This window comes from Pseudomonas sp. GM80, from assembly GCF_000282515.1.
Taxonomy (GTDB): domain Bacteria; phylum Pseudomonadota; class Gammaproteobacteria; order Pseudomonadales; family Pseudomonadaceae; genus Aquipseudomonas.
In genome coordinates, this window is record NZ_AKJD01000073.1 from 1 (window position 1) to 41,438 (window position 41,438).

The window sequence follows — 41,438 nt, forward strand, 5'->3', positions numbered from 1 at the left end:
GATCTTTTGATCTTAAAAACAAGATCAAAAGATCGCAGCCTGCGGCAGCTCCTACAAGGGGATTTGCGGTGTGTCAGTGGACGGTGAGGACGATGCCAACCCGTGTCAGCCAATCGGCTTCGAGGCCGAAATCCGCCTGCGTCAGTTGGTTCTCGTCCAGCCAGTTCTCCGGGAATTCCACATCCAGGGTGTTGCCCTTGGCGTGCAATACCACCTGCGGCATGGTCTGGGTGCCACGAATATGGTGGAACAGGATCGCAAAGCGCAGCAGCACGCACAGTCGGATCAGCTTGTCGCCGTCGTCGCCGAAGTCGGCGAACTTGTCCTTGGGAATATTGCGGCGATGGCCGCGCACCAATAGGGCGAGCATCTGCTGGTCTTCGCGGGAGAAGCCGGCGAGGTCAGAGTGCTCGATCAAATAAGCGCCGTGTTTGTGGTAGTGATAGTGAGCGATATCGAGGCCGACTTCGTGCACTTTCGCCGCCCAGCCAAGGAGTTCGCGCCAGATGCCGTCGTCCAGTTCCCAGTCCACCGCGACCTGATCGAACGCGTGCAAGGCTTTGCGTTCAACTCGCGCGGCCTGTTCCAGATCGACGTGATAGCGCTCCATCAGCGAGGTCAGGGTGCGCTCGCGCACGTCTTCGTGATGATGACGACCCAGCAGGTCGTAGAGCACGCCTTCACGCAGTGCGCCGTCGCAATGATCCATGCGTTGCAGTTCGAGGGCATCGAAAATCGCTTCGAGAATCGCCAGACCCGCCGGGAAAATGGTCCGGCGATCAGGCTTGATGCCTTCGAAATCGATCTTGTCGACGTCGCCGAGCTTGAACAGCCGACGCTTGAGCCAGGCCAAGCCTTCGGCGTTCACTTCGCCGGTGCCATGGCCGCCGGCCTTCAGCGCCAGGCCGATGGCGCGGATGGTGCCCGAGGAGCCGATGGCTTCATCCCAGGTCAGGCGGTGCAGGGCGTGTTCGATGCTCATGATCTCCAGCCGCGCCGCCGTGTACGCCTGGGCGTAGCGGGCCGGAGTGATCTTGCCGTCCTTGAAGTAGCGCTGGGTGAAGCTGACGCAGCCCATTTGCAGGCTTTCGCGCAGCAGCGGCTCGAAGCGCTGGCCGATGATGAATTCGGTACTGCCGCCGCCGATGTCGGCGACCAGGCGTTTGCCCGGAGTGTCGGCGAGGGTGTGCGACACGCCCAGGTAGATCAGGCGCGCCTCTTCACGGCCGGAGATGACTTCCACCGGATGGCCGAGGATTTCTTCGGCGCGGTGAATGAATTCGAGGCGGTTGCGCGCTTCACGCAGGGCGTTGGTGCCGACGATGCGCACGGCGCCCAGTGGCATACCGTTGATCAGTTGGGCAAAGCGCTTGAGGCAATCGAGGCCGCGCTGCATCGATTCTTCGTTGAGCTTGCGCTCATCGTCGATGCCGGCCGCCAGTTGAACCTTCTCGCCGAGCCGCTCGAGAATGCGGATTTCGCCGTTCTGGGCCTTGGCCACGACCATGTGAAAGCTGTTGGAGCCCAGGTCGATTGCGGCGATCAGGGACAGATTCTTGGCTTGGGATTGCGGCATGGTCAGGGGGTCTCGGTCGATAACCTCGACATCGTGCCACGATCAAACGCTGGCGCCAACGCGCACGGTTCAAACCCTTGATCTGACACAGGAGTGCGGGTGACCGCTGCGCGGTCAATCGCGGGCAAGCCCGCTCCCACAGGTTTTTGCGTCGAATGCACAATCCTGTTCCTACATAGAACCCTGTGGGAGCGGGCTTGCCCGCGATGAGGCCTTAAAAACCCCTGCATCTCTTTCAGGCCACCGCTTCAACCGTACCAATGAAATTCGCCAGCTCCGCCGTCTGTGGATTGGCAAACAGCACCTTCGGATCGCCCACCTCATGCACCTTGCCGTGGTGCATGAACACCAGTTTGTCGCCGACCTCGCGGGCAAAACGCATTTCATGGGTGACCATGATCAGCGTCATGCCTTCCTTGGCCAATTGCCGCACGACGCTGAGCACTTCGTTGACCAGTTCCGGGTCAAGCGCCGAGGTGATCTCGTCGCAGAGCAAAACCTTCGGCGACATCGCCAACGCCCGGGCAATCGCCACGCGCTGCTGCTGACCACCGGACAACCGATCCGGGAAGGCATCGAACTTTTCCCCAAGGCCCACGCGCTCAAGCATCTCGCGCGCCAGTTCCGCCGCCTTGGCTTTCGGCACTTTCTGCACCACTTGCGGCGCGAGCATCACGTTCTCACCGACGGTCAGGTGCGGGAACAGGTTGAATTGCTGAAAGACCATGCCGACCTTCTGCCGCAAGCTGCGCAAATCAGCGCGCGCAGCATCGAGGTATTCGCCATCGACTTCGATCACGCCATCGTTGATCGATTCCAGACCATTAAGCGTGCGCAACAGGGTGGATTTGCCCGAGCCGCTGCGGCCGATGATCGCCACCACCTGGCCTTCCTCGACGCTGAGGTCGATGCCTTTGAGCACGTGGTGATCGCCGTAGTATTTATGCAGGGCGGAAATTCTAAGCAGAGGCATGCAGTCTCCTTTCCAGGTAGCGCGCACTGAGGGACAAGGGGTAGCAGAGCAGGAAATAGCCGAGGGCGACGAGGCCGTAGACCATGAACGGTTCAAACGTGGCGTTGGCGAGCATGCCGCCGGTTTTGGTCAGCTCGGTGAAGCCGATGATCGAGGTCACTGCGGTGCCTTTGACCACTTGCACCGAGAAACCCACGGTTGGCGCCACGGCAATGCGCAGCGCTTGCGGCAGGATCACGTAGCGCAGTTGCTCCAGCGGATTGAGCGCCAGACTCGCCGAAGCTTCCCACTGACCATGCGCGATCGACTCGACGCAACCGCGCCAGATCTCCGCCAGATAGGCGCTGGTGAACAAGGTCAGGGCAATTGCTGCAGCCATCCACGGCGAGATTTCAATCCCGGCCAGCGCCACGCCGAAGAACACCAGAAACAGCTGCATCAACAATGGCGTGCCTTGGAACAACTCGATCCAGGTGCGGGCGATGCTGCTCGACACAGGGTTTTTCGAAATACGCATGATCAGGATCAGCAGCCCGACGATCCCGCCACCGATAAACGCCACCAGCGACAACGCCAGCGTCCATTGCAGGCCGACGAGCAGATTGCGCAGGATGTCCCAGAAGGTGAAGTCACTCATGCGCGGCTCCCGCTTCGACTGATATAGCGGCGACCGATCCAGTTGAGTAGCTGGCGAATCAGCAGCGCCATGCACAGATAGATCAGCGTGGTCAGCGCATAGGTTTCAAAAGCGCGGAAGTTACGCGACTGAATGAAGTTGGCGGCGAAGCTCAGCTCTTCGGTGGCGATCTGCGAACACACCGCCGAGCCGAGCATGACAATGATGATCTGGCTGCTCAGCGCCGGCCAGACCTTGCCCAGCGCTGGCAGCAGCACCACGTGGCGGAACGCTTCGAAACGCGTCATCGCCAGCGCCGCTGCGGCCTCCAGCTGCCCGCGCGGAATCGCCTGAATGCCCGCGCGGATGATTTCCGTGGAATACGCGCCGAGGTTGATCACCATCGCCAACACCGCTGCCTGCCACTCGGAAATCTGCACGCCCAGCGACGGCAGCCCGAAGAAGATAAAGAACAACTGCACCAGAAACGGCGTGTTGCGGATCAACTCGACGTAGACGCCGAAGATCGTCGAGAACGGGCGAATGTTCCACGCCCGCACCAGCGCCCCGACAATCCCGACGCCCACCCCAAGCAACGCGCCGATGGCCGTCAGCTCAAGGGTAAACAGCGCGCCGCGCAGCAACAGGTCGGTGTTTTGCACCACCGGCATGAAATCGAACTGATAAGCCATGAAGGTCTCCCGCGCAGTCGATCAGAGATCGGCCGGCAGCGGCTCTTTCAGCCAGGTCTGCGAGTTCTTTTCCAGGGCGCCGTCAGCTTTGGCGGTGGTCAGGATGTCGTTGACCTTGGCCAGCAGCGCCTCTTCGTTCTTGTTCACGCCAACGTAGACCGGCGAATCCTTGAGCTTCACTTTCAGCGCCGGCACGCGTTTCGGGTTCTTCTCGCTGATCGCGACCATGACCACGTTGCCGCTGGCGATCAGGTCGACTTGCCCGGCGAGGTAGGCGGCAATGGTCGAGTTGTTGTCTTCGAAGCGTTTGATGGTCACGCCTTCAGGGGCGACCTTGGTCAGCTCGATGTCTTCGATGGCGCCACGGGTGACGCTGATGGTTTTGCCTTTGAGGTCGTCAAGGCTGGCGATGGCAGCATCTGGCGGGCCGAACACGGCGAGGTAGAAGGGTGCGTAGGCGCGGGAGAAGTCGATGACTTTCTCGCGCTCGGGGTTTTTGCCGAGGCTGGAAATCACTAGGTCGACCTTGCCGGTGGTCAGGAACGGGATGCGGTTGGTGCTGTTGACCGGAGTCAGTTCGAGTTTGACCTTGAGCTGGTCGGCCAGCAGTTTCGCTGTGTCGATGTCCAGGCCGCGAGGTTTCATGTCCGGGCCGACCGAGCCGAACGGCGGGAAGTCCTGCGGTACGGCGACTTTCAGCGTGCCGCGTTTGACCACGTCGTCGAGGCCGTCGGCGTGAGCGGGTACCTGGCTGAGCAGCAGGCTGGAAAACAGAGCGGCGAGGAGGGCGCTGTAACGCTTGGTCATGGACAATCTCCGGATCGGCGAGAAGTGATTTCTGCGTTCGGACAGAGCATGCGCCGTGCCAATACATGGGTTTCGCCCCGGCAGACCACGGTTTCAGCGGCTTTGTTCGGTCTTACTGGTCTGAACAGTCAGGTTGTTTTTCGCACTGCGATAGCGCATCAGGCTCGATCACCGAACCCCGCTGGGGCACGACTTGCCGGACTCGGCGAATAGCTTTACAACTAGCCGCACATTGGCCTGACGCGTCTGAAAAACCATGAATTCGATTTCCCGTGCGGTACCCGAAGTGGCGCTGCAAGCGATCCGCAAACTGATCACCGAACAGGGTTTCGGCGCCGGCGATGCCTTGCCGTCGCAACGGGATCTGGCGTTGCAACTGGGCGTGAGCCGGGCGTCGCTGCGCGAGGCGTTGTCGTCGCTGAGTGCGTTGGGCGTGGTCAGCATTCAACCGGGTAAAGGCGTTTTCGTGCAGGCGCCGGTGGAGTTGTCGCGTGGCGATACCGCGCCGGGCTGGTCATTCGCCGCGCAGGCATCGCCGCTGGATATCTTTCAACTGCGCTATGCACTGGAAGGTTTTGCCGCAGGTCTCGCGGCAGTGACGTTGAGCACGGTTGATCTGGATGCGCTGGAAGACAACGTCACGGCCATGCGCGAGCAACTGAAGGCCGGCGACTTTGAAGCCGCGGCGAAACTCGACTTTGAATTCCACCGGCGCATCCTCCTGGCCAGCGGCAATCAAGCGATGCTGAGCATCCTCACCGCCAGCGCCGAGATGTTTCTTGAGAGCCAGAAGTTACCGTTCATCCGTGCCGAACGCGCCATGGAAACCTGGCAGGAACATCGTAAGATCCTCCGCGCCCTCGCTCGCCGGGCCTCTGCTGCTGCGCAAAAAGCCATGCAGGAGCATGTGCGCAACGCGGCCCTGCGTACTGGAATTTCCTTCATCGCCCCCGCTACCGCTTGACTTGAGCTATACCCAAACTCATGGGGCACCATAGCAAGACTCAATCATCTGCGGCTTCCTGAACAGGGGAAGGGCGGCTATGATGGGCCACGTTTTTTTGCTTACAACCTGGAGAATTCCATGAGCAGCGATCTTATCAAACACGTTAGCGACGCTAGCTTCGAAGCCGACGTACTCAAGGCCGAAGGCGCTGTCCTGGTCGATTACTGGGCTGAATGGTGCGGTCCTTGCAAAATGATCGCTCCGGTTCTGGACGAGATTGCCGAGACTTACAAAGGCAAGCTGACCGTTGCCAAACTGAACATCGACGAAAATCAGGAAACCCCGGCCAAGCATGGCGTGCGTGGTATCCCGACGCTGATGCTGTTCAAGAACGGCAACGTTGAAGCGACCAAAGTCGGCGCCCTGTCGAAGTCGCAACTGGCGGCTTTCCTCGACGCCAACATCTAAGCGTCGCTGCAAAGTGCCTGAAAAAAAGCCCCGCAAAATAGCGGGGCTTTTTGCGTATTCAGGGCTAGACGCTCCGAAACTCAGGTGGTACATTCGGCCCCGCACTGGTTTCTCCATTGCCCCCTGCTAGCCGTCGCCGACGTACTCCTTTTCGAATTAGTTCGCGATCCTGTCGCCTTCTCCGCGGCGCGGCCTCATTAAGCCAAAAGCTTAATTTCCCCCCCTCCATAAATGATTACGTCATTCCTATATGAATCTGACTGAACTCAAGCAAAAGCCGATTACCGAACTGCTCGAATTGGCCGAACAGATGGGCATAGAAAATATGGCCCGTTCGCGCAAGCAGGACGTGATTTTCTCCCTGCTGAAAAAGCACGCGAAAAGCGGCGAGGAAATCTCCGGTGATGGCGTGCTGGAGATTCTCCAGGACGGCTTCGGCTTCCTGCGCTCCGCTGACGCTTCCTACCTGGCCGGCCCGGACGATATCTACGTCTCGCCAAGCCAGATCCGCCGCTTCAACTTGCGCACCGGTGACACCATCGTTGGCAAGATCCGCCCTCCGAAGGAAGGCGAGCGGTATTTCGCACTGCTCAAGGTCGACACGATCAACTTCGATCGTCCCGAGAACGCGAAAAACAAGATTCTCTTCGAGAACCTGACCCCGCTGTTCCCGACCGTGCGCATGAAGATGGAAGCCGGTAACGGTTCCACCGAAGACTTGACCGGTCGTGTGATCGACCTGTGCGCCCCGATCGGCAAAGGCCAGCGTGGTCTGATCGTGGCACCGCCGAAAGCCGGTAAAACGATCATGCTGCAGAACATCGCGGCAAACATCGCCCGTAACAACCCTGAAGTTCACCTGATCGTGCTGCTGATCGACGAGCGTCCGGAAGAAGTAACCGAAATGCAGCGCACCGTGCGCGGCGAAGTGGTTGCCTCGACCTTCGACGAGCCGCCGACCCGTCACGTACAGGTTGCCGAAATGGTGATCGAAAAGGCCAAGCGCCTGGTCGAACACAAAAAAGACGTGGTGATCCTGCTCGACTCCATCACCCGTCTGGCCCGTGCCTACAACACCGTGATCCCGAGCTCCGGCAAGGTATTGACCGGTGGTGTCGATGCCCACGCCCTGGAGAAGCCAAAGCGTTTCTTCGGTGCTGCGCGTAACATCGAAGAAGGCGGCTCGCTGACCATTATCGCCACCGCGCTGGTTGAAACCGGCTCGAAAATGGACGAAGTGATCTACGAAGAGTTCAAGGGTACCGGCAACATGGAACTGCCTCTGGATCGCAAGATCGCCGAGAAGCGCGTGTTCCCTGCGATCAACATCAACCGCTCCGGCACCCGCCGCGAAGAGTTGCTGACCGCCGACGACGAACTGCAGCGCATGTGGATTCTGCGCAAGCTGCTGCACCCGATGGACGAAGTCGCCGCGATCGAGTTCCTGGTCGACAAGCTGAAAACGACCAAGACCAACGACGAGTTCTTCCTGTCGATGAAGCGCAAGTAACATCGCGGTGTGAACCGATAAAAATGGCGTCCCTCGCGGGGCGCCATTTTTTTGCCTGTTTTTTGCCCGAACGATGGGACGTTGGCGATCTGCTAAGGTCTGTCCCTTGCAAGAATGAGCCGCAGCGTACGTGACCGTTTCCGCACAAGAGAATCAGGCTGTACAAATAATAACCAACTGATTGGCATTAAAGATTTTATGAGCACACTCGCTTATCGAAGGGATATCGACGGCTTGCGGGCAGTCGCGGTCATCGCCGTGGTGCTGTTCCATTTTGGCGTCCCGGGGTTTACCGGCGGATTTGTCGGGGTCGACGTGTTCTTCGTCATCTCCGGCTACCTGATCACTTCGATCATCTGGAACCAGCGGCAAGCCGGGCGTTTCAGCTTCGTCGAATTCTGGGCGCGCCGTGCGCGGCGGATTCTGCCGGCGCTGTTCGCGATGATCATTGCGGTGCTGGCGGTGGGCTGGTTCCTGCTGGCGCCCAAGGATTACGAAGAGCTGGGGCGCTCGGTGCGTTATCAGGTGCTGTTCGTCTCAAACCTTCTGTTCATGCGTCAGGACGGCTATTTCGACGTCGCCTCTGACCTCAAGCCGATGTTGCACACCTGGTCGCTGGCGGTTGAAGAGCAGTTCTACATCCTCTTCCCGCTGCTGCTTGCGGTGCTGTCGAGTCGCCTCAAGCACTGGCGACTGGCGCTGTTCGCGATTCTGCTGGTGTCCTTCGGCCTGAGCGTGTGGGCGGTCAGTCACCACCCGGAAAAAGCCTTCTTTCTGCTGCCAATGCGCGCCTGGGAACTGCTCGCCGGGGCGATGCTGGCGGTCGCGCCGAAGCATGCCTGGCGTCTGAAGCCGATGGCGGCGCAACTGTTGAGCCTGCTCGGCATGGGCCTGATCCTGCTGGCGGTGTTCGGCTACAGCAAAGCCACACCATTCCCCGGTGCGGCGGCGCTGCTGCCTGTGCTCGGTGTGGTGCTGCTGATTTTCGCCAACGGTCATCGCGAGACTGTTGTTGGTCAATTGTTGAGCAGTAAGGTGATGGTCGGTTTCGGCCTGATCTCTTATTCCTGGTACCTGTGGCATTGGCCGGTGTTCGTGTTTTCCAGCTATGCCAGCGTCGAGGAAATCAGCGCGCTAGATAACGCCGGATTAATTCTGCTGACGCTGGTGCTGGGTTATCTGTCGTGGAAATTCATAGAGACACCGTTCCGCGAGCGCCGTCTGCTCGCCGGTCGTCGGCCGATTCTGATCGCTGGCGCTCTGGGTGTGCTGGTGCTGGCGCTGGCCGGGCAAACATTGCGCTGGACCGATGGCTTGCCGTGGCGTTTGTCCGATCAAGCGCTGCAATACGCCAAGGGTCACGACTGGCGGCCGGAGCTGATGGCGTGCCTGGCGGACGACAAGACGCCTGATGACAAACTGTTCTGTCATTACGGCGTGGCCGACGTGCCGGCGCAAGCGATGGTCTGGGGCGACAGTCATGCCACGGCGCTGATTCCGGTGTTCGATGACGGCGCGAAAGCCCATGACGTCAGCGTGATTCTGGCCAGTTCCCCTGGCTGCATTCCGGTGGAGGGTCTGGAACATGGCCCGGTATGTGCGCATTTCAACCGCCGGATCGAGCAGGCCCTGAAAGAGAAAACCGTCAGCGATGTGGTGCTGGTCGCGCGCTGGAGCCTGTATCTCTACGGCGATGCCAATGGCGACTTGGGCCACGTGCTGAGAACCCCCGACGGTCGTTACGATCGCGCCGCTGCCGAGCAACGTCTGGCCGCTGGCCTGCGCACGCGCGTTGCGCAACTGCGTGCCAGCGGCCATCGGGTCTGGCTGGTCAAGGAGGCGCCGCTGCAGGCCTTCAGCCCGCCGTACCGTCTGACGCGACTGGCGATGCTCGATCGTTCGGTCGAGGGCGTTGGTCAGCAAGTCACCGTACATCACGAGCGTCAGGTGTTCATCAGCCAGTTGTTCGCCGAGCTGGCCAAAGACCCGGCAGTGCGTGTGGTCGATCCGGCACCACGGCTGTGCGATGAGCGCGGTTTGTGTCACGCCGAACTCGACGGCTACTCGCTGTACACCGATGACAATCACCTTTCGGAGGTCGGCGCGCGTCTGGTGGCACCGATCATGGAACCGTTGTTCATTAACCTGCAGCGCCGGGAAAACCTCGGCAAGGCCCGGACGAATGCAGCCAAGTAAGCAGCGACAGGCTGCCACAGGGCCGCATAGCAGGTAGGATGTACGCCTATTTTGAGGGTGCCATCGTCAATGAAATTCAAGGATCTTCGGGATTTCGTGCAGCAGCTTGAGCAGCGCGGAGAGTTGAAACGCATCCAGATTCCCGTCTCGCCGGTGCTGGAGATGACTGAGGTGTGTGACCGCACGCTGCGGGCCAAGGGCCCGGCGCTGCTGTTCGAAAAGCCCACCGGCTACGACATTCCGGTGCTCGGCAACCTGTTCGGCACGCCCGAGCGGGTGGCCATGGGCATGGGCGCCGAGTCGGTCAGCGAGCTGCGTGAAATCGGCAAGCTGCTGGCCTTCCTCAAGGAGCCGGAGCCGCCGAAGGGCTTGAAAGACGCGTGGTCGAAGCTGCCGATCTTCCGCAAGATCATCTCGATGGCGCCAAAAGTCGTCAAAGACGCGGTGTGCCAGGAAGTGGTCATCGAAGGCGACGATGTCGACCTGGCGATGCTGCCCGTGCAGACCTGCTGGCCGGGCGATGTCGGCCCGCTGATCACCTGGGGCCTGACCGTCACCAAAGGCCCGAACAAGGAACGCCAGAACCTCGGTATCTATCGTCAGCAAGTGATCGGCCGCAACAAGGTGATCATGCGCTGGCTCAGCCACCGTGGCGGTGCGCTCGACTTCCGCGAGTGGTGCGAGAAGCATCCGGGCCAGCCGTTCCCGGTGTCCGTGGCCCTCGGCGCCGATCCGGCAACTATCCTCGGCGCCGTGACACCAGTGCCGGACAGCCTCTCCGAATACGCTTTCGCCGGTCTGCTGCGCGGTAACCGCACCGAACTGGTCAAGTGCCGTGGCAACGACCTGCAAGTGCCGGCCACCGCCGAGATCATCCTCGAAGGCGTGATCCATCCGGGCGAAATGGCCGACGAAGGCCCGTACGGCGACCACACCGGTTACTACAACGAAGTCGACAGCTTCCCGGTGTTCACCGTCGAGCGCATCACCCACCGGATCAAACCGATCTACCACAGTACCTACACCGGCCGTCCGCCAGATGAACCGGCGATCCTCGGTGTGGCGCTGAACGAAGTGTTCGTGCCGATTCTGCAGAAGCAGTTTCCGGAGATCACCGACTTCTACCTGCCGCCGGAAGGCTGCTCGTACCGCATGGCCATCGTGACCATGAAGAAGTCGTACCCGGGGCACGCCAAGCGCGTGATGCTCGGTGTCTGGTCGTTTTTGCGACAGTTCATGTACACCAAATTCGTTATCGTCACTGACGACGATATCAATGCCCGGGACTGGAATGATGTGATCTGGGCGATCACCACGCGCATGGACCCCAAGCGCGATACGGTGATGATCGATAACACGCCGATCGACTATCTCGATTTCGCCTCGCCGATCTCTGGCCTGGGTTCGAAGATGGGCCTCGATGCCACCCACAAGTGGCCGGGCGAAACCACTCGCGAGTGGGGCCGTGTGATTGTCAAGGACGACGCCGTTACCCAACGGATCGATGCCATCTGGAATCAATTAGGAATAGATTGATGCGTGTAACCCTGCAGCCCTCCGGAGCGGTGCTTGAGATACGGCCCGGTGAGCGAATTCTCGATGGTGCGCGGCGCCTGGGCTACGAATGCCCGCAAAGCTGCCGCAACGGCAATTGTCACGTGTGTGCGGCGCTGCTGGTGGAAGGGCGCGTCGCCCAGGATGGCAAGGTGCACGATCATCGCGAGTTCTACACTTGCATAGCCGAGCCGCTGGAAGACTGCATTCTGCTGTGGGATGGCGTGCTTGCATTGGGAGAACTGCCGGTGCGTAGCCTGTCGTGTCAGGTCATCGAATGCCGGGACGTCGGCGGCGACACCTGGCGCGTGCGTCTGCGTGCGCCGGCAGGCAAACCGCCGCGTTATCACGCCGGGCAGTACCTGATGATCGAGCGCGAGAACGGCGAGAAATCGGCGTTCTCCATGGCCTCGGCGCCGCATGGCGGGCGTGATCTGGAAATCCATGTGCTGGCGCGCGAAGCCAGTGCACTGAGCCTGATCGAACAGCTGCAACGCAACCCGATGGTGCGCGTCCAGCTGCCGTTCGGCGACACACATCTGGCCGAGCTGCCCGACGGGCCGCTGGTGCTGGTCGCTGCTGGCACCGGCATGGGCCAGATTCACGCGCTGATCGAGCACTGCCGCGCCAACGGCTTCAAACACCCGGTACATCTGTACTGGGGCGTGCGTCGTCCAGAAGATTTCTATGAAATCGAACATTGGGACGAATGGCTGAAGTTACCCAACCTGTTCCTGCACAAAGTCGTCAGCGATCAATGCGGTTGGGAAGGGCGCTGCGGCATGCTGCACGAAGCAGTCTGCGAAGACTTTCCCGATCTGAAACCGCTGCACGTCTACGCCAGCGGCTCACCGGCCATGGTCTACGGCACCCTCGACGCCTTGGTCGAAGCCGGGATGGACGCCCATCAAATGCGTGCCGACGTGTTTGCCTACGCGCCGCGCTCTTGAGCCGCGCTCCTAAGCCGCGCTCTTGAGCCACATTCCTGAGTCGTTATAACTCTCTATATAGCCGATCGGTATTTATCTAATTGCATAAATACCGCTAGGTTATATATCAATCAGGCAATCAATTAAGAACTGTGCCATGGCACTCAAATTGCCTTAAAACATATGTGCCTTATTGTTACAGCGGTGCGTTCTATTAAGTAATTCTTTACCCGCGGGGAGCTGAACGCTATTCGCCATGAGCGCCATTGAAAACGCTTTTCTGAATCTGAATTACCCTCCGCGGCTCGATCTTGGGCCGCAGCTGACGCACGAACAACTTCTCGCTTCCATGCAATCGACCATGGCGCGCCACAAGGGCGGGCCGGTATGGCTGTTCGCCTACGGTTCGCTGATCTGGCGGCCGGAATGTTCGGCGGTGGAAAGGGTGCGCGGACGCGTGCATGGCTACCATCGCGGCTTGTACCTGTGGTCGCACGAGCACCGCGGTACGCCGGAAATGCCCGGTCTGGTGTTTGGTCTGGATCGTGGCGGTTCGTGCAGCGGCTTCGCCTATCGCTTGCCGGAAGACAATCTCGATGCGGCGCTGTATGCGCTATGGAAACGCGAGATGCCGGTGCCATCCTATCGGCCACACTGGCTCAACTGCCGTCTTGCCGACGGTAGCCAGGTGCAGGCCTTGGGATTTGTATTGGAGCGACACCTGCCCAGCTATGCCGGCAACTTGCCGGATCACGTGCTGAGTCAGGTGTTCGAAAGCGCCAGCGGGCGTTACGGTACCACTCGCGATTATGTCGAGCAGACCGCACACGCCCTGCGCAGCCACGCCATGCCAGACCGCAATCTGGAGGCGCGGCTCAAGCGCTGTCAGTCACAGGCCGATCAAGCGACCGCTTCACGGCTCTGACTGGCGACTTGTTTGTGCCACAACGTCGGGGCCAGAAAGGCCATCGACAGCAGGCAAGCGCCTACCAACAGGACAAAACCACCGTCCCAGCCGAAATGGTCAACGGTGTAGCCCATCGCTGCACTCGCCGCGACTGAACCACCCAGATAACCGAACAGACCGGTGAAGCCCGCAGCGGTGCCAGCGGCTTTCTTCGGTGCCAGCTCCAGCGCCTGTAGACCGATCAGCATCACCGGGCCGTAGATCAGGAATCCGATCGAGAACAGCGCGATCATGTCGACGGTCGGGTTGCCGGCCGGGTTCAGCCAGTAAACCAGCGTCGCGACAGTCACCAGTGCCATGAACACCATGCCGGTAAGGCCACGGTTGCCCCGGAAGATCTTGTCCGACATCCAGCCGCACAGCAGCGTGCCCGGAATACCCGCCCACTCGTAGAAGAAGTACGCCCACGAGGTTTTATCGACGGTGAAGCCTTTGGCTTCCTTCAGGTACGTCGGCGCCCAGTCCAGCACGCCGTAGCGCAGCAGGTAGACGAAGACGTTGGCCATGGCGATGTACCAGAGCATTTTGTTGCGCAGCACGTATTTGACGAAGATCTCTTTCGCACTGAATTCGTCTTCGTGGCTGGCATCGTAGCCTTCCGGGTAATCGTTCTTGTATTTCTCGATCGGCGGCAGGCCGACCGATTGCGGGGTGTCGCGCATGGTGATGAAGGCGAACACCGCCACGCCCAGCGCTACCGCTGCCGGTACGTAGAACGCCGCGTGCCAGTCGTTGAACAGGCCCATGCCGAGCAGGAACAGCGGGCCGATCAGGCCGCCGCCGACGTTATGCGCCACGTTCCACACGGAAACCACGCCGCCGCGTTCTTTCTGCGACCACCAGTGCACCATCGTCCGGCCACTCGGCGGCCAGCCCATGCCCTGAGCCCAGCCGTTGATGAATAGCAGTATGAACATCATGGTCACGCTGGACGTTGCCCAAGGCGCGAAACCGAAAATGAACATCACCCCGGCCGACACCAGCAGGCCGAATGGCAGGAAGTAACGAGGGTTTGAGCGGTCGGACACCAGACCCATGAGGAACTTCGACAAACCATAAGCGATGGCAATCGCCGACATCGCCAGACCCAGATCGCCGCGGCTGTAGCCTTCGTCGATCAAGTACGGCATGGCCAGCGAGAAGTTTTTGCGCAGCAGGTAGTAACCCGCGTAACCAAAGAAGATACCGGCGAAGATCTGCCAGCGCAGGCGTCGGTACGTGCTGTCTATTTTTTCTTCAGGCAATGGAGCCTGATGTACGGCAGGTCGAAAGAAAGCAAACATTCAAGAGCTCCAAGTTTCTTGTTTTGACTGCGGATGCGAATGTTACAGTTTCGTTACCGAAAATAGCACCGGTTCGCATCGACCAAATAGCGGAAAATGTTGGAAGTCGCGTGTTCTTTTACGAACCTGTCGCTCAGCTGTAAGAACGGGGCGTTTTTGTCGCCGTCAGGGGGTTGTGTCATAGACTCGCGCTCAGTGAATGACTGATTGCAGAGATGAACCATGGCTCCGAATGTGCGCAGGTTATTGCCGAGGTTGCTGATGGTGGCCGTCGTCACCGTTTCGGTGCTGGTGCTGAGTTTCGCCCACGGAGCTGGCGCATCGGGGCTGCGCAACACCACCGTACTGATCGTCCGCCATGCGGAAAAACCGGACGTGGGCCGAGAGCTCAACGCCCAAGGCCAGCAACGCGCCGCCGCCTACGCCGACTATTTCACCCCACTGAAACTGGGTGACGAAACACTCACCCCGCAACGCCTGATCGCCACCGCCGACAGCCCGCAAAGCATCCGCCCACGGCAAACGCTGATTCCACTGTCCCAGCGCCTGCAACTGCCGATCGAACAGCCCTTCGCCAACAACGACGTCGACAAACTGGTCAGTCTGCTGCGCAAGGATAATCAGGCGAAAACCGTGCTGATCGCCTGGCACCACGGCCACATCAACAAACTCATCGCCGCATTCGGCGGCAACGGCCCGGCATTGATCGGCCAGCCGAAATGGCCGGTGGATGTTTTTGACTGGCTGATTGTTTTGCGCTTCGACGACAAGGGGCAGTTGGTTGAATCGCGAAGCGAGAAGGTTCAGGAGCATCTGATGCCGGATGCTGCTGCGGGCGCCAGTGGTGGCTAAGCGTCCGTCAGAAAAGTTACCTGAAACCCTTCGCGCAGTGTTTGCGCCCGTTTTACCATCACGGTTTAGGAAATGTCCTGCAGCCAAAGGCGAAGCTGCGCCATTCAGGTAAAAACCATTGTTCCGTAACCTTTGAGCGGTTGCCGGATTCGGCATTTGAGTCTGAAGGGGGGTGGATCTTGCGGTGGTTTTTTGCTTTGTCTTTACTGGCGTTTGTGGGTGTCGCAGGAGCAGCAGATCTGCTCTTGATCCCCGAAAATAATCCAGATCCGGTTTATCCTCGAGCGCTTGCCAAGGCGGGAGTCATGGGAGATGTTCGGGTCCGTTTCACCGCCAACGCAAATGGCTCTGTAAGTAAAATCAGTATTTTGGAAAGCAAACATCCTGATTTTTCCGAGGCGGCCACTGACGCCCTGCAGCAATGGCGATTCAGGCCGTGGACGGTAGAAGCAAGTCAGCCTGCAGAGCTGGAAGTCACTCTCCCCATGGTTTTTCGACTCGATCTTGATTCACCTATTCACGCGAACCAATGGCTACGTAAAGTGCGATGTATTGATCTCCACCAATATGCCATTCGTGGTCCGGCCTCTTCCTGGGTGGACTTGCCGGTTTTTCATTACACACGGGCCTATTTATCAAGTGTGGTTTATACCGCCCAGCTTTCGGACGAACGCCGACTGAGCCTGATTGCCAAACTGAATGAGCGTGTCCCCGACATTATCAATCGCTGCGGACATAGCCCGAATAGTCGGTATATGAGTCTGTTGCCCGAGGAGATTCGCCAACTGCTTTAGTAAAAAAGCCAGACAGAGTAGCTGTGGGTGCGGCACTGTCTGGCTTATGACTTATTCAGCTTTGAAGCCGGGCTTGCCGTTTGCTTTACGCCATTCTTTGATTTCTTCCAGTGCGCCCCTTGGACTATCTTCTCGGCCATTTATTGGGCGAGTTAGAACCATGCGCTGACGAGGGTGTTCAGTTATTTTCTCAAAGTGTCGCATACGCTCAGATGAGTAAACGCTATACGCATCACCTGACAGCCCGGTCGTGTTTTTATAAAAGCCTTCTAAGAAGGCTAGAAATTCGGCTTCCGTATAATCTTCCAGCTTGTCTTTAAGGATCATTGTTGTATACCACTTTTGTGCAGTTCTATATGTGCTTTTGGGGTCAGGACAGTCAAGTTGTCCACATCATACACCGCGCCTTCGTCAGCAATTTTTTGCTTATGATGTATCTCATATTTTTCTCTGCCACCGACATTGTCATTTAGATCGGTAAAAGGTGCTGCGCCACTTCGCATCTCTTCAAGATCAACGTTACCAAACTGCTGGCTCAGCGAGCTATCCGATGCAATCGCCCTCCAAAATTTTTCCCTGAATCTGTCAAAATTCCTGAAATCCTGACCACGTAATTTATCCGCAATCTGTGCGGGGACAGGGGAGCCACTTGATAGTGTCGCGCCACCCAACCAATTTTCGCCGACCTCTTGCCCCCTGCCTGTAGCCGTGCCTGGTTCATAGCGCGGGCCGCTGCGAGTGGCCATCATGTAGATGGATTCGATCCCCGACGCGATGGGAAACGTCAGGATGTAGTCATACGGGTCGGCTATTTCACAGGCAGGGAGCTCGTCCAGCCGACCTTCAATTTGCGTAACGCGGGCTCCCGGAAAAATTCTGGTTCCAGGATCGGTTGCGGGTAATTCGGTTGTGGCGGGGATGTCGTCTCCGGGAGGCGCTTTGGGTGTCCAGGTCAGCGTTATCGGGAATGAGTCTTCGGTCGTGAAGGTGTAAAGATTGTCTGCGCGATTAAACTTCGCTTGTCTGACTCTGATCGATTGACTTGGCTCGGATGAGCGTAAAAAGAATCGTATGTGCTCTCCCTGAACCGATGACACGACGCGGAAAGGGAGCCAGTTCGCATCAACCGGGCCAGGAACTGTTACACCTTCATTGTTTTGGACTAGTAGCGAGACGGGGATAGTCAGAAGCAAAGGATTGCGCTGCAGTTCGCCGTTTCCCAGTGTCGGCGTATAAAACACCGAGGCAAGAAACGTAATGACGGGCCCACCGGACAACGCCCCGCGTAGGGCTCCGAGAGTATCGACAGCCTTACCTAACGAAAATGGCGAACCTTCAAACCCCGCGATCATTCCGTCAGAGCTGATCACCAAGGGGCGGACGGATGCAATCGCCCCAGTGATCGTGGGCATCTCTGTCTTTGCATCGGCCTTGATCTGGCGTGTTAGCCCGCTGATTTCTTTTTGTATGTCCTTAATCGCTCTCCAGCGTCTTTTCCGTCTTTGAAAGTTGTAGAAGTCTTTGAATGCGCGCTCGGCTTTTGATGCTTCGACATGTGCCGCGTACAGCTTTTGATGGTTGTCCTTTATCCACCGAATTTTTTCGCTTAAGTTTTCTGGCTGATGTGCCCTTAGCTGGCTAAGTAAAGCATCGAACCGGTCCGCAACTTCAGACGCGGCCCTGTGTGCTCTCTGCTCTTTAAAAAGCTTCTCCGCTTCACGATGCCTGGTTTGCTCCTGTGCTGCTTGTTCGGCAGCCGCACGCGCCGCCTCCGCACGCGCTGCTTGTTCAGCCGCCGATCGTGCCGTTGCGGCCTGTTGAACTGCCGCTTGCTGCGCCGCATGTTGTCGAGCCTGCACAGCGGCGTAAGAGGCATCAAGCTGTAGAGAGCGGTGGGTAAGAATGCGAATAGACTCGGCATACAGTCTGACCGAATAGCCGGCGGTGTATGATTTTTTCCACTGCCTGTGGACTTCGCCAGGGGCCTTCTCGTTTCCAATTAAGTGCGTGTTGAATGTGTTTATATATTCTTGGGTCGATTTATTGTGGGGATCACTGCCATAGAAGTTGTTGGCTTGAACGAGGTTGCGTTGCAGGCTCTCGTTTTTCAGTTGAATCATCCGGGTTAGAGTGTTCTTCTCACGCTCAATAGTGGGAAGGTCAGACGGCGGGTCGGCTTCAGTACTCGTCACTCCGTTATTGATAAGTTCGGAGTTTGTCGTGGCTGGAGTTTCAAGAAGTTTTTGATGATATTCGCTATCTAACGTGGTTCGGACCTTAAGTGTTTGCTGTGCGGTTGCAGCGTTTAATCTATATCCCGGCCTCGCGCCACCATAGCCGCCGCCTTCCATGCCGTTAAAGTTTTGCTCTCTGTCAGAAATGACAATGGGGGTGTGGATCGTTAGTTTTCCAGGTGTCCAGTCTTGGTTGCTCATACAGTTACTCCTTGTCTGTATGGCAGGAAACTATCGTGATTTAATAAAGTGAGTGCGGTATATAGTTACCGCCAAATGATTCAATAAATATGCGGTCACTTCCCCGAGATATAAAAAGGCCGGAACCGCCTGCGGTTCTGGCCTCGGGAGGCTTCCGTCTCAGCGCACCTGCACCACAACCTTGCCCACAGCCTTGCGCTGCCCAAGGTCATTGATCGCCTGCGCCGCATTGCTCAGCGGATACACCTGCGACACCAGCGGTTTCAACTTGCCCTCGGCGAACCAGCCGAACAATTGTTGAAAGTTCGCCGCGTTGTCCTGCGGCTGGCGTTGGGCGAAGGAACCCCAGAACACGCCAAGCACCGCCGCGCCCTTCAGCAACGCGAGGTTGACCGGCAGCTCGGGGATGCGCCCGCTGGCGAAGCCGACCACCAGTAGGCGGCCGTTCCAGGCGATGGCGCGGATGGCTTGATCGAACAGATCGCCGCCGACTGGATCGTAAATCACGTCGGCGCCCTGGCCATCGGTCAGGCGCTTGATTTCATCCTTGAGGCTGGCTTCGCTGTAGTTGATCAGTTCGTCAGCGCCGGCAGCCTTGGCCACCGCGAGTTTCTCGGCGCTGCTGGCGGCGGCGATGACGCGGGCGCCCATGGCTTTGCCGATTTCCACGGCAGCCAGGCCGACACCGCCGGATGCACCGAGCACCAGCAGGGTTTCGCCCGGTTGCAGGTTGGCGCGTTGCTTGAGCGCGTGCATCGAAGTGCCGTAGGTCATGCTGAATGCGGCGGCAATGTTGAAGTCCATCGACGGCGGAATCGGCAGGACGTTATAGCCCGGCACCGCGACCTGTTCAGCGAAACTGCCCCAGCCGGTCAGAGCCATGACGCGGTCGCCGACCTTGAGGTGGCTGACCTTTTCGCCGACTTCGCGAACCACGCCTGCCGCTTCGCCACCCGGCGAGAACGGGAAGGGCGGCTTGAATTGGTATTTGCCCTCGATGATCAGCGTATCCGGGAAGTTGACCCCGGCGGCGTGCACGTCCAGCAGGATTTCATTCTTCTTCGGGGCGGGGCTGGCGACCTCTTCCAGCACCAGCGATTCGGCAGGGCCGAAGGCTTTGCACAGCACGGCTTTCATCAGGGCTATTCCTTTGGGAGTGATGGCCGATAAGTGTAGGTGTGTCAGTCAACGGGTCAACGAGCATGCCCGACCCTGATAGTCAGCCATAAGCTTGTGCTTGCGCGGCGGGTCGTTATGCTAGGCCGCAAACCGGATAAGGAGCGAATTGTGAAAGCGTGGATCATGTTGTTGCTGGCCCTGTCTCTGCCTGTGGCAGCGCTGGCCGAAGAGGCCAAAGAAGGCGAGGCGCCGAAGGTCAACTACATCACCCTGAGCCCGCCGTTTGTGGGCAATTACGGGCTGGACGGCACGCCGAAGCTCAAGGTTTACAAGGCTGACGTGGCGTTGCGTGTGACGGGCGAGGAAGCGACCAAACTGGTCAAGGCCAACGAGCCGCTGATCCGTAATCAACTGGTGGCGTTGTTTACCCAGCAGTCGACCGAGGCGATGAGCAGCATCGAGGGCAAAGAAAAACTGCGTCAGGAAGCGTTGAAGCAGACGCAGCAAGTGATGAATGACGAAACCGGCAAGCCGGTGGTTGAGGATCTGTTGTTCAACAACCTGATCATTCAATAAGCCATCCGTTGTCCGGGCGGGCCCCATCGCTGGCAAGCCAGCTCCCACAGGTTTTTCGGGTGGTCACAAATTATGTGTTCACTGAAAATCCCTGTGGGAGCTGGCTTGCCAGCGATTGCATTTTGGCAGGCGCCAAATGAATCAGGGTTTAAGCGCAAGCACCGCCGCCCACTGCTCTGGTGTGACCGGCATCACTGACAACCGCGAGCCCTTCTGCACCAGTGGCATCTCGGCCAGCGCCGTCTGCTGCTTCAGATAGTCCAGCTTCAACACCCGCGCAAACGTCTCGACGTGCTCAACGTCAATCGCGCTCCACGCATTCTTCTCCGGCGTAGCCTTCGGATCGAAGTAATGACTTTCCGGCTCCAGTGCGGTGGGATCCGGGTACGCGGCTTCGATTATTTTGCCAATCCCGGCAATTCCTGGCTCCGGGCAGCTGGAATGGTAGAAAAAGAACCCATCCCCCACCGCCATCGCCCGCAGGAAGTTGCGCGCCTGATAGTTACGAACGCCGTCCCAGCGCGCTTTGCCGAGCTTTTCCAGACCTTTGATCGAGAGTTCGTCGGGCTCGGACTTCATCAGCCAATAGGCCATGGTTTTTGCTCCTGAAACGGTCATTGGGCAGGTTGTCGGGCAATTTTATGACAAACCGACGGTCGGTTGACGTCAGCGTTTGCGCAGCGGTTCACGTTGCCGCAAAATGCCGGCCTTTAAAGCTTGACGCTGCTGCACGGCCTACAAACGGAAACCGCTGCTGTCATCGTGATGATGTGCCTTGAGGGGGGCAATCGATGAAACGCAAACCGGATTTACTATGGACTTTGGTAATTTTGTTTGGCTTGGGCGTTGTGACCACCGGTTACGCGCAGAGCCTGTGGACGACCAAGGCCGACGCACCGATCGAAGTTGCGCAACAGGTTCAACAGTCGACAGCCTTCAAGCGCTGAAACTGATCTTTCGACGCCGCTGATCTGCGCGGCGTCCTATCCCGCGAAATACCGCGCCTTGTCGCTGACCGTGCCTTGTAACGGCACATCCCAACTCGCTTGCGCCAAGCGTTCGACCTTCTGACACTCATGGGCCAGCCCCAGCAGCGTCGGCTTGCGCCAGCTTTTACGGCGCGCCAGATACGCCAGGCTGCGATCGTAAAAACCGCCGCCCATGCCCAGTCGCCCGCCGACATCGTCAAACCCCACCAACGGCAACAACACCAGATCCAGCGCCCAGACTTTGCGTTGCCGGGCCAGATTGGCCCGAGGTTCGAGAATGCGGAAACGATTGGGTTTGAGTTTCTCGCCGGGACGAATGCGCTGGAAGACCATCTTGGTTCGCGGCCAGGCACTCAGCACCGGCAGATAAGTCGACTTGCCCCGACGCTGCGCTTCACGCAGCAACAGACGCGGATCAATTTCACCGTCGGTGGGCAGGTACAGAGAGATATGTTTGGCCCGGCGAAAGTGCGGGTCTTGCGCCAGTTGCCGGTAGAGGCCTTTGGCGGCCTGGCGTTGCTCGCTTTTGCTCAGCGAGCGGCGCGCCTTGCGCAGCAGGCGGCGGAGTTGCGGGCGGGGCAGCAGCGCGGGTTCGGTCATGGTTCGGCTTCGGCAGGTTGGACGAAAACGTACGCATAAAAAATCCGATGGCGGTTTTCACCGACATCGGATTCGAATCAGGCTCCCCGGATGAACCGCTGTCAACTTAGCCCTTGAACCCGAAAGTTCAAGGTGGAAGATGCAGTAGACTTTAAGGCTTTCCGTCTAGCGGACATGCACACCAGCCCAACGTGCAACTTCCAGGGTAGTGCGAATCGGCTCAGGGACATCGTCAACTGGCAAGCACCCCAGGGAGTGCCGCGAGTATACCGCAAGCGGCCAGTCGAATCAGCCCTTGGTGTTGGTCTGATCGTCGGCGAGTACCAGATCGACACGATCGAGCAAGTCGCGCACCTGTTCACGGGTCGAACCGCTGGCCTGGATGTCCGGGCGCTCTTCTTTGTGCAAGAGGTCGTGGGTGATGTTCAGCGCGGCCATCACGGCGATGCGATCGGCGCCGATGACTTTGCCGCTGCTGCGGATCTCGCGCATCTTGCCATCGAGGTAGCGCGCGGCGCTGACCAGATTGCTGCGTTCTTCCTGCGGGCAGATGATCGAATATTCTTTATCGAGGATCTGCACGGTGACGCTATTGCTTGAACTCATGAGTCTTGCTCCAGGGCCTTGAGGCGCGAAATCATCGATTCGACCTTACGCCGGGCGATTTCGTTTTTTTCAATGAGGTGAGCGCGTTCCTCGCGCCAGGTCTTTTCCTGAGCTAGTAAGAGTGCGTTTTGACTCTTTAGTTGCTCGACTCGACCAATCAACAGTTCGAGTCTGGCCATCAGCGCTTGCAGGTCGGTGTCTTCCATTGTGTCCACTGGGTCGGAGTCTGTCTGATGGGATAGCTGGCGGACAGCCTTTAATAGTCTTGGCGAGTCTGTCGATGTAGGATACAAGGCCTTCATTCTAGACATAGCGCCGTCTGGCGCCTAGCTGCCCATGACCATTGCGAATTCCCCGTACCAAGCCTTTGCCACCCTGCTGACCTCCAGCGGCCACAACGTCTCGCCTGCCGAACTGCATGGCGTGCTGCTCGGACGCAGCTGCGCCGGTGCCGGCTTCGATAACGAAGGCTGGTTGATCGACGCCGCCGAACTGCTCGATGGCGATATCCAGGACAACGTCCGCAACGCCCTGATCGGCCTGCAAGAGATGGTCAAAGGCGAGCTGACTGGCGACGACGTCACCGTTGTCCTGCTGCTGCCCACCGATGACGCACCGCTGGCTGACCGCGCCGCTGCACTGGGCGAGTGGTGCCAGGGCTTCCTCAGCGGTTTCGGCCTGAACTGCCGCGACAGCAGCATGCTCAGCACTGAAGCCACCGAAGTGTTGCAGGATCTGGCCGCCATTTCCCAGGTGCAAGATGCACTGGAAGAATCCGAAGACGGCGAAACCGATTACATGGAAGTCATGGAGTACCTGCGCGTCGCGCCGCTGCTGCTGTTCTCGGAAACCAAGAAAACCGACGTGCCGCCAGCCGCCAAACCGTCGCTGCATTAATCGCGTGCCAGGGAAAGCCATCTGCCCATGACCCATATCCCCAAAGCGGAATACAGCCGTCGCCGCAAGGCCCTGATGGCGCAGATGGAACCCAACAGCATCGCGATCCTGCCCGCCGCGGCGGTGGCGATTCGCAACCGCGACGTCGAGCACGTCTACCGTCAGGACAGCGACTTCCAGTACCTCAGCGGATTTCCCGAGCCGCAAGCTGTCATCGTCCTGATGCCCGGCCGCGAGCACGGCGAGTACGTGCTGTTCTGCCGTGAACGCAACGCCGAACGCGAATTGTGGGACGGCCTGCGCGCAGGGCAGGAAGGCGCGATCCGCGACTTCGGTGCCGACGACGCTTTCCCGATCACCGACATCGACGACATCCTCCCGGGCCTGATCGAAGGCCGCGACCGGGTGTATTCGGCGATGGGCAGCAACCCCGAATTCGACCGTCACTTGATGGACTGGATCAACGTGATCCGCTCCAAAGCGCACCTTGGCGCCCAGCCACCGAACGAATTCGTTGCGCTGGATCATCTGCTCCACGACATGCGCCTGTATAAATCGGCGGCGGAAGTGAAGGTCATGCGCGAAGCCGCACGGATCTCGGCGCAAGCCCACATCCGCGCGATGCAGGCCAGTCGGGCCGGGCTCCACGAGTACAGCCTCGAAGCCGAACTCGACTACGAATTCCGCAAGGGCGGGGCGAAAATGCCCGCTTACGGTTCGATCGTCGCCGCCGGACGCAACAGCTGCATCCTGCATTACCAGCAGAATGACGCGTTGCTCAAGGACGGCGATCTGGTGTTGATTGACGCCGGTTGCGAGATTGATTGCTACGCCAGCGACATCACTCGTACCTGGCCGGTCAACGGCAAGTTTTCGCCCGAGCAGAAAGCGATCTACGAATTGGTGCTGGCCTCGCAGGAAGCCGCGTTCGCCGAAATCGCTCCGAACAAGCATTGGAATCAGGCGCACGAAGCCACGGTTCGGGTGATCACCACGGGGCTGGTGAAACTCGGTTTGTTGCAGGGCGCGGTCGACGAGTTGATCGCCAGCGAAGCCTATAAAGCCTTTTACATGCACCGCGCCGGTCACTGGCTGGGCATGGATGTTCATGACGTCGGCGAGTACAAGGTCGGCGGCGAATGGCGCGTGCTCGAAGTCGGCATGGCGCTGACCGTGGAGCCGGGCATCTACATTGCCCCGGACAATCAAAACGTCGCGAAGAAATGGCGCGGCATTGGCGTGCGCATCGAGGACGACGTGGTCGTGACCAAGACTGGCTGTGAAATCCTCACCACCGGCGTACCGAAAAGCGTCGCTGAAATCGAAGCGCTGATGGCGCAAGCAAGGACACACGCGGCATGAGTCGAGTCAATCTGGCAATCATCGGTGGCGGTCTGGTCGGCGCCAGTCTGGCGTTGGCCTTGCAGGCCGGGGCCAAGGCGCGCGGCTGGAAGATCGTGCTGATCGAGCCGTTCGCCCCCGGCGACAGTTGGCAGCCAAGCTACGACGCACGTTCGTCGGCGCTGTCTTTCGGCTCGCGGCAGATTTATCAACGCTTGGGCGTATGGCAGGAAATCTCCCGCCGCGCCGAGCCGATCAAACAGATTCACGTCTCCGACCGTGGTCGTTTCTCCACCGCGCGTTTGTCGGCGATGGAAGAGGGCGTGCCGGCACTCGGTTATGTGGTGGAAAACGCCTGGCTCGGCCAGTGCCTGTGGCAGCACGTCGATAAGGACGTGATCAGCTGGCGTTGCCCGGCAGAAGTCACGCGCATGGAACCGCTGCCCGACGGCTATCGCCTGACCCTTAACGATGAAACCACGCTGGAATGCGACCTCGCGGTGCTCGCGGATGGCGGTCGCTCCGGGCTGCGCGAACAGTTGGGCATCAACGTGCGCAAGCGTCCGTACAACCAGAGCGCGCTGATCGCCAACATCACCCCGAGCGAAGCGCATAACGGCATGGCTTTCGAGCGCTTCACCGACGAAGGGCCGATGGCGCTGCTGCCGCTGCCGGAAAACCGCTGCGCCCTAGTCTGGACGCGTCTGGGCATGGACGCGCAACGTCTGGCCGATTTGAGTGAACGCGATTTCCTCAGCGAATTGCAGGGCGTGTTCGGTTACCGCCTCGGCACGTTGAAACAGGTCGGCGCGCGGCATTTATATCCGTTGACGCTGGTCGAGGCCGAAGAGCAAGTGCGCTCGCATCTGGCCGTGCTCGGCAATGCGGCGCACAGCCTGCACCCGATAGCCGGGCAGGGTTTCAACCTGTCGCTGCGGGATGCCGATGCACTGGCCGCCGCTTTGCTGGCCAGCGACAAACCGCTGGGCGATTTCGCCACCTTGCAGGCGTATCGCGAGCGTCAGCGTCTCGATCAGGATCTCACCGTCGGTTTCTCCGATCAGGTCACGCGCCTGTTCGGCAGCACGCAGCCGCTGGTTTCGCTGGGGCGCAACATCGGCTTGCTCGGTCTCGATCTGTTGCCACCGGCCAAGCGCTGGTTTGCGCGTCAGGCCATGGGGTTGGGGACGCGTCCGGATGCTTAAGTGGTTGACGAATAAATTCGGCAAGGCGCGGTTGATGCGCTGGATCATGACCTTCTACCCGCCGTACCTCGGCGCCGGTGTGCGCGTTCGCCATATCAGCGATGACTTCCGCGACGTTCAAGTATCGATGGGCCTTGGCTGGTACAACCGCAATTACGTCGGCACGCAGTTTGGCGGCAGTTTGTATTCGATGGTCGATCCGTTCTTCATGCTGATGCTCATGGAAAACCTCGGTTCGAAGTACATCGTCTGGGACAAGGCTGCCGACATCGATTTCATCGCGCCGGGCAAAGGCCCGGTGTTTGCCCGGTTCAGCATCGACGAGACACTGCTCGGCGAGATCCGCCGGCAGACCGCCAATGGCGAGAAATACCTGCCGCAGTTGCAGGTCGACATTCATGACGGCGCCGGCAACCTTGTCGCGCGCGTCGGTAAAACCCTTTATGTGCGGCTAAAGCCGCAAGCGAGACAGGCTTAAAGCATGGACATGCGCGCAGATCTGCTGATTGTCGGAGCCGGAATGGTCGGCAGCGCCCTGGCGTTGGCGTTGCAGGACAGCGGGCTGGAAGTGCTGCTGCTCGACGGCAGCCCGCTGAGCGTCAAACCGTTCGATGCCGACGCGGCGTTTGAACCGCGAGTGAGCGCGCTGTCAGCGGCGAGCCAGCGGATTCTCGAACGCCTTGGCGTGTGGGACGGCATCGCCGCACGGCGCAGCAGCCCGTACACCGACATGCACGTGTGGGACGGCAGCGGCACCGGGCAGATTCATTTCTCGGCGAGCAGCGTACACGCCGAGGTGCTCGGGCATATCGTCGAAAACCGCGTGGTGCAGGACGCCTTGCTCGACCGTTTGCACGATTGCGATCTGGGTATGTTGGCCAATGCGCGACTGGAACAGATGCGTCGTTCCGGTGATGACTGGCTGCTGACGCTGGCCGATGGTCGTCAGTTACGCGCGCCGCTGGTGATTGCCGCTGACGGCGCCAACTCGGCGGTTCGTCGTCTCACCGGGATGGCCACTCGTGAATGGGATTACATGCATCACGCCATCGTCACCAGCGTGCGCAGCAGCCAGCCGCACCAGTCGACCGCGTGGCAGCGTTTTACCGATCACGGGCCGCTGGCGTTTTTGCCGCTGGAGCGTGACGGGCAGCAGGATTGGTGTTCGATCGTCTGGTCGACCACGCCGAGCGAAGCCGAGCGCTTGATGGCGCTGGATGAAGCGGATTTCTGCCGTGAGCTGGAGCGCGCCTTTGAAGGGCGTCTGGGCGAAGTGATCAGTGCTGATCCGCGATTGTGCGTGCCGCTGCGTCAGCGCCATGCCAAGCGTTATGTGGCTGAAGGCCTGGCGCTGATCGGCGATGCGGCGCACACCATTCACCCGTTGGCGGGGCAAGGTGTGAACCTCGGTTTCCTTGATGCGGCGGTGCTGGCGGAAGTGCTGTTGCAGGCGGCAGAGCGCGGTGAGCGTCTGGCGGATGTGAAAGTGCTGAGCCGTTACGAGCGTCGGCGCATGCCGCATAACCTCGCGCTGATGGCGGCGATGGAAGGGTTTGAGCGGTTGTTTCAGGCCGATCCGTTGCCGGTGCGCTGGTTGCGCAATGCCGGGTTGAAGCTGGTGGAGCAGATGCCCGAGGCGAAAGCGCTGTTTGTGCGTGAAGCCCTCGGATTGACCGGTGATCTCCCGGCCTTGGCCAAGGCCTGACACTTCATTGAGGTTGATGGCCTCATCGCGAGCAGGCTCACTCCTACAGTGGGGGGGCAATCATGCAACATCTGGTAACTCCTTCAAAAAGAGTTCGATTGAGGTGGTAAATGTGAGTCCTTATCATTTGGCCCACATTTCCCGACCGAGAGACCACTCCCATGTTGGCACCCAAGCGTCTTCTGACCGCACTGGCCCTGACCCTGATCGGTAGCACCACGGCCCAGGCCGCTGATGAGGTGGTGGTTTACTCGTCGCGCATCGATGAGCTGATCAAACCGGTCTTCGATGCCTACACCGCCAAGACCGGGGTGAAGATCAAGTTCATCACCGACAAGGAAGCGCCGTTGATGCAGCGCATCAAGGCCGAAGGTGAAAACGCCACCGCCGACCTGCTGCTCACCGTTGATGCCGGCAATCTCTGGCAGGCCGAGCAGATGGGCATCCTCCAGCCGTTCACTTCGAAAACCATCGACGCCAACATTCCGCTGCAATATCGCTCGTCCACTCACGCCTGGACTGGCCTGAGCCTGCGCGCACGCACCATCGCCTATTCCACCGAACGGGTGAAGCCGGGCGAACTGACGACTTATGAAGCACTGGCCGACAAGAACTGGGAAGGGCGCCTGTGCCTGCGCACGGCGAAGAAGGTCTACAACCAGTCGCTGACCGCGACCATGATCGAAGTTCACGGCGCGGCGAAGACTGAGGAAATCCTCAAGGGCTGGGTGAATAACCTGTCCACCGACGTGTTCTCCGATGACGTTGCAGTGCTGGAGGCAATCAATGCCGGCCAGTGTGACGTCGGCATCGTCAACACTTACTACTACGGTCGCCTGCACAAGCAGAAGCCGGAGCTGCCGGTGAAACTGTTCTGGCCTAATCAGGCGGATCGCGGCGTGCATGTGAACCTGTCGGGCATCGGCCTGACCAAACATGCGCCGCACCCGGAAGCCGCCAAGGCTTTGGTTGAGTGGATGACCACGCCGGAGGCGCAGAAGATTTTTGCTGACGTGAACCAGGAGTTCCCGGCCAACCCGGCGGTCGCGCCTTCGGAAGAAGTGGCGGCGTGGGGCAAGTTCATTGCTGATACGTTGCCGGTGGAAGTGGCGGGCAAGCGTCAGGCTGAAGCGATCCGGATGATGGATCGGGCGGGTTGGAACTGAGTCTGCTGCTGTAAAGATCAAAAGATCGCAGCCTTCGGCAGCTCCTACAGGGTGATCACATTTCCCAATGTAGGAGCTGCCGGAGGCTGCGATCTTTTCGCTTTCTTCCTTACACTCCACGATTTCCCCGCGAGACCTTTGAAGTGGCCCACCCCGCCCAACGCCGCTGGTACCCCATCGTCTTCGCCATCGCCGCGCTGGTGCTGCTGCCCCTGAGCGTTCTGCTGCTGTCCTGGCAGACCATCGACCAACAAATCTGGTCGCACCTGTGGCAAACCCAGATGCCACGCCTGCTCGGCAACACCCTGACGCTGGTACTCGGCGTCGGTGTCGGCGTGACCCTGCTCGGCGTCAGCCTGGCGTGGCTCACCAGCCTCTGCGAATTCCCCGGGCGGCGCTGGCTCGACTGGGCGCTGATGCTGCCCTTCGCCATTCCCGCGTACGTGCTGGCCTTCGTCTTCGTCGGCCTGCTCGACTTCGCCGGCCCCGTGCAAACCCTGCTGCGCGAATGGTTCGGCACAGGCCTGCGCCTGCCGCGAGTGCGCTCCACCGGCGGGGTGATCATCGTGTTGGTGCTGGTCTTCTATCCCTACGTTTACCTGCTGGCCCGCACCGCGTTTCTCGCGCAGGGCAAAGGCCTGATGGAAGCGGCGCGGGTGCTTGGTCAATCACCGTGGCAGGCCTTCTGGCGGGTGGCGTTACCGATGGCGCGCCCGGCGATCGGTGCCGGCGTGGCGCTGGCGTTGATGGAAACCCTCGCCGATTTCGGTGCGGTGTCGGTGTTCAACTTCGACACCTTCACCACGGCGATCTACAAAACCTGGTACGGCTTCTTCAGCCTGTCGAGCGCAGCGCAACTGGCGAGTCTGTTGCTGCTGGTGGTGATGCTGGTGCTGTACGGCGAACGTCGCGCGCGCGGCGCCAACCGCGCGAGCAACGAGCGGCCTCGGGTGAAAGCGCTGTATCACTTGCGCGGATTCAAGGCGCTTGCGGCGATGAGCTGGTGCGGACTGGTCTTCGCGTGCGCCTTCGTGATTCCGATGCTGCAACTGATCGTCTGGTTCTGGCAGCGCGGGCGTTTCGATCTGGATGAGCGCTACGCCGGGCTGATCCTGCACACCCTCTATCTAGGTGGCATGGCCGCGTTGATCACCGTCAGCGTTGCGTTGCTGCTGGCCTTCGCCCGGCGATTGGCGCCGACGCCGGCGATCAACTCCGGCGTTGGTCTGGCCAATCTCGGTTACGCCTTGCCGGGTTCGGTGTTGGCGGTGTCGATCATGCTGGCGTTCAGTTATCTGGATCGCGAGCTGGTGATTCCGCTTTCCGGCTGGCTCGGTGGCGCCGGTAAACCGTTGCTGCTTGGCAGTCTGGCAGCATTGTTGATGGCGTATCTGGTGCGCTTTATCGCAGTCGCTTACGGCCCGCTGGAAAACAGTCTGGCGCGTATACGGCCGTCTTTGCCCGAAGCGGCACGTAGCCTCGGTGTCAGTGGGCCGCGACTGTTTTTCAAAGTGTATCTGCCACTTTTGTTGCCCGGCACATTGAGTGCGGCGTTGCTGGTGTTCGTCGATGTGCTCAAGGAAATGCCCGCGACCCTGCTGATGCGCCCGTTTGGCTGGGACACGCTGGCGGTGCGGATCTTTGAAATGACCAGCGAAGGCGAATGGGCGCGGGCGTCGTTGCCGGCGCTGACCCTGGTTCTGGTCGGACTGTTGCCGGTCATTGGTCTGATCCGCCGCTCGGCGCACCGAAACACTTAGTCGTCAGTCCTCAATCATGCGGCTACAATGCGCGGCATTCGGTACGGTTCGTCTGACAGACCCGTTCGCTGGAATCGGCTGAGAGCCTTATATTTCAAGGCTTTCGTCCGTGCAGCGGCGGTCCGCACCTTCGCCACGCCCGGAAGGAGAAACCCATGGGACAGCGTACGCCTCTGTATGACCTGCATCTCGCCCTCGGCGCGAAGATGGTCGATTTTGGCGGTTGGGACATGCCACTGCATTACGGCTCGCAGGTCGAGGAACACCACGAGGTGCGCCGCGATTGCGGGGTGTTCGATGTATCCCACATGACCGTGATCGATGTCACCGGCCCCCAGGCCAAGGCCTGGCTGCAGCATTTGCTGGCCAATGACGTCGAGCGCCTGCACCGCCCCGGCCGTGCGTTGTACAGCACCATGCTCAACGAGCGCGGCGGCATCGTTGACGACATGATCGTCTACCGCCTCGACGATGCGTATCGTCTGGTGTTCAACGCCTCCACCCGCGATCAGGATCTGGCCTGGATGAACGCGCAGCTCGGCGATTACGACGTGCAACTGCACGAGCGCTCCGAGCTGGCGATGCTCGCTATTCAGGGCCCGCAGGCCCGGCAGAAGATTGCCGAACTGGTGACCCAGTCACGCGCCACGCTGATCCAGCACCTGAAACCCTTTGAAGGCTACACCGACGGCGACTGGTTCATCGCCCGCACCGGTTACACCGGTGAAGATGGCCTGGAAATCTGCCTGCCAGCCAATCAGGCGCCGGGTTTCTTCAACGACCTGGTCGGTGCCGGCATTTCCCCGATCGGCCTCGGTGCCCGCGACACCCTGCGGGTTGAAGCCGGGATGAACCTCTACGGTCAGGACATTCATCAGGACGTATCCCCGCTGGCCTCGAACATGGCCTGGAGCATTGCCTGGGAGCCGGCCTCGCGCCAGTTCATCGGCCGCGCCGCGCTGGAGGCGGAAAAAACCGCCGGCGTTGCACATAAACTGGTCGGCCTGGTGCTGGAAGAACGCGGTGTTTTGCGTGCTCATCAAGTGGTTCGTATCGCCGATGTTGGCGAAGGAGAGATCACCAGTGGTAGTTTCTCCCCTACGCTAAGCAAATCGATTGCCCTGGCGCGTGTTCCGATGGCCACTGCCGACCGCGCCGAAGTGGAAATCCGTGGCAAGTGGTACCCGGTACGGGTGGTCAAACCGACCTTCGTACGCCATGGCAAAACTTTGATCTAACCTTTTTTGGCGGGCATGACCGCTGACCCAATTCCGAGGACACCGAAGATGAGCAATATCCCCGCTGAACTGCGTTTTGCCGAAAGTCATGAATGGGCACGTCTGGAAGCTGACGGCACCGTCACCGTGGGCATCAGCGATCACGCGCAGGAAGCGCTGGGCGATGTGGTGTTCGTCGAGCTGACCGAAGTGGGCAAAGTCTTCGCCGCTGAAGATCAGGCTGGCGTCGTTGAATCGGTGAAAGCCGCCTCCGACATCTATTCGCCGATCAGCGGTGAAGTCATCGCGATCAACGAAGAGCTGAGCGGCTCCCCGGAACTGCTGAACTCCGACCCGTACGGTGCCTGGATCTTCAAGCTCAAGCCAAGCGACAAGGCCGAGCTGGACAAGCTGCTCGACGCTGCTGCTTACAAGGCTGCCATCGGCGAGTAAGTTGCCTGCAACACCCCAAAGCCCCGACTTGTCGGGGCTTTTTTTTCAGGATCAAAAGATCGCAGCCTGCGGCAGCTCCTACAGGGAGATGCGTTTCCAATGTAGGAGCTGCCGCAGGCCGCGATCTTTTGATCTTCAAGGGCACTGCTATGCTGGTTTGACCGTGTTGCATTGACGCCGAGCGCCAGCCAAGAGAGAGCCCGTCATGTCCCAGTTGCCGTCCCTGAGCCAGTTACGCGATCCCGATGCCTTCCTGCGCCGCCACCTCGGCCCGGATGCCGCCGAGCAACAGGCGATGCTCGACAGCCTCGGCCTCGGCAGCCGCGCCGAACTGATCGAACAGACCGTGCCGCCGGGCATTCGCTTCAATCGCGCACTGGATCTGCCGCCCGCCCTCGATGAACAAGCGGCGCTGGCCAGACTGCGCGGTTATGCCGAGCAGAACCAGGTCTGGACCAGCCTGATCGGCATGGGCTACCACGGCACCCTGACGCCGACGGTCATCCTGCGCAATGTGCTGGAAAATCCCGGTTGGTACACCGCTTACACGCCGTATCAACCGGAGATCGCCCAGGGCCGGCTCGAAGCGCTGCTGAATTTCCAGCAACTGACCATCGACCTCACCGGCCTCGAATTGGCCAACGCCTCGCTGCTCGATGAAGCGACGGCAGCGGCGGAAGCCATGGCCTTGGCCAAGCGTGTGGCGAAGTCGAAGAGCAATCTGTTTTTCGTCGACGAGAACTGTCACCCGCAAACCATTTCCGTGGTGCAGACTCGCGCCGAAGGGTTTGGCTTCGAGGTGATCGTCGACGCTGTGGATAACTTGAAGCAGCACCAGGTGTTCGGCGCGCTGCTGCAGTATCCCGACACCCATGGCGAGATTCGCGATCTGCGGCCATTGATCGATCATCTGCATGCGCAACAGGCGCTGGCCTGCGTCGCGACGGATTTGTTGAGCCTGTTGTTGCTGACGCCACCGGGCGAACTGGGCGCTGATGTGGTGTTCGGCTCGTCTCAGCGTTTTGGTGTGCCGATGGGTTATGGCGGCCCGCATGCAGCATTTTTTGCCAGTCGCGAGGAATACAAACGGGCGATTCCCGGGCGGATCATCGGTGTGTCGAAGGACGCTCGCGGCAACGTGGCGCTGCGCATGGCGTTGCAAACCCGCGAGCAACATATTCGCCGCGAGAAGGCCAATTCGAACATCTGCACCGCGCAGGTATTGTTGGCCAATATCGCCAGTTTCTATGCGGTCTATCACGGCCCGGAAGGCTTGAAGCGCATCGCTCAGCGCACGCATCGGTTGACCTGCATTCTGGCGGCGGGGCTTGAGCGGCATGGGCTGAAACGCCTCAACGCGCAATTTTTCGACACGTTGACGCTGGACGTCGGCGGCGCACAAACCGCGATCATCGAGAGTGCCCAGGCTGTGCAGATCAACCTGAGGATTCTCGGCCGTGGGCGGGTAGGCCTGAGTCTCGACGAGACCTGCGATGAAAATACCGTTGCCAAACTGTTCGATGTATTGCTCGGAGCTGACCACGGCTTGACCGTCGACGATCTTGACGCCGAGGCACTGCCCTCCGGCATCCCCGACAACCTTCAGCGCACAACGCCGTACCTGCGCCATCCGGTGTTCAACGCGCATCACAGCGAAACCGAGATGCTGCGCTATCTCAAGCAACTGGAGAACAAGGATCTGGCGCTCAATCAGTCGATGATCCCGCTGGGCTCCTGCACCATGAAACTCAATGCCACCAGCGAGATGATCCCGATTACCTGGCCTCAGTTCGCCAACCTGCATCCGTTCGTGCCGCGCGAGCAGGCCGTCGGTTACACGCTGATGATCGAAGAGCTGGAACGCTGGTTGTGTGCGATCACCGGCTTCGATGCGATCTGCATGCAGCCCAATTCCGGTGCGCAGGGTGAATACGCGGGGTTGCTGGCGATTCGTAAATATCATGAGAGCCGGCAGCAGGGTGCGCGGGATATTTGCCTGATTCCATCCTCAGCTCACGGTACCAATCCGGCATCGGCGCAGATGGCCGGGATGCGTGTGGTCATCGTCGAATGCGACGAAGCGGGTAACGTTGATCTGGAGGATCTGAAGTCGAAAGCGGCGGAGGCTGGGGATAAATTGTCCTGTCTGATGGCGACCTATCCGTCGACCCATGGCGTGTACGAGGAGGGCATCAGCGAGATCTGCGAAGTGATCCACCGGCACGGCGGTCAGGTGTACATGGACGGCGCCAACCTCAATGCGCAGGTCGGGCTGGCGCGGCCGGCGGACATTGGCGCCGACGTGTCGCACATGAATTTGCACAAAACCTTCTGCATTCCCCATGGTGGCGGCGGGCCGGGCATGGGGCCGATCGGCATTCGTGCGCATCTGGCGCCGTTCGTTGCCAATCACCCGGTGGTGCCGATCGACGGGCCGCTGGCGCAGAACGGCGCGGTCAGTGCGGCGCCGTGGGGCAGTGCGAGCATTTTGCCGATCAGCTGGATGTACATCGCCATGATGGGCCCGCAATTGGCGGACGCCAGTGAAGTGGCGATTCTTGCGGCAAATTATCTGGCACAGCATTTATCCGGCGCGTTTCCCGTGCTGTACACCGGGCGCAACGGGCGGGTGGCGCACGAATGCATTCTCGATTTGCGGCCGTTGAAGGCGCAGACCGGGATCAGCGAAGAGGACGTTGCCAAACGTCTGATGGATTACGGTTTCCATGCGCCGACCATGTCATTCCCGGTGCCGGGGACCTTGATGGTCGAACCGACCGAGAGCGAGTCGAAGGCTGAGCTGGATCGGTTTATCGGAGCAATGTTGAGCATTCGTGCGGAAATCACCGAGGTGCAGAACGGCAATTGGCCGGCCGAGGACAACCCGCTGAAACGGGCGCCGCATACTTTGGCTGATGTCACCGGCGTGTGGGAACGGCCATACAGTATCGAACAAGGCATCACCCCGGATGCACACACCAAGGCGCATAAATATTGGCCGGCGGTGAATCGGGTCGATAACGTTTACGGTGACCGCAACCTGTTTTGCGCCTGCGTCCCGGTGGACGATTACCGCTGAAGATCAAAAGATCGCAGCCTGCGGCAGCTCCTACATGGGAACGCATTCACATGTAGGAGCTGCCGCAGGCTGCGATCTTTTGCTTTTGAGTTACTCGGAAGCTACAGCGTTCTTCGCCAGAATCGCGTTGGCCAATTCCATATCAGTCGCCTGCAGGCCCGGATTGTCGGCGCGGACTTTCTGCATGGCCGCTTCCAGATACGGCCCGCGAATCCCGCCGTCACTGGCAACGAAGCTGCCGGCATCGTCCTGCGCGGCGATGATCAGCTTGTGATCCTTGAAGGTCAGGTAGGTCGAACCGGTGGTCGCACCGGACGAAATGACGTTACGCCAAAAGCTGTCCGCCATGGCCGAACCAACGGGAAGGGACAGCAAGGCCAAGGTGGCGACAGCAAGTTTGAGACGCATGATGAGATGACTCCTGGGGGTTAACTACGGCGTTGGATTGCCAATCCCCTGATCCAGTTCCGTGAGGGGCTATTTCAGCTCACTCTGTGGCGTCACCCGCAGCACTTCCTCAACGGTTGTCAGCCCTGCCGCAACCTTCTGCGCGCCGGACAGACGCAAGCTGCGCATGCCTTCCTTGAACGCCTGGCGGCGGATCGCCGCGAGATCGGTGTCCGGGGTGATGAACGCCTTGAGGCTGTCGCTCAGTTGCATGATTTCGTAAACCCCGGCGCGGCCGTGATAACCGGTGTCGCGACATTCGACGCAGCCGATCGCGCGCTGCGCATTGCCCGGCAGCGGCGCTTGCCACGGGCGGGTCAGGGTTTGCCAGTCTTCTTCCTCCAGCGTCAGCGGCGCCTTGCAGTGCGGACACAAGGTGCGCACCAGACGCTGGGCCATGACCCCGAGCACGGTGGCTTTGATCAAGTAATGCGGCACGCCGAGTTCGAGCAGACGGCTGACCGCGCTAGGCGCGTCGTTGGTGTGCAGCGTCGACAGCACCAAGTGCCCGGTCAGCGCCGCTTGAATGGCCATTTCGGCGGTTTCCAGATCGCGGATCTCGCCGATCATGATGATGTCCGGGTCTTGCCGCATCAGCGCACGCACCCCGGCGGCGAAGCTCAGGTCGATGTTGTGCTGCACCTGCATCTGGTTGAACGCCGGCTCGACCATTTCGATCGGGTCTTCGATGGTGCAGAGGTTCACTTCCGGCGTCGCCAGTTTTTTCAGCGTGGTGTACAGCGTGGTGGTCTTGCCCGAACCAGTCGGCCCGGTGACCAGAATGATGCCGTTGGGCTGGCGGGTCATTTCCTGCCAACGCCGCAGATCGTCGGCGCTGAAACCCAGTTGATCAAAGTCCTTGAGCAGCACTTCCGGATCAAAAATCCGCATGACCATTTTCTCGCCGAACGCGGTGGGCAGCGTCGACAGGCGCAACTCGACTTCGCCGCCCTCCGGGGTCTTGGTCTTGACCCGGCCGTCCTGCGGTTTGCGCTTTTCGGCGACGTTCATCCGCCCCAGGCTTTTCAGGCGACTGACGATCGCCATGGTCACCTGCGGCGGGAATTGATAGACGTTGTGCAGCACGCCGTCGATGCGAAAACGCACCGTGCCTTGCTCGCGACGCGGTTCGATGTGGATATCGCTGGCGCGCTGCTGGAAGGCGTACTGGAACAGCCAGTCGACGATGTTGACGATGTGCGCGTCGTTGGCGTCCGGCTCCTGATCGCTGGCACCGAGATTGAGCAGTTGTTCGAAATTGCCGAGGTTGCCGCCCTGGGCGTCAGCATTGCTGGCGCCGCTGACAGATTTGGCCAGCCGGAAAAACTCGACGCTGAAGCGCTGGATGTCCGCCGGGTTGGCCATCACCCGTTTGATCGGCAACTTCAGCACGTGAGTCAGGTCAGCCTCCCAACCGGTGACGTAAGGCTGAGCGCTGGCCACGGTTACCGCATCACGGTCGACGGCCACAGCGAGAATTTTGTGCCGTTGCGCAAAAGCGTAAGACATCAGCGGCGTGATCGCGGCGACGTTGATCTTCAACGGGTCGATGCGCAAATACGGCTGGCCGGCCTGTTGCGCCAGCCACAGGGTCAGGCTCTCCAGGTCGAGGTGTTTGCCCGGGCGACTGAGGTCGTCGAGTTGCTGGCTGGCGATGAATTCCAGCGGATGCATCTGGCCATTCGCGGCGTGGCGACGGCGCGCATTCAGCGCCTGCTCCGCCGCGTCCTGGCCGATAAAGCCTTGGGCGACCAGTTCACGCAATACATCATTGAGTTCCAGCCAGCGGTCCTGAGTGGCGAGTTGAACGGACATGCGGGCTTCCTTTTAAGCGACAGTGCGCCAAAGGATAGTCGCGGCCCGGCAGACCGTTGGGCCACTACCCGACGAAGCCGTTGCCGGATTTGTCAGCCGGCCGCTTGCGTCCGCGCATCCCAAGCGCTGTCGGCGTTTTGCAAATCCACCGAGCAGACGCTGATCAGGTTACGAAGTTTTTCCGCGATCACTTGCGCGCGATGCCAACTGAGGCCGCCCATGACGAGTTCGATCGACAGCAGATCGTCCATGCGCTGCACGTTGACTTGCTCAGGCGTGAGAAATTGCAGGGCGAACAAATTCAGCACCCGCACCAGCAAATCCGGCTCGGCCTCGGCGAGGATTTGATATTGCGCCAGGCAATGGGCGTTGCTGACGTTCCAGACGTCGGCGCGGGTGGGCGTGGTGGTGACGGCTTCGAGGTGGGGCATGACGAGTCTCCAAAATCTCTGGAGGAATTTTTACATTCGGTGCGGGGTATTTCTTGGCTATGATCGGCGTTATTGGCGAATGATCGAAAGGATCAATTCGCAGAAGAGTCAATTAGAGGTTTATCTATGCACAGTGAGCTGGACGGCTACGACCGCAAGATTCTCGCCCTGCTGCAAGAGGACGCTTCACTGTCTAGCGCGCAGATCGCCGAGCAGGTCGGCCTGTCGCAATCGCCGTGCTGGCGGCGGATTCAGCGGATGAAAGAGGAGGGAATCATTCGTGGCCAGGTGACCTTGCTTGATCGCAAGAAGATTGGCCTCAACACGCAAATCTTTGCCGAGATCAAACTCAACGCGCACGGGCGTTCGAACTTCACTGAATTCACCGAGGCGATTCGGGAGTTTCCTGAGGTGCTGGAATGTTATGTGCTGATGGGCGCGGTGGATTTTCTGTTGCGCATTGTCGCGGCGGACATTGAGGCGTATGAGCGGTTCTTCTTCGAAAAACTGTCGCTGGTGCCGGGGATACAGGAAGTGAATTCGATTGTGGCGCTGTCGGAGATCAAATCCACCACGAGTTTGCCTGTCTTGCGATAAAGCAAAAGATCGCAGCCTGCGGCAGCTCCTACATGGGGCGGGTGTACACCCTGTAGGAGCTGCCGAAGGCTGCGATCTTTTAGCGGTGTTACATGCGCAGCAGCATTTTCCACGCACGATTCTGGTAAACCGCAATCGCCTGCTGCTTGCGTGCATCGAGCAGTTCGTCAGTGATCGTCGGCTCGTTGGCCAGTTGTGCCAGTTTGTTCAGTTCGCCGTACAGGCGATCCATTTCCGCGATGTCCAGCACGTTGCGGGCGTGGTGCAGCCAGACCTGAATGCGTTCGATGCGCGGCAGTTGCTCAGCCAGATCTTCCGGCTGCTGCTGATAACGCTGCAATTGCAGAGCCGTGGCTTCTTCGCCCAAGGTGCGCGGCAACCAGCTGTGCAATTGCGCGCCGCCCTGACGATTGCCACGCACGTTACGCTCGGCGGTCCAGGTGCGAGCCAGCAACCAGCGCGAAGTGTTCAGCGAGAACAGGCCCCAGCGTGGGTCTTCGAGTTCTTCGAGGAACTGCTCCGGTGCGGCTTTGCGCACGTCTTCGTCTTCGATACCGGCTTGCACCAGCGGACGCCAGTCTTCCAGCAACGCATCCAGGGCAACGCGCAAGTCGTGAGTCGACTGACGCGGTGCGGCCTGGCCGAGGCTGCTGAGCAGGGCGCGCATTTCGGCAAGGTTCTCGACCCAGTCGAGCAACAGGCGCCAGTGGCCGTTGAAACGGTACTGTTCCGCCAGACGCTGGCTGCTGCCGAGCAAGTGCCAGCTCAGTGCGGCAAACGCGTCGTCGAGTTGAGTCTCCGGGGTCAGTTCCGGTGCCGGCAGGCTCAGCGAGTAGCTGTTGGCGTCGTACAAACGATAGCCGCGCTCAGCCTTGCTGATGTCGCACGGCATCAATGCCAGGGTTTCGGCCAGTTCGGCAGCCAGTTCCAGCAGCGCGGCAGGCTCGCCTTCGCGCAGTTCCAGTTCCAGTTCGCAGATTTCTTCTTTCTGTTTGCCGACCACAACGTGGCCGAGATCCAGCGCGGCCTCGATGACCACTTTGGATTTGCCACGGCCCCAGGCGATTTCGGCGCGCTCGCGGACGAAATCGGTGGTGAAGATCGGCTTGAGGGTTTTCTTGTCCAGCTCGGCCAGCGACTCGGGCCAGCATTCGCCGTCGAGTTTCTTCACGTCGAGCTTGGCTTTCGGCAACTTCCAGTCGTATTCGTTACGCTCGGACAGACCGGCGACGCTCTGGCCACGGGTCTTGAGGGTCTGAATCACTTCGTCACCGTCCTTGCGCAGGCGCAGGGCGACTTTGGCCTGAGCCAGATCGCGCTCGGGGGTGTCGAAGTACTGGTTCATCAACTCACGGCGTTCCCAGCCACTTTTGTTGCGTTTTTTCAGTAACGGGTGCTCGCGCAGGGCAGCGAGGGTTTCGCGGCTGACGCGGAGTTTGATTTCGGTTTCTTTCTGCATGGCCGGAAAATCCAGGATCGGGAGCGCAGCCGGGGAATATGTGGCTGCCAAGGCCGTGCAGTGTACAGGACTCAAACTTCCTACGCCCTGCGACGGTTTATTCCGAGCGCCGGATGGTTCTATGATGGACCTCAATTCGGGAGTTGGAGTCAGCGATGCCTTTGCCATCCATGCAAGACCAGTTCGCGGCGCTGATCGCCGCGCCATCGGTCAGCTGTACCCAACCGAGCCTCGATCAATCCAACCGGGCGGTGATCGATTTGCTCGCTGGCTGGCTGGGCGATCTGGGTTTCAGCTGCGACATCCAGCAGGTCAGCCCCGGCAAATTCAATCTGCTCGCCAGTTTTGGCAGCGGCCCCGGCGGGCTGGTGCTGGCCGGGCACAGCGACACGGTGCCGTACGACGATGCGTTGTGGCAGACCGATCCGCTGAAGCTCACCGAAGTCGATGGCCGCTGGGTCGGCCTCGGCAGTTGCGACATGAAGGGCTTTTTCGCGTTGATCATCGAAGCGGTGCAGCCGCTGCTCGATCAGCCGTTCAAGCAGCCGTTGTTGATCCTCGCCACCTGCGATGAAGAAAGCTCGATGTCCGGCGCCCGCGCTCTGGCCGAGGCCGGGCGTCCATTGGGCCGCGCAGCGGTGATCGGCGAGCCGACCGGGCTCAAGCCGATCCGCATGCACAAAGGCATCATGATGGAGCGCATCGATATCCTCGGGCAGAGCGGCCATTCGTCGGATCCGCGCCTGGGCCACAGCGCCCTTGAGGCGATGCACGATGCGATCGGCGAACTGCGTGGTCTGCGCCTGTTGTGGCAGCGTGAATTCAACAACCCGCAGTTCAGCGTGCCGCAACCAACGATGAACTTCGGTTGCATCCATGGCGGCGACAACCCCAACCGTATCTGCGGCCAGTGTTCGCTGGAATTCGACCTGCGGCCATTGCCGGGCATGGACCCGAAGGTCCTGCGCGCGGAGATTCTGCGCAAGCTCAACCCGGTGGCCGAGCGGCATCAGGTGAAGATTGATTACAAACCATTGTTCCCGGAAGTGCCGTCGTTCGAGCAGGCTGAAGACGCCGAACTGGTACGCATCGCCGAAAAGCTTACCGGCCACCGCGCCGAAGCAGTGGCGTTCGGCACCGAAGCGCCTTATCTTCAGCGCCTCGGTTGCGAAACCATCGTCCTCGGCCCCGGCGACATCGCCTGTGCGCATCAGCCCGGCGAGTACCTTGAAATGTCACGTTTGCAGCCTACGGTGCATCTATTACGGCAACTGATTGAACATTACTGCCTGAACAATTGAACGCCTCCCTTGTAGGAGCTGCCGCAGGCTGCGATCTTTTGATCTTGGTTTCAAGAGCAAAAGATCGCAGCCTGCGG

General features: G+C 59.8%; 40 protein-coding genes and 1 other RNA gene. 23 read left to right on the forward strand and 18 right to left on the reverse strand.

Annotated features, from left to right (window positions below; translation table 11 throughout):
* Positions 1 to 73: 73 nt before the first annotated feature.
* The 5 genes from ppx to PMI37_RS12825 form a co-directional block, all read right to left on the reverse strand.
* Positions 74 to 1,576 (reverse strand): exopolyphosphatase, encoded by a 1,503-nt coding sequence (gene ppx / locus PMI37_RS12805; protein WP_008081406.1) that lies wholly within the window; start codon positions 1,574 to 1,576, stop codon positions 74 to 76.
* Between the two features lie 235 nt (positions 1,577 to 1,811).
* Positions 1,812 to 2,549, reverse strand: a complete 738-nt coding sequence (locus tag PMI37_RS12810; RefSeq protein WP_008081407.1) for an amino acid ABC transporter ATP-binding protein — start codon at positions 2,547 to 2,549, stop codon at positions 1,812 to 1,814.
* The gene (locus tag PMI37_RS12815; RefSeq protein WP_008081408.1) at positions 2,536 to 3,186 is read right to left on the reverse strand and encodes an amino acid ABC transporter permease; all 651 of its coding nucleotides are present in this window, start codon (positions 3,184 to 3,186) and stop codon (positions 2,536 to 2,538) included. Before PMI37_RS12815 ends, PMI37_RS12810 begins: the two co-directional genes overlap by 14 nt.
* Complete coding sequence (locus PMI37_RS12820) at positions 3,183 to 3,857, reverse strand: amino acid ABC transporter permease (RefSeq protein WP_008081409.1); 675 nt, start codon at positions 3,855 to 3,857, stop codon at positions 3,183 to 3,185. The genes PMI37_RS12815 and PMI37_RS12820 overlap by 4 nt, the downstream gene beginning before the upstream one ends.
* 21 nt (positions 3,858 to 3,878) lie before the next feature.
* Complete coding sequence (locus tag PMI37_RS12825; RefSeq protein WP_008081410.1) at positions 3,879 to 4,664, reverse strand: transporter substrate-binding domain-containing protein; 786 nt, start codon at positions 4,662 to 4,664, stop codon at positions 3,879 to 3,881.
* 256 nt (positions 4,665 to 4,920) lie between these two features.
* Between PMI37_RS12825 and PMI37_RS12830 the strand changes: the two genes are divergently transcribed.
* The 7 genes from PMI37_RS12830 (at position 4,921) to PMI37_RS12860 (ending at position 13,192) form a co-directional block, all read left to right on the forward strand.
* Positions 4,921 to 5,628 (forward strand): FadR/GntR family transcriptional regulator, encoded by a 708-nt coding sequence (locus PMI37_RS12830; RefSeq protein WP_008081411.1) that lies wholly within the window; start codon positions 4,921 to 4,923, stop codon positions 5,626 to 5,628.
* Between the two features lie 120 nt (positions 5,629 to 5,748).
* Positions 5,749 to 6,078: a thioredoxin TrxA gene (trxA, locus tag PMI37_RS12835; protein WP_003206727.1), complete on the forward strand. Its 330-nt coding sequence runs from the start codon at positions 5,749 to 5,751 to the stop codon at positions 6,076 to 6,078.
* A 250-nt stretch (positions 6,079 to 6,328) separates the two neighbouring features.
* Positions 6,329 to 7,588: a transcription termination factor Rho gene (gene rho, locus PMI37_RS12840; protein ID WP_003229334.1), complete on the forward strand. Its 1,260-nt coding sequence runs from the start codon at positions 6,329 to 6,331 to the stop codon at positions 7,586 to 7,588.
* Positions 7,589 to 7,786: 198 nt separating this feature from the next.
* The gene (locus PMI37_RS12845) at positions 7,787 to 9,784 is read left to right on the forward strand and encodes an acyltransferase family protein (RefSeq protein WP_008081412.1); all 1,998 of its coding nucleotides are present in this window, start codon (positions 7,787 to 7,789) and stop codon (positions 9,782 to 9,784) included.
* Positions 9,785 to 9,853: 69 nt separating this feature from the next.
* Positions 9,854 to 11,320: a 4-hydroxy-3-polyprenylbenzoate decarboxylase gene (ubiD, locus tag PMI37_RS12850; RefSeq protein ID WP_008081413.1), complete on the forward strand. Its 1,467-nt coding sequence runs from the start codon at positions 9,854 to 9,856 to the stop codon at positions 11,318 to 11,320.
* Positions 11,320 to 12,288: a CDP-6-deoxy-delta-3,4-glucoseen reductase gene (locus tag PMI37_RS12855; protein ID WP_008081414.1), complete on the forward strand. Its 969-nt coding sequence runs from the start codon at positions 11,320 to 11,322 to the stop codon at positions 12,286 to 12,288. Before ubiD ends, PMI37_RS12855 begins: the two co-directional genes overlap by 1 nt.
* 235 nt (positions 12,289 to 12,523) lie before the next feature.
* A complete protein-coding gene (locus tag PMI37_RS12860) occupies positions 12,524 to 13,192 on the forward strand; it encodes a gamma-glutamylcyclotransferase (RefSeq protein WP_008081415.1) in 669 nt (222 codons plus the stop codon).
* On the opposite strand, the gene glpT is transcribed toward PMI37_RS12860, so the two are convergent.
* Positions 13,168 to 14,517: a glycerol-3-phosphate transporter gene (gene glpT, locus PMI37_RS12865; protein ID WP_008081416.1), complete on the reverse strand. Its 1,350-nt coding sequence runs from the start codon at positions 14,515 to 14,517 to the stop codon at positions 13,168 to 13,170. The genes PMI37_RS12860 and glpT overlap by 25 nt on opposite strands.
* Before the next feature lie 222 nt (positions 14,518 to 14,739).
* On the opposite strand from glpT, the gene PMI37_RS12870 reads away from it, so the two are divergent.
* The gene (locus tag PMI37_RS12870; RefSeq protein WP_045123127.1) at positions 14,740 to 15,369 is read left to right on the forward strand and encodes a flagellar basal body-associated protein FliL; all 630 of its coding nucleotides are present in this window, start codon (positions 14,740 to 14,742) and stop codon (positions 15,367 to 15,369) included.
* A gap of 41 nt (positions 15,370 to 15,410) precedes the next feature.
* Positions 15,411 to 16,163: an energy transducer TonB gene (locus PMI37_RS12875; RefSeq protein ID WP_338009887.1), complete on the forward strand. Its 753-nt coding sequence runs from the start codon at positions 15,411 to 15,413 to the stop codon at positions 16,161 to 16,163.
* Positions 16,164 to 16,214: 51 nt separating this feature from the next.
* Here PMI37_RS12875 and PMI37_RS12880 read toward each other — a convergent pair whose 3' ends face one another.
* The 3 genes from PMI37_RS12880 to PMI37_RS12890 all read right to left on the reverse strand — a co-directional run bounded on the left by PMI37_RS12880 (position 16,215) and on the right by PMI37_RS12890 (position 19,735).
* Positions 16,215 to 16,490 (reverse strand): bacteriocin immunity protein, encoded by a 276-nt coding sequence (locus PMI37_RS12880; RefSeq protein ID WP_008081421.1) that lies wholly within the window; start codon positions 16,488 to 16,490, stop codon positions 16,215 to 16,217.
* On the reverse strand, positions 16,487 to 18,598 hold the full coding sequence (locus tag PMI37_RS12885) for an S-type pyocin domain-containing protein (RefSeq protein WP_008081423.1): 2,112 nt from the start codon (positions 18,596 to 18,598) through the stop codon (positions 16,487 to 16,489). Before PMI37_RS12885 ends, PMI37_RS12880 begins: the two co-directional genes overlap by 4 nt.
* A 159-nt stretch (positions 18,599 to 18,757) precedes the next feature.
* Entirely contained in the window at positions 18,758 to 19,735 is a 978-nt protein-coding gene (locus PMI37_RS12890; protein WP_008081424.1) for an NADPH:quinone oxidoreductase family protein, read from the reverse strand.
* A 150-nt stretch (positions 19,736 to 19,885) separates the two neighbouring features.
* Here PMI37_RS12890 and PMI37_RS12895 point away from each other — a divergent pair, with 150 nt between their 5' ends.
* Complete coding sequence (locus tag PMI37_RS12895; RefSeq protein WP_045123128.1) at positions 19,886 to 20,293, forward strand: flagellar basal body-associated protein FliL; 408 nt, start codon at positions 19,886 to 19,888, stop codon at positions 20,291 to 20,293.
* A gap of 141 nt (positions 20,294 to 20,434) precedes the next feature.
* Here PMI37_RS12895 and PMI37_RS12900 read toward each other — a convergent pair whose 3' ends face one another.
* Positions 20,435 to 20,887 (reverse strand): EVE domain-containing protein, encoded by a 453-nt coding sequence (locus tag PMI37_RS12900; protein WP_008081428.1) that lies wholly within the window; start codon positions 20,885 to 20,887, stop codon positions 20,435 to 20,437.
* A gap of 197 nt (positions 20,888 to 21,084) precedes the next feature.
* Between PMI37_RS12900 and PMI37_RS32035 the strand changes: the two genes are divergently transcribed.
* Positions 21,085 to 21,240, forward strand: coding sequence for a hypothetical protein (locus tag PMI37_RS32035; RefSeq protein ID WP_008081430.1), 156 nt, complete (start codon positions 21,085 to 21,087; stop codon positions 21,238 to 21,240).
* A gap of 36 nt (positions 21,241 to 21,276) precedes the next feature.
* Here PMI37_RS32035 and PMI37_RS12905 read toward each other — a convergent pair whose 3' ends face one another.
* The 4 genes from PMI37_RS12905 to PMI37_RS12915 all read right to left on the reverse strand — a co-directional run bounded on the left by PMI37_RS12905 (position 21,277) and on the right by PMI37_RS12915 (position 22,694).
* The gene (locus PMI37_RS12905) at positions 21,277 to 21,882 is read right to left on the reverse strand and encodes a 5-formyltetrahydrofolate cyclo-ligase (RefSeq protein ID WP_008081432.1); all 606 of its coding nucleotides are present in this window, start codon (positions 21,880 to 21,882) and stop codon (positions 21,277 to 21,279) included.
* Positions 21,883 to 21,961: 79 nt separating this feature from the next.
* A non-coding RNA gene (gene ssrS / locus PMI37_RS31265) (6S RNA) lies at positions 21,962 to 22,140 on the reverse strand.
* A 30-nt stretch (positions 22,141 to 22,170) separates the two neighbouring features.
* Complete coding sequence (locus PMI37_RS12910) at positions 22,171 to 22,488, reverse strand: cell division protein ZapA (protein WP_008081434.1); 318 nt, start codon at positions 22,486 to 22,488, stop codon at positions 22,171 to 22,173.
* On the reverse strand, positions 22,485 to 22,694 hold the full coding sequence (locus PMI37_RS12915) for a TIGR02449 family protein (RefSeq protein ID WP_007911197.1): 210 nt from the start codon (positions 22,692 to 22,694) through the stop codon (positions 22,485 to 22,487). Before PMI37_RS12915 ends, PMI37_RS12910 begins: the two co-directional genes overlap by 4 nt.
* 130 nt (positions 22,695 to 22,824) lie before the next feature.
* On the opposite strand from PMI37_RS12915, the gene PMI37_RS12920 reads away from it, so the two are divergent.
* The 10 genes from PMI37_RS12920 to gcvP all read left to right on the forward strand — a co-directional run bounded on the left by PMI37_RS12920 (position 22,825) and on the right by gcvP (position 35,311).
* Positions 22,825 to 23,385: a YecA/YgfB family protein gene (locus tag PMI37_RS12920; RefSeq protein ID WP_008081436.1), complete on the forward strand. Its 561-nt coding sequence runs from the start codon at positions 22,825 to 22,827 to the stop codon at positions 23,383 to 23,385.
* Between the two features lie 27 nt (positions 23,386 to 23,412).
* Entirely contained in the window at positions 23,413 to 24,747 is a 1,335-nt protein-coding gene (gene pepP, locus PMI37_RS12925) for a Xaa-Pro aminopeptidase (protein ID WP_008081437.1), read from the forward strand.
* Positions 24,744 to 25,931, forward strand: a complete 1,188-nt coding sequence (ubiH, locus tag PMI37_RS12930) for a 2-octaprenyl-6-methoxyphenyl hydroxylase (protein WP_008081438.1) — start codon at positions 24,744 to 24,746, stop codon at positions 25,929 to 25,931. Before pepP ends, ubiH begins: the two co-directional genes overlap by 4 nt.
* A complete protein-coding gene (locus tag PMI37_RS12935; RefSeq protein ID WP_008081439.1) occupies positions 25,924 to 26,409 on the forward strand; it encodes a DUF4442 domain-containing protein in 486 nt (161 codons plus the stop codon). Before ubiH ends, PMI37_RS12935 begins: the two co-directional genes overlap by 8 nt.
* 9 nt (positions 26,410 to 26,418) lie before the next feature.
* Entirely contained in the window at positions 26,419 to 27,636 is a 1,218-nt protein-coding gene (locus PMI37_RS12940) for a 2-octaprenyl-3-methyl-6-methoxy-1,4-benzoquinol hydroxylase (protein ID WP_177323313.1), read from the forward strand.
* 161 nt (positions 27,637 to 27,797) lie between these two features.
* Positions 27,798 to 28,802, forward strand: coding sequence for an extracellular solute-binding protein (locus PMI37_RS12945; RefSeq protein WP_008081441.1), 1,005 nt, complete (start codon positions 27,798 to 27,800; stop codon positions 28,800 to 28,802).
* A gap of 143 nt (positions 28,803 to 28,945) precedes the next feature.
* Complete coding sequence (locus PMI37_RS12950; RefSeq protein WP_008081442.1) at positions 28,946 to 30,562, forward strand: ABC transporter permease; 1,617 nt, start codon at positions 28,946 to 28,948, stop codon at positions 30,560 to 30,562.
* Between the two features lie 155 nt (positions 30,563 to 30,717).
* Positions 30,718 to 31,800, forward strand: coding sequence for a glycine cleavage system aminomethyltransferase GcvT (gene gcvT, locus PMI37_RS12955; RefSeq protein ID WP_008081457.1), 1,083 nt, complete (start codon positions 30,718 to 30,720; stop codon positions 31,798 to 31,800).
* 48 nt (positions 31,801 to 31,848) lie between these two features.
* Entirely contained in the window at positions 31,849 to 32,232 is a 384-nt protein-coding gene (gene gcvH, locus PMI37_RS12960) for a glycine cleavage system protein GcvH (RefSeq protein ID WP_008081459.1), read from the forward strand.
* 205 nt (positions 32,233 to 32,437) lie between these two features.
* Positions 32,438 to 35,311, forward strand: a complete 2,874-nt coding sequence (gene gcvP / locus PMI37_RS12965) for an aminomethyl-transferring glycine dehydrogenase (protein ID WP_008081460.1) — start codon at positions 32,438 to 32,440, stop codon at positions 35,309 to 35,311.
* A gap of 90 nt (positions 35,312 to 35,401) precedes the next feature.
* Here gcvP and PMI37_RS12970 read toward each other — a convergent pair whose 3' ends face one another.
* The 3 genes from PMI37_RS12970 to PMI37_RS12980 all read right to left on the reverse strand — a co-directional run bounded on the left by PMI37_RS12970 (position 35,402) and on the right by PMI37_RS12980 (position 38,004).
* Positions 35,402 to 35,722, reverse strand: coding sequence for a DUF2388 domain-containing protein (locus PMI37_RS12970; RefSeq protein ID WP_171057234.1), 321 nt, complete (start codon positions 35,720 to 35,722; stop codon positions 35,402 to 35,404).
* Between the two features lie 66 nt (positions 35,723 to 35,788).
* On the reverse strand, positions 35,789 to 37,573 hold the full coding sequence (locus PMI37_RS12975; RefSeq protein ID WP_008081462.1) for a GspE/PulE family protein: 1,785 nt from the start codon (positions 37,571 to 37,573) through the stop codon (positions 35,789 to 35,791).
* Between the two features lie 92 nt (positions 37,574 to 37,665).
* Positions 37,666 to 38,004 (reverse strand): hypothetical protein, encoded by a 339-nt coding sequence (locus PMI37_RS12980; protein ID WP_008081463.1) that lies wholly within the window; start codon positions 38,002 to 38,004, stop codon positions 37,666 to 37,668.
* Between the two features lie 126 nt (positions 38,005 to 38,130).
* Here PMI37_RS12980 and PMI37_RS12985 point away from each other — a divergent pair, with 126 nt between their 5' ends.
* Entirely contained in the window at positions 38,131 to 38,601 is a 471-nt protein-coding gene (locus tag PMI37_RS12985) for an Lrp/AsnC family transcriptional regulator (RefSeq protein WP_008081464.1), read from the forward strand.
* Positions 38,602 to 38,689: 88 nt separating this feature from the next.
* Here the strand turns inward: PMI37_RS12985 and PMI37_RS12990 are convergent, their stop codons facing one another.
* Complete coding sequence (locus PMI37_RS12990) at positions 38,690 to 40,060, reverse strand: CYTH domain-containing protein (RefSeq protein ID WP_008081465.1); 1,371 nt, start codon at positions 40,058 to 40,060, stop codon at positions 38,690 to 38,692.
* Between the two features lie 155 nt (positions 40,061 to 40,215).
* On the opposite strand from PMI37_RS12990, the gene argE reads away from it, so the two are divergent.
* Positions 40,216 to 41,361, forward strand: coding sequence for an acetylornithine deacetylase (argE, locus tag PMI37_RS12995; protein ID WP_008081466.1), 1,146 nt, complete (start codon positions 40,216 to 40,218; stop codon positions 41,359 to 41,361).
* The last annotated feature ends 77 nt before the right edge of the window (positions 41,362 to 41,438 follow it).

What these genes read in the sequence shown, in the direction of transcription:
- PMI37_RS12885 (WP_008081423.1), bottom strand. Translation starts at nt 18,598, where the DNA reads ATGAGCAACCAAGACTGGACACCTGGAAAACTAACGATCCACACCCCC.
- PMI37_RS12905 (WP_008081432.1), bottom strand. Translation starts at nt 21,882, where the DNA reads ATGACCGAACCCGCGCTGCTGCCCCGCCCGCAACTCCGCCGCCTGCTG.
- PMI37_RS12860 (WP_008081415.1), top strand. Translation starts at nt 12,524, where the DNA reads ATGAGCGCCATTGAAAACGCTTTTCTGAATCTGAATTACCCTCCGCGG.
- PMI37_RS12945 (WP_008081441.1), top strand. Translation starts at nt 27,798, where the DNA reads ATGTTGGCACCCAAGCGTCTTCTGACCGCACTGGCCCTGACCCTGATC.
- PMI37_RS12845 (WP_008081412.1), top strand. Translation starts at nt 7,787, where the DNA reads ATGAGCACACTCGCTTATCGAAGGGATATCGACGGCTTGCGGGCAGTC.
- ubiH (WP_008081438.1), top strand. Translation starts at nt 24,744, where the DNA reads ATGAGTCGAGTCAATCTGGCAATCATCGGTGGCGGTCTGGTCGGCGCC.
- PMI37_RS12820 (WP_008081409.1), bottom strand. Translation starts at nt 3,857, where the DNA reads ATGGCTTATCAGTTCGATTTCATGCCGGTGGTGCAAAACACCGACCTG.
- PMI37_RS12920 (WP_008081436.1), top strand. Translation starts at nt 22,825, where the DNA reads ATGACCATTGCGAATTCCCCGTACCAAGCCTTTGCCACCCTGCTGACC.
- PMI37_RS12870 (WP_045123127.1), top strand. Translation starts at nt 14,740, where the DNA reads ATGGCTCCGAATGTGCGCAGGTTATTGCCGAGGTTGCTGATGGTGGCC.
- PMI37_RS32035 (WP_008081430.1), top strand. Translation starts at nt 21,085, where the DNA reads ATGAAACGCAAACCGGATTTACTATGGACTTTGGTAATTTTGTTTGGC.
- PMI37_RS12815 (WP_008081408.1), bottom strand. Translation starts at nt 3,186, where the DNA reads ATGAGTGACTTCACCTTCTGGGACATCCTGCGCAATCTGCTCGTCGGC.
- pepP (WP_008081437.1), top strand. Translation starts at nt 23,413, where the DNA reads ATGACCCATATCCCCAAAGCGGAATACAGCCGTCGCCGCAAGGCCCTG.
- gcvH (WP_008081459.1), top strand. Translation starts at nt 31,849, where the DNA reads ATGAGCAATATCCCCGCTGAACTGCGTTTTGCCGAAAGTCATGAATGG.
- ubiD (WP_008081413.1), top strand. Translation starts at nt 9,854, where the DNA reads ATGAAATTCAAGGATCTTCGGGATTTCGTGCAGCAGCTTGAGCAGCGC.
- PMI37_RS12830 (WP_008081411.1), top strand. Translation starts at nt 4,921, where the DNA reads ATGAATTCGATTTCCCGTGCGGTACCCGAAGTGGCGCTGCAAGCGATC.
- gcvT (WP_008081457.1), top strand. Translation starts at nt 30,718, where the DNA reads ATGGGACAGCGTACGCCTCTGTATGACCTGCATCTCGCCCTCGGCGCG.
- argE (WP_008081466.1), top strand. Translation starts at nt 40,216, where the DNA reads ATGCCTTTGCCATCCATGCAAGACCAGTTCGCGGCGCTGATCGCCGCG.
- PMI37_RS12975 (WP_008081462.1), bottom strand. Translation starts at nt 37,573, where the DNA reads ATGTCCGTTCAACTCGCCACTCAGGACCGCTGGCTGGAACTCAATGAT.
- PMI37_RS12890 (WP_008081424.1), bottom strand. Translation starts at nt 19,735, where the DNA reads ATGAAAGCCGTGCTGTGCAAAGCCTTCGGCCCTGCCGAATCGCTGGTG.
- PMI37_RS12915 (WP_007911197.1), bottom strand. Translation starts at nt 22,694, where the DNA reads ATGGAAGACACCGACCTGCAAGCGCTGATGGCCAGACTCGAACTGTTG.
- gcvP (WP_008081460.1), top strand. Translation starts at nt 32,438, where the DNA reads ATGTCCCAGTTGCCGTCCCTGAGCCAGTTACGCGATCCCGATGCCTTC.
- PMI37_RS12825 (WP_008081410.1), bottom strand. Translation starts at nt 4,664, where the DNA reads ATGACCAAGCGTTACAGCGCCCTCCTCGCCGCTCTGTTTTCCAGCCTG.
- PMI37_RS12900 (WP_008081428.1), bottom strand. Translation starts at nt 20,887, where the DNA reads ATGGCCTATTGGCTGATGAAGTCCGAGCCCGACGAACTCTCGATCAAA.
- PMI37_RS12990 (WP_008081465.1), bottom strand. Translation starts at nt 40,060, where the DNA reads ATGCAGAAAGAAACCGAAATCAAACTCCGCGTCAGCCGCGAAACCCTC.
- glpT (WP_008081416.1), bottom strand. Translation starts at nt 14,517, where the DNA reads ATGTTTGCTTTCTTTCGACCTGCCGTACATCAGGCTCCATTGCCTGAA.
- PMI37_RS12880 (WP_008081421.1), bottom strand. Translation starts at nt 16,490, where the DNA reads ATGATCCTTAAAGACAAGCTGGAAGATTATACGGAAGCCGAATTTCTA.
- PMI37_RS12985 (WP_008081464.1), top strand. Translation starts at nt 38,131, where the DNA reads ATGCACAGTGAGCTGGACGGCTACGACCGCAAGATTCTCGCCCTGCTG.
- PMI37_RS12910 (WP_008081434.1), bottom strand. Translation starts at nt 22,488, where the DNA reads ATGAGTTCAAGCAATAGCGTCACCGTGCAGATCCTCGATAAAGAATAT.
- PMI37_RS12940 (WP_177323313.1), top strand. Translation starts at nt 26,419, where the DNA reads ATGCGCGCAGATCTGCTGATTGTCGGAGCCGGAATGGTCGGCAGCGCC.
- trxA (WP_003206727.1), top strand. Translation starts at nt 5,749, where the DNA reads ATGAGCAGCGATCTTATCAAACACGTTAGCGACGCTAGCTTCGAAGCC.
- PMI37_RS12810 (WP_008081407.1), bottom strand. Translation starts at nt 2,549, where the DNA reads ATGCCTCTGCTTAGAATTTCCGCCCTGCATAAATACTACGGCGATCAC.
- ppx (WP_008081406.1), bottom strand. Translation starts at nt 1,576, where the DNA reads ATGCCGCAATCCCAAGCCAAGAATCTGTCCCTGATCGCCGCAATCGAC.
- PMI37_RS12855 (WP_008081414.1), top strand. Translation starts at nt 11,320, where the DNA reads ATGCGTGTAACCCTGCAGCCCTCCGGAGCGGTGCTTGAGATACGGCCC.
- PMI37_RS12980 (WP_008081463.1), bottom strand. Translation starts at nt 38,004, where the DNA reads ATGCCCCACCTCGAAGCCGTCACCACCACGCCCACCCGCGCCGACGTC.
- PMI37_RS12935 (WP_008081439.1), top strand. Translation starts at nt 25,924, where the DNA reads ATGCTTAAGTGGTTGACGAATAAATTCGGCAAGGCGCGGTTGATGCGC.
- rho (WP_003229334.1), top strand. Translation starts at nt 6,329, where the DNA reads ATGAATCTGACTGAACTCAAGCAAAAGCCGATTACCGAACTGCTCGAA.